We start from the raw sequence: 56,114 nt of genomic DNA on the forward strand, positions 1-56,114 counted from the left end.
GCGTCGGCGGTGGCGGCGGTCGCCCTGATCGTCTGCACGGCGGCGTTCTTCGTCGTCCGCTACGAGCTGTACCACCAACTCGACCTCAGCCTCACGCAGTCGGCGACCCGGGTGACCCAGCAGAGCCGGGGCGAGGCGCCCGGTGTCCTGGCGGGCGAGTGCCGCTTCCTGTCGGCGCCCGCCTGCGCGCAGGTCGTCCCGGCGGATCCGGCGGGCGACGCCGACCGCTATCTGCTGCCGGTCTCCCGGCCGGCGCGGGAGGTCGCGGCGGGTACGCGCGCGCCGTACTACACCAACATCACGCTCTTCGGTCATCCCGCCCGGATGCTCACCACGACGTTCGGCGACGGCCGGGCGCTCCAGGTGGCCCTGCTCGCGGACAGCGTGGAGAAGGGCGTGCGGCAGGCGACCTGGCTGCTGACCGTGGTCGGCGCGGCGGGCGTGCTGCTGGCGGCCGGGCTCGGCTCGTGGGTCTCGCGCTCGGGGCTCGCGCCGGTGGCCCGGCTGACGGCGACCGCGGAACGCATCGCCGCCACCCGCGACGCGCGCCACCGCATCGAGCTGCCGCCGGGGGCGCCGGCCTCCCCTTCGCACCGCGACGACGAGGTGACGCGCCTGGCGATCACCTTCAACACCATGCTGGACGAGTTGGAGCAGTCGGTCACCGCCCAGCGCCGACTGGTCTCCGACGCCTCGCACGAGCTGCGGACGCCGCTGACCGCGCTGCGCACCAACGCCGAGCTGCTGGCCCGCGCCGACCGCCTCACGGACGCGCAGCGCGACCGGGCCGCCGGGGCGCTCACCCGTCAGCTCCGCGAGGTGACCGGCCTGGTCAACGACCTGATCGAACTGGCCAGGGACGAGGAGCCGCAGCCCCTGGTGGAGGAGGTGCGGCTGGCGGAGTTGGTGGACCACGCGGTCGCGGCGGCCCGCACGCACTGGGCCGGCACCGTCTTCACGGTCCACACGGACGACGCGGCCCGCACCCACACGCTGCCGGGCGTCCCGGCCCGCCTCTCCCGCCTGCTGACGAACCTCCTGGACAACGCGGCGAAGTTCAGCCCTCCGGGCGCCCCGGTCGAGATCACCCTCACGACGACGGACCTGTCGGTACGCGACCACGGCCCGGGCATCTCCCCGGAGGACCTCCCGTACGTCTTCGACCGCTTCTACCGAGCCGACGCGGCCCGCGCCCTCCCCGGTTCGGGCCTGGGCCTGGCGATGGCCCGCCAGATCGCCCGAGCCCACCAGGCCGACCTCACCGCCGAAAACACCCCGCCCACCGGCGCGACCCTCCGCCTGACGCTCCCCCCGGCCGACGCGGGGGCGACGAGAAGCCTGGTGTGAGGGGCCGACGGAACCGGGTACCGTCGTTGTCATGTTCTTCCAGACGCCGATTCCCGAGTGAGAGTGACGGGCCCCTGCTGACGTCCCTCGACGTCGCCGCGCCCGTCCCCACCGATGAATCCGTAGATCACTTCACATCACCACCGGGAGAACCCGTGACCGACAGCAAGAACATCAACAACCCCGTGGGCCAGGGCGGCGGCCAGCGCAAGAAGCTGTCCCGCGCCGAACGGCAGAACAACGGTCCGCACCGCAACCTCGACCGCCAGGGCGCCGCCGACCAGAAGGCCGAACTGGTGCGCAAGATGCGCGAGAAGACCCGCGCGGCCGAAGCCACCACGCAGCCGACCGACGACACGACGCGGCCGGCCGACGACACGGCGCCGACGGGCGACGGCGACACCGCGCAGAGCTGACGCACGAAGGCCCCGGTCACTGACCGGGGCCTTCGTCCAAGCGCGGATGACGGGAATCGAACCCGCGCTCCAGGCTCGGGCGGTCAGCGGCCAGCGGCCAGCGGTCAGCGGTCAGCGGTCAGCGGTCAGCGGCGACAGCGGCCGCTCGAAGCAGGTCTCGAGAACCACCGTGGCCTGCGTCCCCTGGCTGGAGCCGGTATCCCGCTGACCTCCGGGGCACGCGGCCCCGGAGTCCCGATGACCTCCGGGGCACGCGTCCACGGACGTCTTTCAGGGGCCCCGCGCCATCTGTATGCGGTCGGACAGGGCGAGGTGGGTTTGCCCTCCGCGGCCGTGAGGGATGCATCGGCCGTGTTCTCCTTGCCCCTCCCCGCACGTCGGGAGTCGCTGCGCCGTCGGTTCGCCGACGACGGATACGTCACCCTGCCCCGGCTCGTCAGCCCCGCCGGCCTCGCGACGCTCGCCGCGGAAGCGCGTCGGCTGGAGACCGATGCGGCGCGGCGCGACTTCCGCATGCCCTGCATGGCGGACAGCCCCCGGCACATGACCACGCTCGGCGGTCACAGGATCGCGCACGCTTCACCGGTCATCACCCGTCTCTACGAGGACCGGGATCTGATGCGGCTGCTCTCCTCGCTGCTGGGTGAGGCGGTCGTCGCCGTGCACGACCCCGTCGAACGCCACGTTCTGAACGTCCTGCACCGGCCGGGGGACACCCACGGTGCGCACACCGACGACTACCCGCTCGCTCTCGTTCTCTTCCTCGAGGCCCCGCCGCATGCCGCCGACGGCGGACTGCTGGAGTTCCACCCCGGCCGTGGCGACCTCGACGCCCTCGACGCGCCCGGCGCCCGGCGCGTGCACCACCGCCCCGGCGACGGTTATCTGCTGCGCAGCGACACCACCGCCCACCGTGTCACCCCGCTCGGGCGCCCGGGGGTCCGGCGTACGGTGCTCAACTTCGCGTACACGACGCCCGGTCGGCAGGGCGCGACCACCTCGTCCGCGTCCCTCCTCTACGACTGAGGTGCCGCTCGGTCGGGTCGACGCGGGCCGGCGGAGAGCGGTCCGGTTCGGCGGCACCGCCCCGCCGGGGCGCGGCCCGGGCGCGGGGGCTCTCCGGCGCAAGGGAGTCGCTCGTTCGGGGGCGAGGTGACGTTTCCGCTGTTCCGGGTGGTGTGCGTGCGGGACATGATCCCGGCGCCCCGTACGCCGGGGCTTCCCCGCATCCCACCCGGAAGGTGTCCGTCCGTGATCCTCGTGATCGTCGTCGCCGTACTGGCCCTGCTCGCCGGCCTCGCCGCCAACCGCTGGCTGCGGCCACGCCTCCTCAACGAGGACGACGACACAGGCATGGCCGTGAAGGACCTGGTCGGCCCCCTCCTCACCCTGACCGTGCTGCTCCTCGCCTTCGTCCTGGTCACCGCCAACGGTTCGTACGGCAAGGCCGAGGTCGCCTCGCGCGGTGAGGCCCGGGCCGTCGACCAGCTCGTCGAGGCTGCCGAGTACGCGCCCGCGGCGCAGCGGGCGGAGGTCCAGGCGGACGCCGTCTGCTACGCCCGTGCCGTACGCCTCCAGGAGTGGCCGGCCATGGCCGACGGCAAGGGCTCGGCAGCTCCCAGTGTCTGGTCCACCGACTTCCGCCGGGTCTTCCGCGAGGTGGAGGGCAAGCCGGTCTTCGGCATGCTCGTGGCCGCCGACAACAAGCGGTCGGAGGAGCGCGAGGAGCGCCTGACCCAGGCCACCGCGAGCATCCCCAGCGCGATCCTCTGGTTCTTGCTCGCGACGCTGGTGATCACCGTGATGGCCCTCGGGACGTGCATCCCCCGCCGCAACAACCGCGGACAGATCATCACTCTCGTCGTCATCACCGCGCTCCTCACCGCCACGCTGTGCATCATCCGCGACGTGGACCGCCCCTTCGGCGGCATCATCGACGTCCAGCCCACCGCCATCACCGAGGTCGAACGCCAGGCCACCCGCGACTTTCTCGCCCATCACACGGCCGCCGACCTGCCGTGCGACAACGAGGGCAACCGCCGCACCGTCTGACGCCCGCGCCCGCGCCGCCCGGAGCCCTGCCGCCTCCGGACAACGACGAAGCCCCAGGTCATCGACCTGGGGCTTCGTTCAAGAGCGGATGACGGGAATCGAACCCGCGCTATAAGCTCACCGGCCCTACTGGCACGTTGTGCACGCGGCCTGGGTGGGGTGCGGAGACGGGGGCGAACCTGCACCGCACCGGCGTCGAACGAAGGGGCCGTGCCGGCGCCGAGGGCAACCGGCGCACGACCTGACCGGCGCCAGGCTCGGCAGGGCCGGAAGCCGTTCGGAGGAATGCAAGATCGTTTCGCCTTCATCCATGCGTGTCATGCAGGGATGCGAGCCCGATGACCGGGCAGAGATGGCCACGGCAACCCTCCCACCAGCAGAAAGACCCGTTGATGCGTCTTCGCTCCGCCTTCACCGCCGTTCTCGGTGCCGCGCTGCTCCTCGCCGCTGTCCCTGCCTCTGCTTCCGCCGCTTCGGGGCAGTTCCGCTACGACTACGTGACCGTCGAGGGCTATGAGGCGACCGGCTTCCTGAACGACCCGGCCAGCGGTGAGTGCCTGAATCTCCCCGGCGTCGGCCAGGAGAATCCCGAACCCGGCCATTCGCCGAAGAACCGCACCGACGCCTATGCGACGGTCTTCACCGAGCCCGGCTGCCAAGGCGACTCCTTCACCCTCCGCCCGCACACCGGCGGGGCCTCGGAACGTCTGAAGGTGCGGTCCGTCGTCTTCGGCTGACGAGCCGCCAGGTCCGGGGCGCGGTCGCGCCCCGGACCTTCCCGGGCCGTGCTCCGAGCGGGAACTCGCCCCACCGCACTCTCGTGAGCGACGGCGATTCGGCCCTCTTCCGCCATGACCGAGGTTCCACGCCGTGAGGGCTGGGCGCCGGGTCCGCGGGGAGGGGCAGGCCGTCGGCACCTTTCCCGTACTCGGTCGTTGCAACGAGCACGGACAGCGCCCGCGTCGCCGTCGGGCCGTCAGGCACCCCGTACCCGAAGGAGAACGACCCGATGGACAACCCCACCGACCTGCGCTACACCGACGATCACGAGTGGATTCGCCTGAACGGGTCCACCGCACGCGTCGGCATCACGGATCACGCTCAGAAGCAGCTCGGCGACATCGTCTTCTTCGAGGCTCCGCAGCTCGGCAAGAGCCTCGACGCGGGGGAGGAGTTCGGCGCCGTGGAGTCGGTCAAGGCGTGGAACTCGTTGTACATGCCCGTGACTGGCGAGGTGGTCCGGGTGAACGACGCCGCGAAGGACTCTCCGGAGCTGCTCAACGAGGAACCGTACGGCGACGGTTGGCTCATCGAGATCAGGTGTCGTGACAGTGCTGCCGTGGACAAGCTGATGACCGCGCAGCAGTACGAGGCGTACATCACCCCCGAGGAGTGACACGGCGGTCGGTGGACTCGCCGTCGGCCCGCCCCTCCAGGCATCTGCCACGAGGGGCGGACCGTCTTCGTGGCGCGTTGGTACGTCCGGTCACCCGCCCTGCCCGAGGTCGGTGGCCTCGGTGCGGATGCGGTCCCATGCGTGACGGATGTGGTCCTCGGTGGTGGCGGTGCCGCCCGCGGCCAGGCGGAGGGTGAAGCGTCCGGCTACCTCCGTACTGCTGAGGAACAGGTCGCCGGTGGCGTTGAGTCGTCGCAGAAGAAGGGCGTTGGCCGCGTCGTCCGCGCGCAGACGGAAGCAGACGAGTCCGAACGGGTGCGGGGCGGCGACTTCGAACCGCTCGTCCCCTCGGACCATCTCCGCGAACAGACGGGCGTGTTCGATGCCCTGGCGCAGGTGGGCGCGCAGGCCCTCGGCTCCGTACCAGCGCAGGGTGAACCACAGCTTCAGCGCCCGGAAGGGGTGACCGAGGGGGACCTGCCAGTCCCGGTAGTCGGGCGCCTTTCGTGCGTCGTCCGTGACGTCACGCAGATAGCTTGGGGCCGTGTTCAGTGCCTGGGTGACCACTGTGGGGTCGGCGAACCACATGGGGCTGCACTCGAACCCCGTGAGCAGCCACTTGTGCGTGTTGACGCTGTAGCTGTCGGCGTGTTCGAGGCCGCTGTTGATCCAGCGCATTTCCCGGCAGATCGCGGCGACGCCCGCGTAGGCGCCGTCGACGTGCAGCCACAGGTCGTGGTCCCGGCAGATGTCGCCGATGGCCGGCAGTGGGTCGATCGCGGTGGTGGACGTGGTCCCGATCGTCGCGATCACGGCGACCGGCACCAGCCCCGCGGAGAGGTCGGCCTCGATCGCCCGCCGCAGCCCGTCCGGCCGCAGCGCCCGCGTGTGCGGGTCGACGTCGAGGTGGCGCAACTGGAGGTCTCCCAGGCCGCACAGGCGGGCGGCCTTCAGCGCCGAGCAGTTGGCCTCGGTCGATGTGTAGACGGTGTAGCGGGAGCCGCTTCCGTGGTCGCGCCACCGGTCACCGGCGCGGCGCCACAGGGCAGCGGCCAGCGCGACCACCATGGCCGACGACGCGGTGTCCTGGATGACTCCGCCGCCGCCGAAGCGGTCCGGCAGCCCCATCAGATCGGCCAGCCAGTCCATGACGCGCTGTTCGAGCTCGGTGGCGGCCGGACTGGTGGCCCAGGTCATGCCCTGGGTGTTCAGGCCGGCGGTGAGCATCTGCGCCAGCACCGCCGGTCCCGAGGTGGTCATGGGGAAGAACCCGAGGAAGCCCGGGTGCTGCCAATGCGCCAGGCCCGGCACGATCAGCCGGTCGAAGTCCTCCAGGAGCGACTCGAACTCCTCGCCCGTCGCGGGGGCTTGGGGCGGCAGGCGGTCGGCGATCTGACCGGGGGTGACCGGTGGCGTCACGGGACGGTCGGGCAGTCCCTCCCAGTAGGCGGCGATCCAGTCGACCGCGAGGTGACCCCAGTGCCGGAACTCGTCCGCCGACATGTGACGGGCGCCGGCCTCCATGCCGTCCGCCGACCGTGGCGTCGGGACGCTGGTGTCGACGCCTGAGGGGGCGGATCCGCCGGGAAGGTCCATGGGTCACTCCGTGGTGCGCGGGTAGGGCAGAGCGTGAGGGAAGCGGGCACGGTACGCGGCCCGGTGCTCAGGATCATCGGCGAGGAAGACGCCGTCGGAGCGGACCATGCGCCGCAGCGCCAGCAGCGGCAACGGGCTGCTCAGCGGACGGAAGGCCGGGTTGCGCACGCCGGGGGCGGACGGCGGACCGTCGTGGAACTCGCCGATCATCAGCCCCTGCCGCACCAGGGAGGGCTTCAGGAGCCGCTGGGCGCCCTCGATGACGGGGGCCCACTCGCGCGCCGGCAGAGCCGGAAAACCCACCAGCAGGGCGTGATCGGACGCCTCCCCACAACGACGTTCGAACCACTGTACGTAGGGCTGCATGACCATGGTCATGTCCTGAGGACCACCCACGGGGTGGGGCCACAGCACGCCGTACAGCGCCCCTTGCTCCATGGCGCGCCGGGTGTACGGGCAGACCGGTCCGCGACGGCCGAGGTCGGGGTGCGGGCGGCACAGGTAATCGCGTACCCACTCCTCGAGGACTCGCCACGAGCCGTCCACGGCCGCGGCCCCCGGGCAACCGCCCAGGGGCCGCGGGGCACACCACCGGTCAGCCTTCACCGAACTCGTCATGGGGTTCGTCGCTGATGTAGAAGCTCACCGCGGACGCGACGACTTCATCGACGCTGACCGCACCGTCGCCGTCGGTGTCGACGCGCCTCGCCTGCACCGGCGCCCCTGCCTCGGTGGCACCCATGGCGCGCAGCATGCGCGTCCACTCGGCCAGGTCCACCCTTCCGTCGCCGTCCACGTCCGCGACGGCCACGACTGCCTCGGCCCACGGCCGGATGACGTCGGTGAAGCCGTCAGGGTTGCCCCGCAGCCGGGAACCCGCCGCTCCGATGAACTCCTCGCGGGTCAGCACTCCGTCGTCGTCGGTGTCGGCCGCCTCGGCGAGCCCCGCGAAGTAGTGACGGGCACCGGCCATCAGCGCCTTGCCCTTGGCGGACGCCTCGGACAGCTCGTACCGCTCCAGAATCCGGCGAGCCATCGCCTCAAGGTCGCCGACGGTGATCGTGCCGTCGTGGTCGAGATCGAACGTGGCGAACCGAGCCGCCAGCTTCCTTCCGTAGACGTCGCTGTCCAACAGGGTCATGGCAACCTCCAGAGCCAGCCGGGAAGCGGGCCGGATCGGGCGGAACCGGTCCGTAAGTTCTGACGCATGGTAGTCAGTTGAGTGCGCTCCGTGTGTACCGCCGGATGGTCACATCTCGGTGGTCGGTGATCCATTGCCTCGCTCCGGCGACCTGGCCGCTCCTGGCGATCGGCGCCCCCGCAGGCGGAGACGGGCGCGCTTGCGGTTTCGGACGCGCTTGAATTCATTTCGGGCCGCGCATCGTGCGTGGATCCATGGTCGTAGTGTGTAGCTGACGGGGTTGGTGGGTGATCACTCCCAAGGAATTGACCCAGCCCGCCGTGCGCGCTTTCGTCACGGCTCTCGTGGACCAGGACGCCGCCGCCTTCCGCGACGCCGTCGCCCCGGGTTTCACCTTCTCCTCCGGGAAGGATTCCGGTGGCGCGGACGCCTTCCAGTCCGCCCACCGCACGGTCGTCCTCCATGAACAGAGCGCGGACGGCCTGACCGTCACCGGAATCGCCGCCCGCAAGGGTGAGAACGTCAACGTACGGGCTTCGGGTGAGAGCCCGGCGTGGGCTTCGCGGGCGAAGGCGGTGTCATTCGGACTCCGCGAGAATCTGGTCAGCCGGCTCGGGAAGGGTCGGCGCAGGGTGTACTCCTGCCGGCGGCGCGGCGACTCGGCCGGCTGGGCGGCGATGACCGCGAGCAGGGGGCGTCGAGGACGGTCGCGAGAAGGGCTCCGTCCTTCGGGGCGGGTCCACGCAGGATCGCCTTCACCCTCGCTTCCGACTCCGCCCAGCGGCGCACGAGCGAGATGACGCGGATCACTCCCTGCGCGTCTCGGTATGCGAAAGCGCTCGACGCCGAGTGGTCGCCGGTTGCGCGTTCAGGCTCAATCCGATGACCCGTTACGGCACTTATGGCAAGCGAATGGCACGCTGACCCCGAGAGGTCTAGACAACAAACAAGCCCCAGGTCGCTGACCTGGGGCTTTGTCGTGGAGCGGATGACGGGAATCGAACCCGCGCTATAAGCTTGGGAAGCTCATGTTCTACCATTAAACTACATCCGCATCGCGGCCTGTTGATCAGTACCGCAGACTCGGACACTGTACCCCATCCGCCAGGTGTGACGGGTGACTCCGGGACGGAGTGCCGCCTGGAGGCCTGTCCCGTTCATCCCCTAATGTGGCTCTCTCGTCCACCACTTGTCGGGGAAGGGACTTGATGGGTTCGATGAAGCGCACCGTCGTCCGTTGTGCCGAAGGGCACGTGTTCAGTACTGCCTCGTTCCCGTTGCAGCAGCTCGGGGCCGGGCGGATCGGGCCAGGGCGGCTCGTGCGGTGTCCGCGGTGTGCGCGGTTGCGGCATGCGGTGCCCGTGGAGCTCGAGCAGCGCTGATGGCGGCACAGGCGCGGAGTCTGCCCGATTGGGGCAGGTCCGCGCCCTCTGCGTATCGTGGGGGCGTGCTTCTCTCAGACAAGGACATCCGGGCCGAGATCGATGCCGGACGGGTGCGTATCGACCCGTACGACGAATCCATGGTGCAGCCCTCGAGCATCGACGTGAGGCTTGACCGCTTCTTCCGGGTGTTCGAGAACCACCGCTACCCCCACATCGACCCCGCCGTCGAGCAGCTCGACCTGACGCGCGAGGTCGAGCCGGAGGGCGACGAGGCGTTCATCCTCCACCCCGGTGAGTTCGTGCTCGCCTCGACCTACGAGGTCATCAGCCTCCCCGACGACATCGCGTCGCGGCTGGAGGGCAAGAGCTCCCTCGGACGGCTCGGGCTCGTCACGCACTCCACCGCCGGGTTCATCGACCCCGGCTTCTCGGGGCACGTGACCCTGGAGCTGTCGAACCTCGCCACCCTTCCCATCAAGCTGTGGCCGGGAATGAAGATCGGCCAGCTGTGCCTGTTCCGGCTCAGCTCGCCCGCCGAGTTCCCCTACGGGAGCGAGCGGTACGGGTCCAGGTACCAGGGCCAGCGTGGACCGACCGCCTCCCGTTCCTTCCTGAACTTCCATCGGACCCAGGTGTGACGGCAATGAGTGACGTACGGGAGAACCTCACCTACGAGGGCTTCGGGCGCGCGATCCGCGAGCTCGCGCAGACCATCGCCGACGACGGCTACGAGCCCGACATCGTGCTCTCCATCGCGCGCGGCGGTGTCTTCGTCGCCGGCGGCCTGGCCTACGCCCTCGACTGCAAGAACATCCACCTGGTCAACGTGGAGTTCTACACCGGGGTCGGGACCACGCTCGAGATGCCCGTCATGCTCGCGCCCGTCCCGAACGCCATCGACTTCAGCGACAAGAAGGTGCTGATCGCCGACGACGTCGCCGACACCGGCAAGACGCTCAAGCTGGTCCACGACTTCTGCGTCGACCACGTCGCCGAGGTCCGCTCCGCCGTCGTCTACGAGAAGTCGCACTCCCTCGTGAAGTGCGAGTACGTGTGGAAGAAGACCGACGAGTGGATCAACTTCCCCTGGTCCGTCGAGCCGCCCGTCGTCCGCCGCGAGGGCCAGGTCCTCGACGCCTGACCCTCCCGGATCCACGAGAAGGCCCCCAGCCGCGTCCTGCGGCTGGGGGCCTTCTCCGTACGGGCCTTTACGGGGTGCCCCTTACGGGGTGCCCTACAGCATGCCCAGCTTGATCAGCGAAAGCAGTGCCACCAGCTGGATCGCCGACGCGCCCAGCGCCTTCGGCCACGGCAGGTCGTGCGAGCGGCTCACCATCATCGTGAACAGCGCGCCCGCCGCCAGCCAGGTCAGCCAGCCGAGGATCTGCACCAGGCCGTTCTCGCCGCCCAGGAAGAGCGCGAAGAGCAGCCGGGGCGCGTCCGTGATCGACATGATCAGCATCGACAGGCCCACCGTCGGCTGCCAGGAGCCGCTGCCGCCGAGCTGGCGGGCCAGCGTGTGCGTCACCGCGCCCAGGATCAGGCCGGCCACGACGAAGCCCACGCCCGTCATCAGGACGTACGGGATCGCCGTCGACAGCGTCGCGTTGATCGCCTCTTCGCGCGCCTTGTCGAAGCCGAAGATCGCCAGCAGGCCGTAGAGGAACGTGACGGTCAGCGCCGGGCCCCACACCGCGTGGTCCCGCATCTGCAGGAACGTCGGGCCCGGGCGGAGCACGATGCCGCTCAGCAGGGCCTTCCAGGGCAGCCGCGGGCCCGACGGGGCGGCGGCGGTACGCGCGTCGTACGTCGCCGCGTCGCCGTAGGGGTCCTCGTTCACGCTGAACATCTGCGTGTGCCCCGGCGTGTTCGCCGCGTAGTGCTGCTGCGGGTGGTGCTGCTGCTGCGCTCCGTGCGGGTCCCCGAAGTACTCCGGCTCCCCGTAACCGCCGCCGCCCTGCTGCGGGGCCTGCTGCGGCCACTGCTGCTGCGGGTGGGGCGGCGGGGCCGCGTTGTACCCGTACGGCGCCTGCTGCGGTTGTTGTTGCGGGGGGCGGTTGTCCCGGCCGCGTCCGTTCCTGAATCCAGCCACGTCATCGAACGTACCCGTTCCCGCTGCGACTCCGCGCCTCCGCCCCTGAGCTGCCACTGAGCTGTGACATCCCCTAGGGGGCCCGGGGGGAGGCGTCGGGGCCCTCCCGGGGGCCCGTGACGCCAGAAGGCCGCCCCGCTGCATGCGCGCGGGGCGGCCTCTTCCTGCGTACGCGATACCGCTACTCGGCCGACACCGGTTCCGGCTCGTCCGCCTGGGCGTCCTCCGGCTTCGTCTTCACCGAGTCGAGCAGCAGCTGCGCCACGTCCACGACCTGCACGGACTCCTTCGCCTTGCCCTCGTTCTTCTTGCCGTTGACCGAGTCGGTCAGCATGACCAGGCAGAACGGGCAGGCGGTGGAGACGATGTCCGGATTGAGGGACAGGGCCTCGTCGACGCGCTCGTTGTTGATGCGCTTGCCGATCCGCTCCTCCATCCACATCCGCGCGCCGCCGGCGCCGCAGCAGAAGCCGCGCTCCTTGTGGCGGTGCATCTCCTGCTGGCGCAGGCCCGGGACGGCGGACATGATCTCGCGCGGCGGCGTGTAGACCTTGTTGTGGCGGCCCAGGTAGCAGGGGTCGTGGTACGTGATCAGACCGTCGACCGGCGTCACCGGGATCAGCCTGCCCTCGTCGATGAGGTGCTGGAGCAGCTGCGTGTGGTGGATGACCTCGAACTCGCCGCCCAGCTGCGGGTACTCGTTCGCGATCGTGTTGAAGCAGTGCGGGCAGGTCGCGACGATCTTCTTCGCCGACTTGGGCTTACGGGTCGACTCGTCCTCGTCGTCCTCGCCGAACGCCATGTTCAGCATCGCGACGTTCTCCTGGCCCAGCTGCTGGAAGAGCGGCTCGTTGCCGAGGCGGCGCGGCGAGTCGCCGGTGCACTTCTCCTCGCCGCCCATGATGGCGAACGAGACGCCCGCCATGTGCAGCAGCTCGGCGAAGGCCTTCGTCGTCTTCTTGGCCCGGTCCTCCAGGGCGCCCGCGCAGCCGACCCAGTACAGGTAGTCGACCTCGGTGAGGTCCTCGACGTCCTTGCCGACGATCGGGACCTCGAAGTCGACCTCCTTGGTCCACTCGACGCGCTGCTTCTTCGCCAGGCCCCAGGGGTTGCCCTTCTTCTCCAGGTTCTTGAGCATCGTGCCGGCCTCCGAGGGGAAGGCGGACTCGATCATCACCTGGTAGCGGCGCATGTCGACGATGTGGTCGATGTGCTCGATGTCGACCGGGCACTGCTCGACACAGGCGCCGCAGGTGGTGCAGGACCACAGGACGTCCGGGTCGATGACGCCGTTCTCCTCGGCGGTGCCGATCAGCGGACGCTCGGCCTCCGCGAGGGCGGACGCCGGGACGTCGGCGAGGGCCTCGGCCGACGCCTTCTCCTCGCCCTCCATGTCCTTGCCGCCGCCCGCGAGCAGGTACGGCGCCTTGGCGTGCGCGTGGTCGCGCAGCGACATGATCAGCAGCTTGGGGGAGAGCGGCTTGCCCGTGTTCCAGGCGGGGCACTGCGACTGGCAGCGGCCGCACTCGGTGCAGGTGGAGAAGTCGAGGATGCCCTTCCAGGAGAACTGCTCGACCTGGGAGACACCGAAGACGGCGTCCTCGGCCGGGTCCTCCCAGTCGATCTCCTGGCCGCCCGTCGTCATCGGCTGGAGCGCGCCCAGCGCGGTGGAGCCGTCGGCGTTCCGCTTGAACCAGATGTTCGGGAAGCCGAGGAAGCGGTGCCAGGCCACACCCATGTTGGTGTTGAGCGAGACCGTGATCATCCAGGTGAAGGACGTGATGATCTTGAGCGCCGCGACGGCGTACGTGAGCTGCTGGATCGTCCCCAGGTCGAGCCCGTCGAGCAGCGCGATCAGCGGGTACGAGGCGAAGAAGCCGGGCTCCCAGCTCGTCACGTGGTGCTGGACGCCTTCGAGCGCCCGCAGCGTCATGATGCAGAGGCCGACGATGAGGATGACGGCCTCGACGAAGTACGCCTGGCCGGTCTTCGAACCCGCGAAGCGCGACTTGCGGCCCGCCTTGGTCGGCTTGCTGAGCTGCCGGATCACGATCAGGGTCACGATGCCCAGGACCGTCATCAGACCGAGGAACTCGGTGAAGATCTCGTACGGCAGCCAGTCGCCGATGATCGGGATCAGCCAGTCGGCCTGGAAGAGCTGGCCGAAGGCGTTGACGATCGTCAGCAGCAGCGAGAAGAAGCCCACCGCCACGAACCAGTGCGCCACGCCGACGACGCCCCAGCGGTTCATCCGCGTGTGGCCGAGGAACTCCTTGACCAGCGTGATGGTGCGCTGCTTGGGATCGCCGGTGCGCGTGCCCGCGGGCACGGGCTGACCGAGCTTCACGAAGCGGTAGATCTGCGCGGTGGCGCGGCCGAACAGCGCGACGGCCACCACCGTGATGGCGATCGACACGATGATCGCGGCGAGTTGCATGAGGGGCTCCTCGGGCGGGCCTGCGAGGCGGAGTGCCGACACCGTCGAGTGTGGCACTACTAAGCGGTAACTTATTCAGTCCGTGCTGAGATTACCGCCTCACGGCGCCGCCCTGTAGCGGCGCCTGCGGTGATCTGTGTCGCTCAGGCAAGCCTTGCCGAGGGCCGTACCGCGCGACGCCTGCGGACTGCTGGAAGCGTACGCGCCAGGATGGCCAGGTCCATTCCGAGCCAGTGATGGTCCACATAGTGGAGATCGAGCAGCTCGCGCTCCTCCCAGGGCAGCTCCGACCGGCCGCTGATCTGCCACAGCCCGGTCATGCCGGGCCGCACCGAGAGCCGGCGGCGGGACTCGCCGACGCACTCGCGGTGCCCGGGCGTGAGCGGGCACGGGCCGACCAGGGACATCTCCCCCCGTACGACGTGCAGCAGCAGCGGCAGTCCGGCCAGCGGGCTCTTCGTGCGGAACGTGCACATGGTGAAGGCCCGCCCGCCCCGGCCCGCGACGGTGCGGCGGCGCAGCACCCCGCCCGCGCCGGCCGTCGCGAGTGCGAGGGAGAGGGCGACGGCGGCGAGCAGGGGGGAGAGGACGGCCAGCAGGGCGAGTCCGCCGAAGAGGTCGAGTGCGCGCTTGGCCGTCATGACGCTTCCCCACACCCTTTCGAGTGACGTTCATGGGATATTCGTGGGATATGCCCGGTACTCCCGCTTTGCCCGGCAGGGGTTTCCCGGACTCTCTCACGGGTGAGGGGTCCACATCGGGCAATGACGCGCCATCGGCGGCCCTTTGAGCGCCTCTCAGGGCGAAGAGTTGAGTCGCCTCCGCTCAGGTCTGTTGACGCACTCGGCGTCGTCGTGCATCCTTGAGTCAGATCCACTCAAGTCAGTCAGCTGGAGGAATTGAAATGGCACGTGCGGTCGGCATCGACCTGGGCACGACTAACTCCGTCGTCAGCGTTCTGGAAGGCGGCGAGCCCACCGTCATCACCAACGCCGAGGGCGCCAGGACCACGCCGTCCGTCGTCGCCTTCGCGAAGAACGGTGAGGTGCTGGTCGGCGAGGTCGCCAAGCGCCAGGCGGTCACCAACGTCGACAGGACCATCCGGTCGGTCAAGCGCCACATGGGCACCGACTGGAAGATCGAGATCGACGGCAAGAACTTCAACCCGCAGCAGATGAGCGCCTTCATCCTGCAGAAGCTGAAGCGCGACGCCGAGGCGTACCTGGGCGAGAAGGTCGTCGACGCGGTCATCACCGTCCCGGCGTACTTCAACGACTCCGAGCGTCAGGCCACCAAGGAGGCCGGTGAGATCGCGGGCCTCAACGTCCTGCGCATCGTCAACGAGCCGACCGCGGCCGCCCTGGCGTACGGCCTGGACAAGGACGACCAGACGATCCTCGTCTTCGACCTCGGTGGCGGCACCTTCGACGTGTCGCTCCTGGAGATCGGTGACGGCGTCGTCGAGGTGAAGGCCACCAACGGTGACAACCACCTCGGTGGTGACGACTGGGACCAGCGCGTCGTCGACTACCTGGTGAAGCAGTTCGCCAACGGCCACGGCGTCGACCTGGCCAAGGACAAGATGGCTCTCCAGCGTCTCCGCGAGGCCGCGGAGAAGGCGAAGATCGAGCTGTCGTCCTCCACCGAGACGTCGATCAACCTGCCGTACATCACCGCCTCCGCCGAGGGTCCGCTGCACCTGGAGGAGAAGCTCACCCGGGCGCAGTTCCAGCAGCTGACGGCCGACCTTCTGGAGCGCTGCAAGACGCCGTTCCACAACGTCATCAAGGACGCGGGCATCCAGCTCTCCGAGATCGACCACGTCGTTCTCGTCGGTGGCTCCACCCGTATGCCGGCCGTCGCCGAGCTCGTCAAGGAGCTGACCGGTGGCCAGGAGGCCAACAAGGGCGTGAACCCGGACGAGGTCGTCGCCATCGGCGCCGCCCTGCAGGCCGGTGTGCTCAAGGGTGAGGTCAAGGACGTCCTGCTCCTCGACGTGACCCCGCTGTCGCTTGGTATCGAGACCAAGGGCGGCATCATGACCAAGCTCATCGAGCGCAACACCACGATCCCGACCAAGCGGTCCGAGATCTTCACGACGGCCGAGGACAACCAGCCGTCGGTGCAGATCCAGGTCTACCAGGGCGAGCGCGAGATCGCGGCGTACAACAAGAAGCTCGGCATGTTCGAGCTGACGGGTCTGCCGCCGGCCCCGCGTGGCGTCCCGCAGATCGAGGTCGCCTTCGACATCGACGCCAACGGCATCATGCACGTGACCGCGAAGGACCTGGGCACGGGCAAGGAGCAGAAGATGACCGTCACCGGTGGCTCCTCGCTGCCGAAGGACGAGGTCGACCGGATGCGCCAGGAGGCCGAGCAGTACGCGGACGAGGACCACCGTCGCCGCGAGGCCGCCGAGTCCCGCAACCAGGGCGAGCAGCTCGTCTACCAGACGGAGAAGTTCCTCAAGGACAACGAGGACAAGGTCCCCGGTGAGGTCAAGACCGAGGTCGAGACCGCCGTCGCCGAGCTGAAGGAGAAGCTCAAGGGCGAGGACACCGCGGAGATCCGTACGGCCACCGAGAAGGTCGCGGCCGTCTCCCAGAAGCTCGGCCAGGCCATGTACGCCGACGCCCAGGCCGCGCAGGCCGCCGGCGGCGAGGCCCCGCAGGGCGAGGCCAAGGCCGACGACGACGTCGTCGACGCGGAGATCGTCGACGACGAGAAGCCCGGGGACGCGAAGGGCGGCGCTGCCTGATGACGGAGGAGACCCCGGGCTTCGAGGAGAAGCCCGACGTCCCCTCCGGCGCCGACGACGCCGCCGAAGCCGCCGAGACCCCCTCCGAGGAGGGCTCGGCGGTCCCGGCCGGGGACGCCGCACAGACGGCCGGCCTGACGGCGCAGCTGGACCAGCTCCGCAGCGCGCTCGGTGAGCGCACCGCGGACCTCCAGCGGCTCCAGGCCGAATACCAGAACTACCGCCGACGGGTGGAGCGTGACCGGGTCACCGTCAAGGAGATCGCGATCGCGGGCCTCCTGACGGAGCTGCTGCCCGTGCTCGACGACGTCGGCCGGGCCCGTGACCACGGCGAGCTCGTGGGCGGGTTCAAGTCGGTCGCCGAATCGCTGGAGACCGTCGTCGCCAAGATGGGTCTGCAGCAGTTCGGCAAGGAGGGCGAGCCCTTCGACCCGACGATCCACGAGGCCCTGATGCACAGTTACGCGCCGGACGTCACCGAGACGACCTGCGTGGCGATCCTGCAGCCGGGGTACCGGATCGGCGAGCGGACCATCCGGCCCGCGCGCGTGGCGGTGGCCGAGCCCCAGCCCGGGGCGACGCCGGCCGCGAAGGAAGAGAAGTCGGCAGACGAGGAGAGCGGTGGCCCCGAAGAGGGCTAGCGCGAAGATCGTCCGAGAGGAGGGACGTCGATGAGCACGAAGGACTTCGTCGAGAAGGACTACTACAAGGTTCTCGGCGTCCCCAAGGACGCCACCGACGCCGAGATCAAGAAGGCGTACCGGAAGCTCGCCCGCGAGAACCACCCGGACGCCAACAAGAACGACACGAGCGCGGAGGCGCGCTTCAAGGAGATCTCCGAGGCGAACGACGTCCTCGGCGACCCCAAGAAGCGCAAGGAGTACGACGACGCCCGCGCGCTCTTCGGCAACGGAGGCTTCCGTGCCGGAGGCCCGGGCGGCGGCGGCAACTTCAACTTCGACCTGGGCGACCTCTTCGGCGGCGCCCAGGGGCCCGGCGGAGCGGGCGGGGCGGGCGGCTTCGGCGGCGGCCTCGGCGACGTCTTCGGCGGGCTGTTCAACCGGGGCGCGGGCGGCGGCGCGGGTCCGCGTACGCAGCCGCGCCGCGGCCAGGACATCGAGTCCGAGGTGACGCTCAGCTTCACCGAGGCCGTGGACGGCGCGACGGTGCCGTTGCGGATGTCCTCCCAGGCGCCCTGCAAGGCCTGTTCGGGCACCGGCGACAAGAACGGCACGCCCCGCGTGTGCCCGACGTGCGTCGGCACCGGCCAGGTCTCGCGCGGTAGCGGCGGCGGCTTCTCGCTGACCGACCCGTGCGTGGACTGCAAGGGCCGCGGCCTGATCGCCGAGACCCCCTGCGAGGTCTGCAAGGGCAGCGGCCGGGCCAAGTCCTCCCGCACGATGCAGGTCCGCATCCCCGCCGGCGTCTCCGACGGGCAGCGGATCCGGCTCCGCGGCAAGGGCGCTCCTGGCGAGCGCGGCGGTCCCCACGGCGATCTGTACGTCGTGGTCCACGTCGACGCCCACCCGGTCTTCGGCCGCAAGGACGACAACCTGACCGTCACCGTGCCCGTCACCTTCGACGAGGCGGCCCTCGGTGGCGAGATCAAGGTGCCCACGCTGGGCGGTCCCGCGGTCACCCTGAAGCTGCCGGCCGGGACCCCCAACGGCCGGACGATGCGCGCCCGCGGCAAGGGCGCGGTCCGCAAGGACGGGACGCGCGGCGATCTGCTGGTGACGGTGGAGGTCGCGGTGCCCAAGGAGCTCGACGACAAGGCCCGTGAGGCCCTTGAGACCTACCGTGAGGCGACGGCGGGCGAGGACCCCAGGGCAGAGTTGTTCCAGGCCGCGAAGGGAGCGTGACCCGATGGACATCAGACCGGGACGCAGCCGCAATCCGTACGAACTGACCGACGAGACGCCGGTGTACGTCATCTCGGTGGCGGCTCAGCTGTCGGGCCTGCACCCGCAGACCCTGCGGCAGTACGACCGCCTCGGTCTGGTCTCCCCCGACCGGACGGCCGGGCGCGGCCGGCGGTACTCGGCCCGTGACATCGAACTGCTCCGCACGGTGCAGGCGCTGTCGCAGGACGAGGGCATCAACCTCGCGGGCATCAAGCGCATCATCGAGCTGGAGAACCAGGTCACCGCGCTCCAGCAGCGCGTCGCCGAGCTGTCGGCGGCCGTGGAGGGCGCGGCGTCGGCGATGCGCCAGCGCGAGGCCCAGGTGCACGCCTCGTACCGGCGCGACCTGGTGCCGTATCAGGACGTGCAGCAGGCGAGCGCGCTGGTGGTCTGGCGCCCGAAGCGCTCCGGCGAGTAGCCGGAGCCGTTCCCCGTACGACGAAGCCCCCCACGCCAGCCGCGCGGGGGGCTTCGCCGTGCCGGGCCTTCGCCGTGCCGGGCCTTCGTCGAGCCGGCTACCGGCTCGGCGAACCGAAGTCATCGCCGCACGGGCTCGGTTCGGCCCCGTCTCACGGGATGAGTTCGGCGACGATGTTCGTCGCCGTGTCCCACCAGGGCGCCGCCCCCGTGCCGAAGGCGGCGGCGAGCGCGGTGCCGACGGCCCGGTCCAGCGGTTCGGGTGCGGTGCCGGCCGCCCAGTCGGGGTCGACCGTGCCGTCCCCGGTGGACTGGAGGGTGCCCAGCGGGCGTCCGTCGCGCAGCAGCCGGCTCTCGGCGTACGAGCAGGGCACGAGCCGGTAGCGGGCGCCGGCGACCCGGGCGTCGACGCGGTACGAGCGCCGCAGCAGCCGCCCTCTGCCGGGCCGGATGCGCGCGGGCGCGCCGTCGACGGTGAGGGCGAGGCGTCCGGCGGCGCGGGTGCCGATCGGGATCAGCGGGTCGGGCTCGTCACCGGGGGCGCGGACCAGCTCCACGGTGGGCAGTCCGTAGCCGGAGACGCGCAGGGTTCCGGCGGGGCCGTCGAGGTCGATCTGTACGTACAAGGTCAGTGTTCCTGCTCCAGAAGACCGGACTGGGCGATGAGGTACCCGAGTTGGGCGCGGCTGCCGCTGCCGAGTGCGGAGGCGAGCTTGGCGATGTGGGCGCGGCAGGTCCGGACGTTCATGCCGAGCCGGCGGGCGATGGCCTCGTCGACGTGTCCCTCGACGAGGAGGTTGGCGATGGAGCGCTGGATGCCGCTGATGCCGTCCAGCGGCGGCTGGTAGGTGACCGGGTTCTCCAGCGGGGTCGCCTGGAGCCAGAACTGCTCGAAGACGCCGACGAGATACTCCACGAGGCCGGTGTGGCGCAGCTCCAGGGCGACCTGGCGGTCCCGGCTCGCGGGCACGAAGGCGACCTTGCGGTCCACGATGATGAGCCGGTCGATGATCTCCTCGAGGGTGCGGACCTCGACCTCGGGGCCGATGCGCTCCAGATAGGCCAGGGTGATCGGCTGGTGCCGGGCCGTGTGCTGGTAGAGCGTGCGCATGCGGATGCCCCGGCCGAGGAGCGGCCGGACGCGGCGGAGGGCCTCGCCGAAGGTGGTGGCGCTGCGGCCGCTGCCGGGCTGCACGGTCAGCAGCTCCGAGGAGCATTCGGCCACCACCCGGTCCAGGGAGGTGTTGATCCTCGTGAGGCCCTCCAGGACGGTGATCGCGTGCGTGGTCGAGGGGTCCTGGACACTGACGTTCATGAATGGCTCGAACGCGTCGGAGAGTTCGATGCTGAGCCGTCTACGCTCCTGGATCTCCTTCTCGATCGGGAGCAGGAGCCGGGCCAGGGCGGCCGAGGGGGGAACCGGCCGGAGCCACTGCACGTCGTCGGGGTCGGGCCGCAGGAGGTCGAGGTCCATCAGGCAGGGCGTGGACTCGATGTCCGACCGGGCGATACGTCCCGTTCGCAGGGCCTCTTTATAGACCCGTGTGCCCGCTTCGCACAGCTCGGCGTGCGTATGAGGATGCCCCGTTTTATCCGGTTCTATTCGCATATGTACACCCCCAGGCTTTTCCGATACAGGAACATGATGCATTGAGCCAGTGGTGGAAACGTGAGGAGTGAGCCATCGTCGTGCCTGCGGGGGAGCAGGAGATACACACCAAGTGAGGTTGCTCGGTCATGGCCAAGAAGCTCATACGCACCGTAGTTGGTGTCGCGTTCATAGCTGCTGCCGCGGTCGGCGCGGTGGCGGCCAGTGGGGACCCGGGCTGGGGGGTCGTTCCGCAGCAGGTCGTCGCCAAGGCGAGTGACCCGGGCTGGGGCGCCATCGCGGCGAGTGACCCGGGCTGGGGCGTCGCGCCCGCAGCCGTCTCCGACCCTGGTTGGGGGTCCGTGGGGGCATGACGGTTCCCGAAGATCCTCGATTCCGGCGTGAGATGGCGGCTGCCTACCGCTCGGGGTGGCATTTCATCGACCTCGTCACAGCCGTGCCGCACGGTGGCGATTCGTTGATGGTCACCCTCTTCGGTGAGCCCATCATCATCAGGCGTGGAGACGATGAGGATATTCGCGCCTACCGATGTCTCCGGAAGCCACGTGGCGCCCCGCAGCCCGTCCGCTGTGCCATCCGGTACGGCATGATTTTCGTCAATCTCGACCAGCGTGACCACCAGCTCGTCGAGGCAGAGACCATCACCGCCACCCCCCGCAGTGCCTGAGTGGTTCCCCCGTCGTTGTAGACCGCTCAGGTACTTCCCCCACACAGCGGCGCCATCGCGGACCTGAAACGCGATGGCGCCGTTGTGCTGCCCCCGTAACCCCGACGCGGGGCCCACCGGGCCGGCGCCTCAGGCGCGCCCCATCGCGCGGGTCAGCGCGATCTCGATGACCACCCGGTCGGGGTTCGGCGCCGGGACCCGGCCGTAGCGCGCCGCGTAGCGGTCCACCGCGTCCGCGACGACGGCCGACTCGGTACGGATGTGGGCCACGCCCTCCAGCGTCGCCCAGCGGCCCTTGTCCACCTGGCAGACCGCCACCCGCGCGCCCTTCGCGCCCGCCGCCAGGACGTTGGCGACCTTGTGGCTGTGCTTGTTGGTGATGACCCGGGCGATGCCGTTCTCGCCGCCCTCGGGGTCGTACGTCACGCCCACCGCCACCACGTGCGGCGTACCGTCCGCGCGGGGGGTCGTCAGGGTGCACATGTGGTACTCGCGCCAGAAGCTGAGATACGAGTCGTCCGGGTTCCGCGGGTCAGTCGCCATGCCCGGAACCTACCCGTGGCAGAGCCATGTGCGACACCTTGAGCGGAATAGACTCAACTTTGTGTACGCTGGATGAGTCATAGGACGACTCAGCGGACGCCGAGGAGGAGACAGCGCACGTGGACGCCGAACTGACCAACAGGAGCCGGGACGCGATCAACGCGGCGAGCAGCCGCGCCGTGTCAGGGGGGCACGCCGACCTGACCCCCGCCCACCTTCTGCTCGCCCTCCTCGCGGGCCAGGACAACGAGAACATCGTGGACCTGCTCGCCGCCGTCGACGCCGACCAGGCCGCTGTACGGTCCGGAGCGGAGCGGCTGCTGGCCGCCCTGCCCAGCGTGACCGGATCCACGGTCGCGCCCCCGCAGCCCAACCGTGAGCTGCTCGCCGTCATCGCCGACGCCGACAAGCGCGCCAAGGAGCTCGGGGACGACTACCTCTCCACCGAGCACCTGCTCATGGGGATCGCGGCCAAGGGCGGACAGGCCGGCGAGGTACTGGCCCGGCAGGGGGCCGATACGAAGAGGCTGCTGGACGCGTTCGAGAAGAGCAGGGGAGGACGCCGGGTGACCACACCCGACCCGGAGGGTCAGTACAAGGCACTGGAGAAGTTCGGTACGGACTTCACGGCCGCCGCGCGCGAGGGCAAGCTCGACCCGGTCATCGGGCGCGACCAGGAGATCCGGCGTGTCGTCCAGGTCCTCTCCCGCCGCACCAAGAACAACCCGGTCCTCATCGGAGAGCCCGGCGTCGGCAAGACCGCCGTCGTCGAGGGGCTCGCCCAGCGGATCGTGAAGGGCGACGTCCCCGAGTCCCTGCGGAACAAGCGGCTCGTCTCGCTCGACCTCGGCGCGATGGTCGCGGGCGCCAAGTACCGCGGCGAGTTCGAGGAGCGCCTGAAGACCGTCCTCTCCGAGATCAAGGCCAGCGACGGCCAGATCATCACCTTCATCGACGAGCTGCACACCGTCGTCGGCGCGGGCGCCGGCGGCGACTCCGCCATGGACGCCGGCAACATGCTGAAGCCGATGCTGGCCCGCGGCGAGCTGCGCATGGTCGGCGCGACGACCCTGGACGAGTACCGCGAGCGGATCGAGAAGGACCCCGCCCTGGAGCGCCGCTTCCAGCAGGTCCTGGTCGCCGAGCCGAGCGTCGAGGACACCATCGCGATCCTGCGCGGGCTCAAGGGCCGGTACGAGGCCCACCACAAGGTCCAGATCGCCGACTCGGCGCTGGTGGCCGCCGCCACCCTCTCCGACCGGTACATCACCTCCCGCTTCCTGCCCGACAAGGCCATCGACCTCGTCGACGAGGCCGCCTCCCGGCTCCGTATGGAGATCGACTCCTCGCCCCTGGAGATCGACGAGCTCCAGCGCTCCGTGGACCGGCTGCGCATGGAGGAGCTCGCCCTCAAGAACGAGACCGACGAGGCGAGCAGGCAGCGCCTGGAGAAGCTCCGCCGCGACCTCGCCGACCGCGAGGAGGAACTGCGCGGGCTGACCGCCCGCTGGGAGAAGGAGAAGCAGTCCCTCAACCGCGTCGGTGAGCTCAAGGAGCAGCTCGACGAACTGCGCGGCCGCGCCGAGCGCGCCCAGCGCGACGGCGACTTCGACACCGCCTCCCAGCTGCTCTACGGCGAGATCCCGGCCCTGGAGCGCGAGCTGGAGGAGGCGTCCGAGGCCGAGCAGGAGGTCTCCAAGGACACCATGGTCAAGGAGGAGGTCGGCCCCGACGACATCGCGGACGTGGTCGGCGCCTGGACCGGCATCCCCGCGGGCCGCCTCCTGGAGGGCGAGACCCAGAAGCTGCTGCGCATGGAGGACGAGCTCGGCAAGCGGCTGATCGGCCAGACCGAGGCCGTCCGGGCCGTCTCCGACGCCGTGCGCCGCACCCGCGCCGGCATCGCCGACCCCGACCGCCCCACCGGCTCCTTCCTCTTCCTCGGTCCCACGGGTGTCGGCAAGACCGAGCTGGCGAAGGCGCTCGCGGACTTCCTCTTCGACGACGAGCGGGCCATGATCCGCATCGACATGTCGGAGTACGGCGAGAAGCACTCCGTCGCCCGGCTCGTCGGCGCGCCTCCCGGCTACGTCGGCTACGAGGAGGGCGGCCAGCTCACGGAGGCGGTGCGCCGCCGGCCGTACAGCGTGGTGCTGCTCGACGAGGTGGAGAAGGCCCACCCGGAGGTCTTCGACATCCTGCTCCAGGTCCTCGACGACGGGCGGCTCACCGACGGCCAGGGCCGGACGGTGGACTTCCGCAACACCATCCTGGTCCTGACCTCGAACCTGGGCAGTCAGTACCTGGTCGAGCCCCAGACCTCCGAGGAGGAGAAGAAGCGGCAGGTCATGGAGGTCGTCCGGGCGAGCTTCAAGCCGGAGTTCCTCAACCGGCTCGACGACCTGGTGGTCTTCTCGGCCCTCGACAAGGCCGAGCTCGGCCGGATCGCCCAGCTCCAGATCGACCGGCTCGCGCGGCGCCTCGCCGAGCGCCGGCTGACCCTCGAGGTCACCCCGGAGGCGCTGGCCTGGCTGGCGGAGGAGGGAAACGACCCGGCGTACGGCGCCCGCCCGCTGCGGCGGCTGATCCAGACCGCGATCGGCGACCGGCTCGCCAAGGAGATCCTCGCGGGCGAGGTCCGCGACGGCGACACGGTCCGGGTCGACCGCTTCGAGGACGGCCTGATCGTGGGCGCGGCGCAGTAGGCCGTAGGGATCAGGCGGCCCGTAGGGGCCGGCGCCCGCAGCGGCCAGGCGCCCGCAGTGGTCAAGCGCCCGCAGTGTTCAAGCGCCCGCAGTGGTCAAGCGCCCGCAGTGGTCAGGCGCCCCAGGCCCTGAGGTGTACGAGGGCGGTGTCACCGTCCTCGTACACCACGCCCACCTCCACGAAGAGGGCCTCGTCGAAGGAGATCTCCGAGCAGGCGCTGATCCCGTGGTCGCAGGTCGAGTCCGGTTCCCGGTCCGGATAGACGGCCGCGAGCCACGGCTCGTACGCGGCGCGCTCCATCCGGAACTCCACGGTGACGTACGTGTCCTGCCAGTGGGCCGCCGTGCACCGGGGCTCCTCGGCGCCGGACGGCAGCGACCCGCGGGCGAAGTCCATCGCCTCGGCGCAGTCGACCGGCTTCGCGTCGCCCGTCGCGTCCCAGGCCATCGCGCCCCACACCAGCAGGGCGAGCGGGCCCCCGCACAGGACCGTGACGAGTGCGCTCACCCAGATCCAGGTCGACAGGCGCGGCCGTACCGGCGCCACTTTCTTCCCCGTGAATTCCCCCATGTGCCGAGAGTTTGTCAGCCCGCAGCGGATCGCGGCAGACGGGGCTTGCGCCGGACCGCCCGGCATGGGGGAGGATGGCGGCAACCGTACGAAGGGATATTCACGGTGAGCATCGACCCGTCCTCGATTCCGAATTTCGGGGGCCAGCCCCAGCCTCAGGCCGCAGGACCGGCGGGCCCCGTCGTCCCCGACCAGGACCTGGTCAAGCAGCTCCTCGACCAGATGGAGCTGAAGTACGTCGTCGACGACGAGGGTGACCTCGCGGCGCCGTGGGAGGAATTCCGCACGTACTTCATGTTCCGCGGCGAGGAGGACCAGCGTGTCTTCTCGGTGCGGACGTTCTACGACCGCCCGCACTCGGCGGACGACCGTTCCAGGATTCTCGACGCGATCGACGACTGGAACCGCCGCACCCTGTGGCCCAAGGTCTACACGCACCTGCACGAGGAGGAGGACGGCTCCGCCACCCTCCGCCTCATCGGCGAGGCGCAGATGCTGATCGGCACCGGCGTCGCGCTGGAGCACTTCGTGTCCTCCACCGTCAGCTGGGTCCGCGCCTCGATCGAGTTCGACAAGTGGCTCGTCGAGCAGTTCGGCCTGGAGACCCCCGAGGACAAGGAGACCGGCGGCGAGTAGCCCCCGGCCCCCTCACAGGGCCATGCGCGCGAGCGTCAGCGCGTAGGCACCGAAGCTGAACGACAGCCCGGCCAGGGCCGCGATCACCACGATCGCCGCCCTCGGCCGGGCTTTCGTCAGTGCCTGGGCCAGCGGGAGGAGCAGCGGGAACGCGGGCAGCAGGAAACGCGGCTTGGACTCGAAGAACCCGGAGCCGCCGACGGTGATCACCACCAGGACGGCCGTGTAGACCAGGACCGGCAGCGGCGGCCGCTCCACCAGGACGAGCAGCGCGAAGAGCAGCACGCCCGCGCCCGTGAAGAGCAGCGCCGTCGCGAAGCCGAACTGCGTCGGCCCCCGCAGCATGTCCCGGACGAAGACCAGCGCGCCCTTCCCGAGGTCGAAGCGGGAGGTCCAGCCGTCCTGGACGGCGAAGTAGCCGCCGAGCAGGTCGCCGCGCCGCGCGCCCACCCAGAGCAGGTACGAGAGCCAGCCGAGCGGCGCGAGACCGGCCCCCACCCACACCCGCGCGCCGACCCGGCCGCGCCGCCGCCACAGCTCGTACGCCGCCGCCGCACCGACCGCCGCCGCGATGGCGATCCCGTTGGGCCGGGACAGTCCGGCGAGCGCGGCCAGGGCGCCCGCCCACAGCCAGCGGTGGGTGAGCAGCGCGTAGAGCGACCAGGCGGCCAGGGCCGTCATCAGCGGCTCGGTGTACGCCATCGACAGCACGATCGAGTGCGGCAGCACGCCCCAGAGCAGCACGAGCACGACGGCGGTGGACCGGCTGTAGAGCCGCTCGCCGATCAGGTAGATCCCCCAGGCCGCCACGCCGGCCGACAGCCAGGACAGCAGCAGCCCGGCGGTGCCGCCCGTGACGGGCAGGACGGTCGTGACGGCCCGGATCAGACCCGGGTAGAGCGGGAAGAAGGCCAGGTCGGACTGGATGAGCCCGTCCTGCCAGTGGAGCGTGTGGCCGTAGCCGTGCGCGGCGATCCGGGAGTACCAGCCGGAGTCCCAGGACGTGGCGAGCAGGGCCCGGGGCGAGCGCCCGAGGTGCCAGGACCAGGCCGCGAGGACCAGCATCCCGGTCAGCCGCGCGGCGGCGAAGAGGCCGAGCGCGGGCGCGGCCCGGTGCAGCGAGGCCCGCCAGCGCGGGACGCTCCGGACGGCGGCGGTCGACGCCGGGCGGTCGAGAGTCTCGGCGGACAGGGTGCACCTCCGTGCGCACGGGAACCGGGGTCAGCCCGACAAATCGGTCTACCCGACAATCGGCGTGCCACGGAGGGGGCGCGCGCGACCGTGCGACCCACCCGAGTGAAAAAACCCCGCGAGGAGCGCCACGCAAAACTGTCCTGGGCCGATCTGACCACCGCGCCGTCAGGCTCGATGCCGCTGCACCGCGCGCCGTAGCCTGACGGCACACGGAAGGGGCCGTCCATGAGCGTCGACGCGATCGTGCACACCGATTTACCCAAGGGGTACACGGTCCTGTTCGGGGCCGACGGGCAAGTACGGCACGGGCAAGCTTCCCATTCCGCTGGCCGACGGCCGCCCCTTCACCCTCGACCTCGACGAGCTGCCGCGTCCCCAGCCTGAGGCGAACGCCCGCTGACGGAGGATCCGACGGTGCGGCGGTTCCTCGGCGCTGACGCAGGGGCCCCCTCCGCCTACCCCGTCAGGCCCTTCAGGTTCTGGAGGCGGTCGACGGCCTCCTGGAGGACGTCGACGCCCTTGCAGAAGGCGAAGCGGACGAAGGGCGCGCCCGCCTCCCGGTCGTCGTAGAAGACCGCGTTGGGGATGGCGACCACGCCCGCGCGCTCGGGCAGCGCCCGGCAGAAGGCGAAGCCGTCGGACTCGCCCAGCGGGCGGATGTCGGTGGTGACGAAGTAGGTCCCGGCCGGCCGGTACACCTCGAACCCCGCCCGCGCCAGCCCGTCGCTCAGCAGGTCCCGCTTGACGCGCAGGTCCTCCCGGACGGCGTCGAAGTACGTGTCCGGCAGCCGGAGCGCCTCGGCGACGGCGTACTGGAACGGGCCGGAGGCCACATAGGTGAGGAACTGTTTGGCGGACCGGACGGCGGCCGTCAGCTCCGGGCTCGCGGTGAGCCAGCCGACCTTCCAGCCCGTGAACGAGAACGTCTTGCCCGCCGAGCCGATGGTGACCGTGCGCTCCCGCATCCCCGGCAGGCTCGCGATCGGCACGTGCTCGGCGCCGTCGAAGACCAGGTGCTCGTAGACCTCGTCGGTCACGACGAGCAGATCGCGGGCGACGGCGAGCTCGGCGATCGCGGTCAGCTCGGCGCGGGTGAGGACGGTGCCGGTGGGGTTGTGCGGGGTGTTGAGCAGGATCAGCCGCGTCCGGTCGGTGACGGCGGCGCGCAGTTCGTCCAGGTCGAGGTGGTAGGCGCCGTCGCTCGGCCGGAGGGTGACGGGTACGCGCGTGCCGCCGGCCATCGCGATGCAGGCGGCGTACGAGTCGTAGTACGGCTCCAGGGCGATCACCTCGTCGCCGGGCTCGACGAGCGCGAGCAGCGAGGCCGCGACGGCCTCGGTGGCGCCCACCGTGACGAGGACCTCGACGTCGGGGTCGTAGGCCAGGCCGTACCGCTTCAGCTGGTGCTCGGCGACGGCGGTGCGCAGTTCGGGTACGCCGGCGCCGGGCGGGTACTGGTTGCCGCGTCCGTCGCGCAGCGCCCGGACGGCGGCCTCGCGGATCTCGTCGGGGCCGTCGGTGTCCGGGAAGCCCTGCCCGAGGTTGATCGCGCCGGTGGTGGCGGCCAGCGCGGACATCTCGGCGAAGATCGTGGTGCCGAACGGAGCGAGCCGGCGGTTGAGCAGCGGTCGTGTCATGCCCGTCATCCTGGGCCGAAGCTCTGGACTTCCTCAAGTGCGCTTTGGGCTCGCGCGGAGAAGGGCATCCCCCTCGCACAGACCTACGGGGGTGTTGCAGATGGAAGTTGTGGTCATCGCGTTCATCGGACTGATCGTCGTGCTGGGCTTCGTGTCCGCCGTCGGCGGGTCGCGGCCCGGCGCCCGGCGGCGGCGGGGCGGCTGGTCGAGCGGCGGCGGGGGCGGATGCGGCTCCGACGGAGGCTCGTCCTGCGGCGGTGGCGGCGGTGGTGGTGGCGGGGGCTGTGGCGGTGGTGGCGGGGGCGACTGACCCGGCCGACCGGCACGAGGGCGACTGACACGGGGCAGTCGCCCTCACGATCACCAGGTGCCCGGCGGGTGAATATCCGCCGGGCACCTTCGTGTCGGAGCCGGACGAACAGGTTTCTTTGAACAATTGAACTGTTGGGTCCCCGAAGGGGATGTAAACCACGGCAAGTTGGGTAAAAGCGCTGCGAGTCGCTCGAAGTCCGTGATTCCCTCTGCGTTGATAAGAGACCAGCCCTCGGACCGTGTGTGGACCCGAGTCGGCGATCCCCCACTCCCGTTGAACCCTTCTCCGGGGCGCCCCCGGCCCACCCGTCAAACCGTGTTTGCGGAGCCGACCCATGCTCACGACCCTGAAGACCTCCTACACCGACACCCGTGCGGCCGATCTGGCCTGGGCGCTCGGGCGCGAGCCGCTGCCCGCCCTCGCCGTGCTCGATCTCGAACTGACAGGCGCCAAGCTCCAGTTGAGGCTGCTCGGCGCCTCCCACCAAGTACTACTGGAAGAAGAGGAGCGCAGCTGCTCGGAGACCGTCGCCTGTATGCCCGGCAGCAGTACGCCGCTGCCGCTGGGCGTCTCCAAGAGAGTCGGCGGGTGGGAGTACGAATTCGCCGCCCGCGTCGAGAAGCTCTCGCAGGGCTCCTTCGCGGGCCGCGCACAGGAGTTGCTGGCGCTGGTCGCCGACCACCCCAACGGCCTCGCGGGGACGTTCCCCGGCTCCCCGCACGCCTTCACGGCGATGCTGGCGCAGCGCCACGAGGGCCAGGTGCGGTGGCGCACCTGGCACGCGTACCCGCAGGAAGGGCAGTTGGTGGTCACCCGGACGCAGATCGGCGTCCGTATGTCCGCTTCACTGTAATGCGCCGGTTGGAAGCCCCATGTGCACTCGTGTGGGTGACAAGTGGCGACAGGTGTGTGACGTAGCGTTACGAACATGATCGATCCGCCCCTGACCATGCCACCCAAGAGGGTGACGCGGCTGCCCGTACGGCCGAGCACGGTGCGGTATCCGGTCCTCGTCGTCGTCTTCGTCTGCGCCGCCTGCGGACTCGTCTACGAACTGGAACTGGTCGCGCTCGCCTCGTACCTGATCGGCGACTCGGTCACCCAGGCCTCCGTCGTGCTCTCCCTCATGGTCTTCGCGATGGGCGTCGGCTCGCTGCTCGCCAAGCGGCTGCGCTGCCGTGCCGCCGTCGGCTTCGGCCTGGTGGAGTGCGGCCTCGCGCTGATCGGAGGCTGCTCCGCCCTGGTGCTGTACGCGGCCTTCGCCTGGGTGGGCGAGGCGCAGTACGTCCTGGTGGCGTTCTCGCTCGCCATCGGCGTCCTCATCGGGGCGGAGATCCCGCTCCTCATGTCGCTCATCCAGCGGGCGGAGTCGGCGCGCTCGGCGCGTGCGCCCGGCGCGCGGGACAAGGAGAGCGCCGCCGATCCGGCCGGGACCGTCGCCGACCTGTTCGCCGCCGACTACGTGGGCGCCCTGGTCGGCGGCCTCGCCTTCCCTTTCCTGCTGCTGCCCTGGCTCGGCCAGCTCACCGGCGCGCTCGTCACCGGCGGGGTGAACGCGGTGGCGGGCGGCGGCCTGGTGCTGTGGCTGTTCCGGCGCGACCTGACCGGCCGGTCCCGGGCGCTGCTGATCGGCGCGAACCTGGCCGTCCTCGCGGTCCTCGCCACCGCGACCGCCCTCGTCGACGACTTCGAGGAGGCCGCGCGCCGCGCGGTGTACGGGGACGACGTGCGGGTCGCCGTGCGGACGGACCTCCAGGAAGTGGTGGTGACGGGGGAGCGGGGCCGCCCGCCGGACCTCTTCGTGGACGGACGGCTGCGGGCCGGCGGCGAGGACGCCTTCCGGTACCACGAATCGCTCGTGCACCCCGCGATGAACGGTCCGCACGCGCGCGTGCTGGTCCTGGGCGGCGGTGACGGCCTCGCCGCCCGCGAGGTGCTGCGCCACGCCGGAGTCCGGTCGGTCACCGTCGTGGACATCGACCCCGGAGTCGTCCGGCTCGCCCGGACCAACCCCGAGATCACCGCGCTCAACGGCCACGCCCTGAGCGATCCGCGCGTCCGCCTGGCCTACGCGGACGCCTTCCGCTGGCTGCGCGGGGCGGCGGCGGGCGCGGGGGCGGGCGGGCGGTACGACGTGGTGATCTCCGACCTCCCCGACCCGGGGATCTCGGCGGGCGCCAAGCTGTACTCCGAGGAGTTCTACGGCCTGGCCGCCCGGATCCTCGCCGACGACGGGCGGCTCGTCGTCCACGCCGGATCGGCCGCCGCCTCCCCCCGTACGTACTGGACCGTCGACTCCACCCTCCGCGCGGCCGGCTTCGCGACCCGCCCCTACAGCGCGCACGGCCGCGGGGCGCAGCGCGCCGCGGGCCCGGACCGGGCCGACCGCTCGGGCGGCACCGGCGGGGCGGGCACCGGCGGGGCAGACGGTACGGGCGGTACGGGCGGTACGGGTGGTACGGGCGCGGCAGACGGTACGGGTGGTACGGGTGGTACGGGCGGGGCAGACGGTACGGGCGGTACGCACGGGGCGCCGGACGCCGGGGCGGCCGACTGGGGGTACCTGCTCGCGGCCGCGGGCACCTACCCGCCCGAGCTGGCCCTCCCCGCCGACACGCCCCCGCTGCGCTCCCTCACGGTCGGCGCCCTGGTGACCGGGGCCAGGGCCGTCGAGCGCACCCGGAACGAGCGGGACGCCCCACCGCCGCCGTCGACGCTGGTCCACCCGAGGTACGGCGGCTGACGGCGGGGCGGGGGAGGAACGCCTGCGACGGACGGGACGGGACGGGGCCCGGGGGCAAACAGGCGACGGCGGCGCTCGGGCTGAGTAGGCTCGTATGCCATGGAGCATGAGGTGTTCGTTCCGGTACCGGCCGAGGTTCTCCGCGAGACCCTGACGGACCCCGCGCGGGTGGCGCGCTGCGTCCCCGGCCTCCAGCAGGACGCCGACGCGGGGGCGGGCCCCCTCGCGGGCCGGATGAGGATCCGGGCCGGCGGCCACACGATCACCTACCAGGGCGCGCTGCGGCTGGCCGAGGAGAGCGGCGCCGTCGCCGTCGAGGGCACGGGCTCCGAGGTCCGCGGCACGGGCTCGGCGACGCTCGCCCTGACGATCGTGCTCACCCCGCTGGCCGACGGGACCACCCTCACCTTCACCGGCACCGTGAAGCCGACAGGCCGACTCGCCGACCTCCCGGACGAGGCGCGGGAGTCGGCGGCCCAGCGGCTGATCGAGAAGTTCACGGCCTCCCTGGCGGCGGCCGCGACCGGGGCCGTGAACGGCACGGTGCCCGCCGCGGGAGACGCCGTCGCTGACGTCGACTCCCCCTCCGACTCCGGCATCGATGCCGACTCTGCGGCCGATGCCGATGCCGACGCCGAATCCGCGGCCGCGGCCGATGCCGATTCCGCCCCTGCGGCCGACGCCGAATCCGCGGCCGACGCCGAATCCGCGGCCGACGCCGATGCCGATGCCGATGCCGACTCCGCGGCCGATGCCGACTCCGCGCCGGCTGCGGGGTCCGCGGCCGGTTCCGTGTCCGAACCCGTCCCCGACTCCGCCGCGCACGCCCCCGCCCAGGCCCACGCCGACGTCGAGGACGACGACGAGGCCGACAGCGACAGCGACGGCGTCGACGACGGCATCGAGGAGCCGCACCGCCCGTCCGTCTTCGAGGCGCCCGTCCCCCCGCCCTCCCTCGACCCCTTCGAGGGCAGCGACTTCGAGGGGGACGCGCCCGTCGAGTACCCCACCGAACCCCCCGCCGCCGAGGCCGCCCACGCCCGGCGGACGATGATCGGGCGGAGCGCCGAGGAGGTCGACCACGCCCCACCGCGCGGCCGGTACGCCCCCGTTCCGGCCCCGGACACCACCTCGGCGGGCGCCACCCTGCGCTGGATCGCCCCCGCCGCCGCCCTCGCGATCGCCTCGGCGGTGGTCGTCGGCCGGGCGCTGCGCCGCCGACGCTGAACCCCGTCTACTGTCGGGGTCGTGAGCAAGCAGACACGACTGACGGCGGGCGACGCCGAGTTGACCATCAACCCCGACAGCGGCTGCCGTATCGAGAGCCTGCGCATCGGCGGCACGGAGCTGCTGCGCCAGGGCGAGCGGTACGGCTGCTTCCCGATGGTGCCCTGGTGCGGGCGGATCGAGCTGGGCCAGTTCCGCAACGGCGGCGAGAAGCACCAGCTGCCTCTCAACTCCCCGCCGCACGCCATCCACGGCACCGGCCGCGACGCCGTCTGGAAGGCCGCCCGCACGGCGGCCGAAGCGGACGGTGACCGCACGGCGGCGTTCACCTACGAGCTCGGCGACCCCTGGCCGTACACGGGGCGGGTCACCCAGACCTTCGCCCTCACGGAGGACGCGCTCACGCTCCAGCTCGGTGTGGAGACGTACGACGACTCCTTCCCGGCCCAGGCGGGCTGGCACCCCTGGTTCCACCGTTCCCTCGACGGCGGCGCTCCCGTGCGCGTCGACTTCGCGCCCGAGTGGCAGGAGGAGCGCGGCGAGGACCATCTCCCCACCGGACGGCGGATCGGCCCCACCCCCGGTCCGTGGGACGACTGCTTCGGGATGCCCGGAGGCGTCGATGTCACGCTCACCTGGCCGGAGCAGCTGGAGCTGAAGGTGGCGAGCCGCGCCGAGTGGGTCGTCCTCTACGACGAGCAGGCGGAGGCGGTCTGCGTGGAGCCGCAGTCGGGCCCGCCGAACGGCCTGAACACCCACCCGCGGTACGTGACCCCGATCGAGCCGCTGGAGATCGCGACCACCTGGACCTGGCGGCGGCTTTAAGCTCATGAGCATGACTGACGTACGCGCTGACCTGCTCCAGCAGATCAAGGACAAGGCCGTGGTGCACGGCAAGGTGACCCTCTCCTCGGGTCTGGAGGCCGACTACTACGTCGACCTGCGCCGGATCACGCTGGACGGTGCCGCTTCTCCGCTCGTCGGCCAGGTGATGCTCGACCTGACCGCCGACCTGGAGTTCGACGCGGTGGGCGGCCTGACGCTCGGCGCCGACCCGGTGGCGACCGCGATGCTGCACGCCTCCGCCGCCCAGGGGAAGCGTCTGGACGCCTTCGTGGTCCGCAAGGCCGCCAAGGCGCACGGGATGCAGCGCCAGGTCGAGGGCCCGGACATCACGGGCCGTCGCGTCCTGATCGTCGAGGACACCTCCACCACCGGTGGCTCCCCGCTGACCGCCGTCGAGGCGGCGCGCGCGGCCGGTGCCGAGGTCGTCGCGGTCGCCACGATCGTGGACCGGGCGACGGGCGCGGGCGAGAAGATCAGCACCACCGCGGGCGTCCCGTACCTCTACGCGTTCGCGCTGGACGAGCTGGGCCTCGCCTGATCGAGGCGAAGTCGTGACTTAGGTCCCGGGGGCCCGCCGGTGGCGGTCCTGACCTGGGGATTTGACCAGGGGCGGAGTGTTTCACGTGAAACGCTCCGCCCCTTCGTCATGGTGTCCGCACAAGAGTCTGGAAAGATGGGCCCCGACGATGACGTCGCCCCAGGTCAGGGTCAAGTAACGCACCCACCCGCACATCACAAGGAGCGGACGAATGCCCATCGCAACCCCCGAGGTCTACAACGAGATGCTCGACCGGGCGAAGGCAGGCAAGTTCGCCTACCCGGCCATCAACGTGACCTCCTCCCAGACCCTGCACGCCGCGCTGCGCGGCTTCGCGGAGGCCGAGAGCGACGGCATCATCCAGATCTCGACCGGTGGCGCCGAGTTCCTGGGCGGCCAGCACAACAAGGACATGGTCACGGGCGCCGTCGCCCTGGCGGAGTTCGCCCACATCGTCGCGGCCAAGTACGACATCACGGTCGCGCTGCACACCGACCACTGCCCGAAGGACAAGCTGGACGGCTACGTCCGCCCGCTGCTCGACATCTCCGCCGAGCGCGTCAAGGCCGGTCGCAACCCGCTCTTCCAGTCGCACATGTGGGACGGCTCCGCCGAGACCCTCGCGGACAACCTGGCCATCGGCCAGGAGCTGCTGGCCAAGGCCGCCGCCGCCAAGATCATCCTTGAGGTCGAGATCACCCCGACCGGTGGCGAGGAGGACGGCGTCACCCACGAGATCAACGACGAGCTGTACACCACCGTCGACGACGCGATCCGCACCGCCGAGGCCCTCGGCCTGGGCGAGAAGGGCCGCTACCTGCTGGCCGCCTCCTTCGGCAACGTGCACGGCGTCTACAAGCCGGGCAACGTCGTCCTCCGCCCCGAGCTGCTCAAGGACCTCCAGGCGGGCGTCGCCGAGCGCTTCGGCAAGGCCAGCCCGTTCGACTTCGTCTTCCACGGCGGCTCCGGCTCCACCGCCGAGGAGATCGCCACCGCGCTGGAGAACGGCGTCGTGAAGATGAACCTCGACACCGACACCCAGTACGCCTTCACCCGTCCGGTCGTGGACCACATGTTCCGCAACTACGACGGTGTCCTGAAGGTCGACGGCGAGGTCGGCAAGAAGTCCACCTACGACCCGCGCACGTGGGGCAAGCTCGCCGAGGCCGGTATGGCGACGCGCGTGACCGAGGCGTGCGCCGCGCTGCGCTCGACCGGCACGAAGCTGAAGTAAGCGACAGACAGGCAGTGACCGTACGAAGGGCCCGGCACCCGGTGGTGCCGGGCCCTTCGTATCTCCAGCACCGCAGCTTTCCCGCGCTCCAGGAGGCCTGAGTGACGACGACGTACGACTTCGACCGTGAGATAGGCCGGCAGGGCACGTGGTCGGTCCAGTGGGACGGCATCGCGGACCGCTTCGGGGTCGGCGAGCTGCTCCCCTTCACCATCTCCGACATGGACTTCGCCTCCCCGCCCGAGGTGCTCCGCGCCCTGCGCGAGCGGGTCGACCACGGGGTCTTCGGCTACACGGACTGGCGCCTCGGCGACTTCCGGGAGGCGGTACGGGACTGGTACGCGACCCGTCACGACACCGCGATCGACGTCTCGGCGCTGGTCTACGCGCCGTCCGTGCTGAGCCAGCTCTCGCAGCTCCTCCAGATGTGGACCGAGCCCGGCGACGGCGTGGTGGTGCACACCCCGACGTACGACGGCTTCCGCAAGGCCGTCACCGGTCTGGGGCGCGAGCTCCGGGGCGTCCCGGTCGGGGACACCGGCGCGCTGGAGGCGGAGCTCGCGCGGCCCGACAGCCGGATGCTGCTGCTCTGCTCGCCGCACAACCCGACGGGGCGGGTGTGGCGGGAGGAGGAGCTCGCACAGTTCGCGCGGCTCGCCGAGCGCCACGGCGTCGCGGTCGTCAGCGACGAGATCCACGCGGACCTGGTGGCGGAGGGCCGGGTCCACGTGCCGTGGACCCGGATCGTGGAGCCGGGCCACGGCGCGCGGTGGGCCCTGATCACCTCGGGCACCAAGGCCTTCAACTTCCCCGCGCTGACCGGCTCGTACGGGATCGTCGGCGACCCCGAGGAGCGGGCGGCGTTCGTCCGCCGGATGGAGACCGGCGAGGGGCTCGCCTCCCCGGCGGTGCTCTCGCTGACCGCCCACATCGCCGCGTACCGGCAGGGCGGGCCGTGGCTGGACGAGCTGCGGGCGTACGTGGCGGGCACCATGCGGCTCCTTGAGGAGCGGCTCGCGGCGGGGCTGCCGGGGGTGACCTGGACGCCTCCGCAGGCCGGCTATCTGGCCTGGATCGACCTGCGCCCGCTCGGGATCGCCGAGGACGCGCTCCAGCGGGAGCTGGTGGAGGTCGAGAAGGTCGCGATCATGCCGGGCGGCGTCTACGGCACGCCCGGCTTCGTCCGACTGAACGTCGGCTGCCCGAGGAAGAAGGCGGAGCGGGGGGTGGACGCGCTGGTGAGGGCGGCGACGAGGCTGCGCACGACGTGACACCAGGGGCCCCGGCCTCGTGCGCGCCGGAGCCGGCGGGACGGAGCGCGGCAGGGCCCCGGCCTTGTGCGCGGTGGAGCCGGCGGGACGGAGCGCGGCAGGGCCCCGGCCTCGTGCGCGCCGGAGCCGGCGGGACGGAGCGCGGCAGGGGCCCCGGCCTCGTGCGCGCCGAAGCCGGCGGGACGGAGCGCGGCAGGGCCCCGGTCTCGTGCGCGGTGGAGCCGGCGGGACGGAGCGCATGACGTGCACGGGTCCGCGCCCGCGAGGAGCATGGCAGGCATGGATATCAGGCTCGCCTCGGGGACGGGGCGGTGGATCGTCTTCACCACCGTGCTCGGCTCCGGGATGGCGCTGCTCGACTCGACCGTCGTCAACGTCGCCCTGCCCCACATCGGGGAGGACCTCGACGCCGACATGGCCGTGCTCCAGTGGACCGTCAACGCCTACATGCTCACCCTCGCCGGGCTGATCCTGCTCGGCGGCGCGCTGGGTGACCGGTACGGCCGGCGGCGCGTGTTCGTCGTCGGCATCGTGTGGTTCGCCGCCGCCTCGCTGCTCTGCGGTCTCGCCCCGAACGCCGGGATCCTGATCGCCGCCCGCGCCCTCCAGGGCGTCGGCGGCGCCCTGCTCACCCCCGGTTCGCTCGCGCTGATCCAGGCGAGCTTCCATCCGGACGACCGGGCCAAGGCCGTCGGCCTGTGGTCCGGTTTCGGTGGCGTCGGCGCGGCGATCGGGCCGTTCGTCGGCGGCTGGCTGGTCGACGGTCCGGGCTGGCGGTGGGTGTTCCTGCTGAACGTGCCACTGGCGCTGCTCTGCGTGCCGGTCGCCCTGCGCCACGTGCCCGAGTCACGCGACGAGACCGCCCACGGCCGCTTCGACGTCCTCGGCGCCGTCCTGGGCGCGGCGGCGCTCGCCCTCGTGACGTACGCGCTGATCGCCGAGGCCTGGTGGGCCGCCGGGCTCGGGATCGCGGTCGGGGCGGCCTTCGTCGTCCTGGAGCGGCGCAGGGCCGAGCCGATGGTGCCGCCGGCGATCTTCGCGTCCCGGCTGTTCACGGTGGTCAACCTGGTGACGCTGTGCGTGTACGCGGCGCTCGGTGGCTTCTTCTTCCTGGCCGCCCTCCAGCTCCAGGTGGTCTCCGGCTACTCGGCGCTCGCGGCGGGCACGGCCATGCTGCCCACGACGATCCTGATGCTGCTGCTCTCGGCGAAGTCCGGCGAGCTGGGGGAGAAGATCGGGCCCCGGATCCCGCTGACCGTGGGGCCGCTGTTGTGCGCGGGCGGGATGCTCCTGATGCTGAGGGTCGGCGAGGACGCCTCGTACGTCCGGGACGTGCTGCCGGCCATGGCCGTGCTGGGCCTCGGCCTGACCGTCGTGGTGGCCCCGCTGACCGCGACCGTCCTGGCCTCGGTGGACGTGGCGCGGGCGGGCCTGGCGAGCGGCATCAACAACGCGGCCGCGCGGGCCGCCGGTCTCCTCGCGGTGGCGGCGCTGCCGACGCTGGCGGGGATGGGGCCGGAGGCGTACCGCTCGGCGGAGGAGTTCGGGGAGACGTTCCGGCGGGCGATGCCCATGTGCGCGGGGCTGATGGTGGCAGGGGCGGTCCTGGCGTGGGCGACCGTGCGCAAACCGGTCGGCGAGGCGGACTGCCACCCCGAGTGCAAGGTCCACTGCGGGGTGACGGCGCCCCCGCTGGACCCGGGGGCCGCCGCGACGGAGGGCGGCGGACCGGGCCCCGAGGGGCGCTCGGGTCCGGGGGACCGATGAGGCGGGGGCGGCGGACCGGGCCCCGAGGGGCGCTCGGGTCCGGGGGACCGATGAGGCGGGGGTGAGGGGAAGGCCCTGGAGATCGACGGCGGTTCGCTGAGGCAGACTTGCCCCATGGCCATCCACGAGAACCTGCTGGGGGGACCGCCCCCCACCCACCTGCCCGACGACCCGGAGCCGCGCGAGCTGCTCGCGGCCGGCACGGCGCCGGCGGACGTCGCCGCGAAGTACCCGACGTCCTCGCTGGCCTGGGCCCAGCTCGCCGACGAGGCGTACGAGGGCGGGCGCGTCATCGAGTCGTACGCGTACGCCCGCACCGGCTACCACCGGGGTCTGGACGCGCTGCGGCGCAGCGGCTGGAAGGGCCACGGCCCGGTGCCGTGGGAGCACGAGCCGAACCGCGGCTTCCTGCGGGCCCTGCACGCGCTCGCGCGGGCGGCCGGGGAGATCGGCGAGAAGGACGAGTACGAGCGCTGCTCGACCTTCCTGCGGGACTCCTCGGAGACGGCCGCCGAGACCCTCGGCTGACACGCGCCCCGCGCGCACCACGTGGAGCACCCCTGGGCCCGCCCGGGGGTGCTCCCGGCATTTCCGGACACGGCCCACAGGCCCGGCGGCGCGGCGCGTTCGATGCTGTTCGAAGGGTCGGTACGATCCTCCGGACCGTTGTTCCGAGAGCAGCCGGCGCAGAGGCCCCACCCTCTTCCCCCCATCCGGCCGACGCAGGGGAGAAGTCTGTCTTGGGCAAGCGCGCCGCCGCACCCACCAGCCGAGGACGAAGTCAGAACCGCCGACGGGCCCGGGGCGGCCGGGGCCGCTCCAGGCGGAGCCCCATAGGACGCCTGGTCCTGCCGACGCTCGCCCTCGTGACGCTGGCCCTCGGCGGCGGCGCCGCCCTCGCCCACTACAACGCCGGCACCGGCCCCGCCGACGCCGCGGCCGCCGCCCCCACGGACGAGCCGACCACGGCGATCCCGACCACCCCCGCCCCCACGAAGCCGGCGCCCACGCGCTCCAGCGTCGCCCCCAAGCCCAAGGCGTCGCCCAAGCCCGAGAAGCCGAAGGTGCCCGCGAGCGGCGCCGGCACCTTCGCGGGCGCCACGTCCTCGGGCGATCCCGTCGGCACCGGCGGCACCCTGCGCCGCTACCGCGTCCAGGTCGAGGACGGCATCGACCTCTCCGCGAGCGAGGCCGCCGCCGAGATCGAGCGGATCCTGGCCCATCCGCGCGGCTGGGCCGCGCACGGCCGGGGCAGGTTCCAGCTGGTCACCGAGAACGCCGACTTCGTGATCCGGATCGCCACTCCGACGACCGCCGACAGGCTCTGCCTCGCCGCGGGCCTCAACACCCGCGGTGAGCTGAACTGCGAGACCACCCAGGGCGTGGTGGTGAACCTGAAGCGCTGGCTGCTCGGCTCGCCGACGTTCACGGGCACCCCCGCCGAGTACCGGCATCTGATCATCAACCACGAGGTCGGGCACGAGATCGGCATCCGGATGCACATGACCTGTCCGGGCCAAGGGAAGCTCGCGCCGGTGATGATGCAGCAGATCAAGGGGCTCAAGGGTTGTCGCTCGAACGCGTATCCGTATGACGAAGACGGGAGCTACATCGAGGGCCCGGTCGTGCCATGATGCGCATGGGACCGCACGCGACGAGGCGGGCGGACCCGAGGGGACCGGGGCTCCACTTGCCACACGGAAGGAGCGGACCGCTACCCGGTAGTTGCGTATCGAGGAGACAGAAATGTCCACCTTCCCCGATGCCTCCGGAGCCGGTTCGGTCGAAGACCCGAACCTCGACTTCGCGGGCACGACGCCGTACGAGGACTATGTCCAGGCCGACGTCCTCACCCACCTCCAGCACCTGCGCTCCGACGACCCGGGCGAGATGGTCTTCCTGGTCACGACCCAGGTCATGGAGCTGTGGTTCACCGTCATCGTCCACGAGTGGGAGACCGCGAGCCGCGCGCTGCGCGAGGACCGGATCCCCGTCGCGATGGACGCGCTCAAGCGCTCCGTACGCGAGCTGGAGGCGCTGAACCACTCCTGGCGGCCGCTGGCCCAGCTCACCCCCGCGCAGTTCAACTCCTACCGCTCGGCCCTCGGCGAGGGCTCCGGCTTCCAGTCGGCGATGTACCGGCGGATGGAGTTCCTGCTCGGCGAGAAGTCCGCGTCGATGCTGGCGCCGCACCGCGGGGCGCCCCGGGTCCACTCCGAGCTGGAGAAGGCGCTGCAGGAGCCGAGCCTGTACGACGAGGTCCTCAGGCTCCTCGCCCGGCGCGGGCTGCCCGTGCCGCGGGCCGTGCTCGGCCGGGACCTGGCGAAGAAGTACGAGCCGTCCCCCGAGATCGAGGAGATCTGGGCCGGGATATACGCCGACGCCGACCAGAACGCCGAACTCGTCCGGCTGGGCGAGGCGCTGAGCGACGTCGCCGAACTGGTCTGGCGATGGCGCAACGACCACCTCGTCGCCACCCGGCGGGCCATGGGCTCCAAGACGGGCACCGGCGGCTCGGCGGGCGTGGCGTGGCTGGAGAAGCGCGCGCAGAAGAACGTGTTCCCCGAGCTGTGGACGGCGCGCAGCCATGTCTGAGCACAGCGCGACGGAGACCGCGACGGAGACCGCGACGGAGACCGTGACGGAGGCGGCGGGGACGGCGCAGACGGCGGGATCGGCGGGATCGGCGGAAACGGCGGGATCGGCGGGATCGGCGAGGACGTCCGCGACCGGGCCGGCCTCCGCGACCGGGCCGGCCTCCGCGACCGGGTCGGCCACCGCGACCGCCTCCGGATCCGCCTCCGCCCCCCTGCGCGAGGACGCGCTCCGCAGGGACGCGCGGGACCCGCTGGCCAAGCTCCGCGAGAAGTTCGTCCTGGACGACGCGACCGTCTACCTGGACGGGAACTCGCTGGGCGCGCTGCCCGCGCACGTGCCCGACCGGATGGCCGACGTCATCGCCCGCGAGTGGGGGCGGCTGCGCATCCGTTCCTGGGACGAGAGCGGCTGGTGGACCGCGCCCGAGCGGATCGGCGACCGGATCGCCCCGCTCGTCGGCGCCGCCCCCGGCCGGATCGTGGTCGGTGACTCGACCAGCGTGAACGTCTTCAAGGCCGTCGTCGCCGCGACCCGGCTGAGCACGGACGACCGGGACGAGATCCTCGTCGACGCGACGACGTTTCCCACGGACGGGTACATCGCGGAGTCGGCGGCCCGGATGACCGGCCGCACGATCGTGCCGGTCGACCCGGCGGCCATGGCGGACGCGGCGGGCCCGCGCACCGCCGCCGCGCTCGTCAACCACGTCGACTTCCGGACCGGCCGACTGCACGACCTGCCCGGGATCACGGCCGCCCTGCACGCGGCGGGCGCGCTCGCGGTCTGGGACCTGTGCCACAGCGCGGGCGCCCTGCCGGTCGGCCTGGACGAGCACGGGGTCGACCTGGCGATCGGCTGCACGTACAAGTACCTCAACGGCGGCCCCGGTTCGCCCGCGTACCTGTACGTCGCCGAGCGGCACCAGGGCGCCTTCGACTCCCCGCTGCCGGGCTGGAACTCGCACGCCGACCCGTTCGGGATGACCCCGGGGTACGCGGCGGCCGACGGCGCGGTCCGGGGCCGGGTCGGTACGCCGGACATCCTGTCCATGCTGGCGCTCGAATCGGCGCTCGACGTCTGGGACGGCGTCGGCATCGAGGACGTCCGGGCCAAGTCCCTCGCCCTGACGGACTTCTTCGAGGAGTGCGTGACGGCGTACGCGCCGGCGGACCGGGTCGTGTCCCTCACGCCCCGGGCGCACGGGGAGCGCGGCAGCCAGGTCGCGCTGCGGTGCGCCGAGGCGCCCGCCGTCATGGCGGAGTTGATCCGGCGCGGGGTGGTCGGCGATCTGCGCCGCCCGGACGTGCTCCGGTTCGGCTTCACCCCGCTGTACGTCGGCTTCGCGGACGCGGAGCGGGCGGCGCGGATCCTGGCGGAGGTCCTGACGGACGTACCGGCGGACGTACCGCTCTAGGGGGTGTCCAGGGCATGTCCGGGCCGGCCGCCGACCTCCCCGTCGGCGGTCGGACGGTCCGATGATCGCTTGATCTGTGGGGGCGTCAGTGCTGATACGGTCCCCGCAGGTCAGGCCAATTCGGCCCCGTCCCCGAGAGGTTGGAACAGCATGCCCGACCCCGCCGCGCGCGACGCCGCCGAAGAAGCGTCGGCGTTCTCGCATCCGGCCGTCGCCCCGGACGCGTCCGCCGCGTACGGCGAACACCCCGACCAGGTCGTCGACTTCTACGCGCCGCGCGACGGCCGTCAGCGGGCGCCGCTCGTCGTCGCGCTGCACGGCGGTGCCTGGCGGGCGCCGTACGACCGGCGGCATCTGACCCCGTTCGTGGACTATCTGGCGCGCCGGGGATTCGCCGTCGCCAACGTCGAGTACCGGCGCGGCGGCGCCCTCCCCCGGCAGGGCGGTACGGGACCGGTGGCCGGCCGCTGGCCGGAGACCTTCCACGACGTGGCCGCCGCGCTGGACGCCGTACCGGCGCTGGCCGCCGCGCACCTGCCGCAGGCGGACGCGCGCCGGATCGTGCTCACCGGCCACTCCGCAGGCGGCCACCTCGCCCTGTGGGCGGCCGCCCGGCACGTCCTGGCCTCCGACGCGCCCTGGCACCTGCCCGTGCCGCCCGCGCTGCGCGGGGTGGTGGCGCTGGCTCCGATCGCGCATTTCGACCGGGCCGTGGAGCTGGGCGTGTGCGGTGGAGCGGTGACCGAACTCCTGGGCGGCGAGGGAGAGTTCGACGTACGGGCCCGGCACGCGGACCCGGCCCTGCTGCTGCCGACCGGGATCGCGACGGTGGTCGTCCAGGGGCGCGACGACGTCGTCGTCCCGCAGGCGGTCGCCGACGCCTATGTGGAGGCGGCGGCGAAGGCGGGCGAGACGGTCGGCCTCACGCTCCTCCCGGACGTCGGCCACTTCCCCCTGATCGACCCGGCGGCGGACGCGTGCGCGGTGGTGGCGGAGGAGATCGCCCAGCTGGCGTGGTGAGCGTGCGCCCGCCCCCCGCCCCCACATCGGCGCCCCCGGCGCCCACCGTCGTCCCCCGTCCTCCTCAAGACGGACAGGGAAGGATCCGCTTCCATGGGGACGACCGGGTCCGGGCCGCCCCCGTACCGTTGCCGGCGTGACAGAGACCCGGACCCAGATCCCCGAGACAAGCCGCGCCCCCGAGTTCCGCCTGGTCCAGGGCGCGCTCGGCGGGCTGCGCCAGGACCTCTTCCAGGGCGCCTTCGCCTATCGGCCGCTGCCGCCACTGGGGCTCGACGGCCCGGTGATCCGGCGGCTCCCGGCGCGGATACGCACCAAGGCCCGCTGGACCCCGCACGCGCTCGTGGTCACCATCGCGTTCTTCCTCTTCGCGGTGGGGACGGGCATCGCGTCCGGCAACGGGCTGATCGTCCTCGCCTTCGCGGGGCTGCCCGCCCTGGTCGTGCTGCTGACCCTGGTCCGCCCGGTCCTCGCGTTCTGGGCCTCGCTGGCCCTCACCCCCTTCGTCACGGTCCTCGGCTCGTCCGGGGACGGCTGGCCCTGGGGCCCGACCTCGGGCTTCGCCCACGTGGTGGTCCTGACGGTCGTGGCCGCCCGCACCCGGCCCCGTACGGCGGCGTGGATGTGGGCGGTCTCCGCCGCGTACGCCTTCCTCGCCACCGGCTTCTTCGCGAACAGCACCGAACCCGAGGCCTTCGGCGTCCTCTTCCCGTCCGCGCTCGCGCTGCTGGTCGTGACCGTCGTCCAGATCCGGAGCCAGGCCACCCGGGAGGTCACCGCACAGCAGACCGTGACCGCCGTGGAACGCTCCCGGCGGACCCTCCTCGAAGAGCGCACCACCATCGCCCGCGAGCTGCACGACGTCGTCGCCCACCACATGTCGGTGGTCGCCATCCAGGCCGAGGCCGCGCCCTACCGGGTCGAGAACCCGCCGCCGGAGCTGGAGCAGGCCTTCGTCACCATCCGCGAGAACGCGGTCGCCGCCCTGACCGAGCTGCGGCGCGTCCTCGGTGTCGTCCGGGCGGAGGACTACGAGGCCCCGGACGCCCCGCAGCCCACCCTCGCCGATCTCGAAGGGCTGGTCGCGAACGTCCGCGAGGCCGGTCTCGACGTCGAGAAGACGGTCACGGGCGCGGTCCGGGAGCTGCCGCAGGGCGTGGAGCTCTCGGCGTACCGGATCATCCAGGAGGCGCTGTCCAACGTGCTGCGGCACGCGCCGGGCGCGGGGGCGAAGGTGGAGGTCAGCTACGTCCTCGGCGGCATCGGCCTGCGGATCGTCAACGGTCCGGCGCGCGGCCTGGTCAAACCGTCCCCGGGGGCGGGGCACGGCCTCACGGGGATGCGCGAGCGGGTGACGATGCTGAACGGCGAGATGACGGCGGAGCCGACGGAGGACGGCGGCTTCGAGGTCACGGCGTTCGTCCCCGTGGTCCGTGAGGAGGTGGCGGACCAGTGATCCGGGTGCTGATCGTCGACGACCAGATGATGGTCCGCGAGGGTTTCTCGGTGCTGCTCGGCGCGATGCCGGACATCGAGGTGGTCGGAGAGGCCGTCAACGGCCGGGAGGCGATCGCCCAGGTCGCGGCCCTGCGCCCGGACGTGGTCCTGATGGACATCCGGATGCCGGAGCTGAACGGCATCGACGCGACGCGCGAGATCGTGGCGGCGGACGCGGACGCCAAGGTGCTGGTCCTGACGACGTTCGACCTCGACGAGTACGTGTACCAGGCGCTGCGCGCCGGGGCGTCGGGCTTTCTGCTGAAGGACGCGTCGGCACGGCAGCTGGCCGACGGCGTCCGGGTGGTGGCGGCCGGCGAGGCACTGCTCGCGCCGACGGTGACGAAACGGCTGATCACGGAGTTCGCGCGGGCGGCGGAGTCGCCGAAGGTACCGGCGTTGTCGCAGGTCGGGGAGTTGACGGAGCGGGAGACGGAGGTCCTGGTGCTGATCGCGCAGGGGCTGTCGAACGCGGAGATCGCGGACCATCTGGTGGTGGCCGAGTCGACGATCAAGACGCACGTGAGCCGGATCCTGGTGAAGCTGGGGCTGCGGGACAGGACGCAGGCGGCGGTGTTCGCGTACGAGGCGAGACTGGTCCAGGTGGGCGGGTAGGTTCCCGTCCATGGACGCCTCCTTCGACGCACCCTTCGACCCCTGGTCGCCCTCGTTCGTCGCGGACCCGTACCCCGCCTACGCCGCGCTGCGGGCGGCGGGCCGCGCGCACTGGTTCGGGCCGACCCGGCAGTGGCTGATCCCGCACTACGAGGACGTGTCGGCGCTGCTGCGGGACCGGCGCCTGGGGCGTACGTACACGCATCGCTTCACGCACGAGGAGTTCGGCCGTACGGCCCCGCCGGCGGCGCACGAGCCCTTCCACACGCTGAACGACCACGGTCTGCTCGACCTGGAGGCGGTGGACCACACCCGGATCCGCCGCCTGGTGTCGAAGGCGTTCACGCCGCGCACGGTGGAGCGGCTGGCGCCGACGGTACGGAGGCTGGCGGCGGAACTGGTCGACGGCCTGGTGGCGCGGGGCGGCGGCGACCTGCTGGCGGACGTGGCGGAGCCGCTGCCGGTGGCGGTGATCGCGGAGATGCTCGGGGTGCCGGAGGAGGACGAGGAGCGGCGGATGCTGCGGCCGTGGTCGGCCGACATCTGCGGCATGTTCGAGCTGAACCCCTCGGAGGAGACGGCGCGGCGGGCGGTGCGGGCGTCGCTGGACTTCTCCGCTTACCTGCGGGAGCTGATCGGGCGGAGGCGTGCGGACCCGGGGGAGGACCTGATCTCGGCCCTGGTGGGCGTCGAGGGGCTCACCGAGCAGGAGATGGTCTCCACGTGCGTGCTTCTGCTGAACGCGGGCCACGAGGCGACGGTGAACACGACCGTGAACGGCTGGTGGACGCTGCTGCGCCACCCGGAGGAGCTGGCGGCGCTGCGGGCGTCGGGGTCGCCCGAGATGTTGTCCACAGCTGTGGAAGAAGTTCTGCGCTACGACACTCCGCTGCAGATGTTCGAGCGGTGGGTCCTGGACGACATCGAGATCGGCGGCGTGGTCATCCCCCGCGGCTCCGAGGTGGCGCTCCTCTTCGGCTCGGCCAACCGGGACCCGGCCCGCTTCCCGGACCCGGACGCCCTGGACCTCACCCGCACGGACAACCCGCACATCACCTTCGGCGCGGGCATCCACTACTGCCTGGGCGCCCCGCTCGCCCGCCTCGAACTGACGACCCTCTTCGGAGAGCTCCTGGCCAGGGCCCCGGGCCTGCGCCTGGCGGCGGAGCCGCGATGGAACCCGGGCTACGTCATCCGGGGCGTCCCGGAGCTCCTGGTCCACACCTGACCCCCGCCCGGTGCACCCCGAGGTGCGCCCCGGAGGTGCCCTCCCGAGGTGCGCCCCCGAGGTGCGCTCCCGAGGTGCGCCCCAGAGGCGCGCCCCCGAGGTGCGCCCCCGAGGTGCGCCCCGAAATGCGCCCCCGAGGCGCGCTCCCGTCACGACGTGATCAGGTCCCGCCGCCCGAGGCGCCAGAGGCCCGCCGTGGTCAGAGTCGCCGCCAGGGCCATCAGGGTCAGCGCCGGGGCCCATGTCATCGCGGCGCCCGGGAGCTTCGGGAGGTGGCCGTAGGGGGAGAGGTCCAGGACCGCCTGGGGCAGGTCGAGCGCGGGGCCGATCCAGCCGAGCGCCAGGCACAGCCCCGCCACGCCCCACCCGGCCACCGCCGCCCTCGGGAACGCGCCCCACAGGAGGACCGTCAGCCCGGCCAGTGTCCAGATCGCCGGCAGCTGGGCCAGCGAGGCGCCCAGGACGGGGCCCAGGTCCCGACCGTACGAGACGTACAGGCCGAGCCCCGCCAGCACCATGATCAGCGCCGCGCCCGCGAAGGCGATCAGCAGGTGACCCGCGGCCCAGCGCACCCGCCCCACCGCGTTCGCCAGGACCGGTTCCGCCCGCTGCGAGAGCTCCTCGCCGTGCGGCCGCAGCACCGCCCCGACCGCGAACAGCGCCGCGAGCATCCCGAACATCCCGATCATCGTCGCCAGGAACGCGTCGGTCAGACCGCTCTGCCCGCCCATCCGCTCGAAGATCTCCCGCGCCTGCTCGTTGTCGCCGACGAGGTCCGCCGCCCCCTCCACCATCCCGCCGAAGACGAGACCGCCCAGGAGGAAGCCGAGGGACCAGCCGAGCACCGCCCCCCGCTGCAACCGCCACGCCAGCGCCCCCGCCGTCCCGAGCGCCCCCTCCGCGGGGCCGGGCCGCGCCGGCAGGAAGCTCATGCCCACGTCCCGCCGGCCGGCCAGCCCGTACGCCACCGCCGCCTGCGCGAGGACCGCCCCCGCGATCAGCAGCACCACCCACCACCGCTCCCCGCCGAACGCCCGGACGTTCTCCGCCCAGCCGACCGGCGAGAGCCAGGTCAGCGCCGACGAGCCGGCGGAGCCGCCCGCGTCCCCCGCCGCCCGCAGCGCGAAGGCGAGCCCCAGCACCCCCGCCGTCAGCCCCTTCGCCAGCCGCGCGCTCTCCGTCAGCTGCGCCACGATCGCCGCCGTCGCCGCGAAGAACATCCCCGTGCCGCCGACGGCGAGACCGAGCGCCAGCGCGCCGCCGAGGCCCTGCCCCCAGAGCCCCGCCACGACGATGAGCGCGACCCCCGCGTTGGCGGCCAGCGCCGCCAGCAGCGCCGCCGTCAGCGGCGCGCGCCGGCCCACCACCGCGGAGGAGAGCAGCTCCTGACGGCCCGTCTCCTCCTCTTCCCGCGTGTGCCGTACGACGATGATCAGGCTCATCACGGCGGCCAGCGTCGCGGCGAACGTGCCGAAGCGCCAGGCCACCAGGCCGCCGAGCGAGTCGCTGAACACCGGCCCGTACAGCGAGCGCATCGAGCTGTTGGCGGTCATCGACACGGCCAGCTCCGCCCGCTGCGCCGCCGTCCCGTACAGCCCCTCCAGCGTGCCGACCCCACCGGCGACCAGGCCGCCGGTGACGAGGACCCACAGCGGCGTCATCAGCCGGTCGCGGCGCAGCGCGAGCCGCGTCAGCGTGCCCGTACCCGTCAACTGCACGGTGAGCGTGCTCATCGCGCCGCCACCTCCCGCGCGTAGTGCCGCAGGAAGAGCTCCTCCAGCGTGGGCGGGGTGCTCGTCAGCGAGCGCACCCCCGACTCCGCCAGCGAGCGCAGCACCGCGTCGAGCTTGTCCGTCTCGACCTGGAGCCTGACCCGGTGCCCCCGCACGTCCAGGTCGTGGACGCCGGGGAGGTGGGCGAGTCCGCCCGGTGCGCCGGAGAGTTCGGCGGTGACGCTCGTACGGGTGAGGTGGCGCAGCTCCGCCAGCGAACCGCTCTCCACCGTCCGCCCCTTGCGGATGATGCTCACCCGGTCGCAGAGGGTCTCGACCTCGCTCAGGATGTGCGAGGACAGCAGGATCGTCCGCCCGCGCTCGCGCTCCTCCGCCACGCAGCGCTGGAAGACCTCCTCCATCAGCGGGTCGAGTCCGCTGGTCGGTTCGTCCAGGATCAGCAGGTCGACGTCGGAGGCGAAGGCGGCGACGAGGGCGACCTTCTGGCGGTTGCCCTTGGAGTAGGTCCGGCCCTTCTTCGTCGGGTCGAGCTCGAACCGCTCGATCAGATCGGCCCGCCGGGCCGTGTCGAGTCCGCCGCGCAGCCGGCCGTAGAGGTCGATGACCTCGCCGCCGGAGAGGTTGCGCCAGAGCGTCACGTCGCCGGGGACGTACGCGATACGGCGGTGCAGCTCGACGGCGTCGCGCCACGGGTCCCGGCCGAGGAGCTGGGCGGCTCCGGAGTCGGCGCGCAGCAGCCCGAGGAGGACCCGGATGGTGGTGGACTTGCCCGAGCCGTTGGGTCCCAGGAAGCCGTGGACCTCACCGCTCTCGACGGCGAGGTCGAGGCCGTCGAGCGCCTGGGTGCGGCCGAACGCCTTGTGCAGCCCGGCCACCGTGATTGCCTTCGTCATGATTCTGAACGTACGCGACTTTCACAAACTTGTGAAGTTAAGGAAGCGTATAAAGTCGGGGGATGAGCGAGATGACGACGACCGGCGCGGGCGAGGATGCGGCGGTGTCCCGATTCGTGGAGCGCTTCGCCGCCGAACTCACCGAGGCGGGCATGCAGCGCATGGCGTCCAGGGTCTTCGCGGCCCTGCTCGCCTCCGAGAGCGCGTCCATGACCTCGGCGGAACTCGCCGACCAGCTGCGGATCAGCCCGGCGGCCGTCTCCGGCGCGATCCGCTACCTCAGTCAGGTCGGCATGGTCAGCCGCGAACGCGACCCGGGCTCGCGCCGCGACCGGTACGTCCTGCACAACGAGGTCTGGTACGAGTCGCTCACCCGCCGGGACGCGATCCTGACCCGTTGGGAGAAGGTGCTCCGGGACGGCTCCGAGATCCTCGGCCCGGACACGGCGGCGGGCCGCCGGACGGTGGAGACGGCCGAGTTCTTCGAGTTCCTCCAGAAGGAGATGCTGAGCCTCCTGGACCGCTGGCGCGAGCACAAGGCGGCGACCCGGGGCGACAGCGGCAGGTCCTAGCCCTGGGAGCCCTGGGAGCCCTGGGAGCCACGGGGGGCCTGGGGGGCCTGCGAGGCCTCGGCGGAGGCCGAAACAGCGGGTGTGTCCTCCATGCCGTCCTCGTGGGCTTCCTCCCCCGGCTCCCACCGCAGCAGGTCCCCCGGCTGGCACCCCAGGACCTCGCACAGGGCCGCGAGCGTCGTGAAGCGCACCGCCTTCGCGCGGCCGTTCTTGAGCACCGCCAGGTTGGCCGGGGTGATCCCGACGCGTTCCGCGAGTTCGCCCACGGACATCTTCCGCCGGGCCATCATCACGTCGATGTCGACGGTGATCGGCATCAGATCACCTCGTCCAGCTCGGCCCGCAGCGCCGTCGCCTCGACCTCGCGCGCGACCGCCTGGGCGAGCAGTGCGCGCAGCACGAGCACGATCAGCGCGACCCCCAGGGTCGCCAGGCCGATCCCGCCCAGGATCAGGACGACTCCCGGTGCCACGGCCTCGCCGGGCGCCAGCAGGATGCCGAGGGCGAACACCAGCAGGGCGGCGGCCGTGAACGCGCCGGTCATGACGTCCACGTACCGGAAGGCCGCGAGGGAGAAGACCGTCCCGCGCCGCACCATCGTGAGCAGTCGCCAGACGCAGACCAGGACGACCTGGGCGGCGACGATCCCCAGCACGAAGATCAGGAGGAGCGGGACGCGCAGGTCCGAGAGCTCGCCGCCGGAGTCATCCGCGTCCAACGCCGTCTGCGCCACCACCAGCACCTGGACGCACGCCGAGCCGGCGAACAGCGTCATGAGCACGGCGCGCAGGGCGAACACCGTCAGTCTTCCCATCGTGGCTCCTTCGATCGAGTCCCGATGGGAATCTATTGAAAAACGATAGGCAAGGCAAGTGGTGGGCGCCCAGGCGGCACCGCCACCCCCTCAGCCCCTCCCCTACGCCCTCGGCAGCGTCAGCCGCCACGCCTCCTCCCGCACCGTCCACGTCCGCCGCCGCACCGGGCCCGACACCACCGCGTCCGCGCGGTAGCGGAAGTCCGGACCCGAGACCGTCAGGATGCGGGCGTCGGCGTGGACGGGAGGTGCGGACAGGGGCTGGACCGTGATCGCGGCCAGGCCGGCCAGGGACCGTACGCGCACGCCCTCGACCGGCGCCCCGATGTCGCTGAGCAGCACGCCGTCCGCCTCCACCCGCAGCCGGTGGACGCGCGGCACGGCCTGCGTCGGGGCCGGCCGGACCAGGGTGCGGACCAGGGACCGGCAGGTCCCCCAGACCGACGGCGGCTCCACCGCGCGCACCGCCGGGCTCCGCCCGGCCGGAATGCGCAGATCGCCGAGCACCACCCCGTCGCTGTCGTCGACGAGCAGGTCGAGGCGGCGCGCCACCCCGTCGAGCACCGCCCGCGCGGCCGGCACCGTGCCGCGCGGCACGCCGAGCGCGTACGCCACTTCCAGCGAGCCCTGCGCCCCGATCGGCACGAGCGACAGCTCCCCGTCCGCGAGCTCACGCTCCCGGTGCAGCAGGGTCACCGTGCGTAGCAGCGCACGGTCGTCCCCGACCACCACCAGGCGCCGCGAGCCGCGCCGGGCAAGGGCCCGGGAGAACTCCTCCGGGTTGTCCGGAAGGCAGATCTTCGCCTCTGCCCCCGCACACAACACATCTTTCGCGATCCGTACGGACTCGCCGTCACTTCGGCGGGCGACCGGGTCGATGACCACCAGCAGCTGGTCGTGAGCCGACACCTCGGTCCTTCCTCGGGTAGCATCTTTGTGCAAGAGCCCCTTGCGCTATTGCGCCAGGGGCTTCGTCTATTCCGGGGCACACCGGTGAGGCGGCCTCGGCCCCTGACCTTGGACATGCCCCACCCGGAAGGGGTGTACGCCTGTGCCCGCACTTGTGCTGCTCGGTGCTCAGTGGGGTGACGAGGGCAAGGGAAAGGCCACCGATCTCCTCGGTGGATCCGTTGACTATGTAGTGCGTTACCAGGGCGGCAACAACGCCGGCCACACCGTCGTCGTCGGCGACCAGAAGTACGCGCTGCATCTTCTCCCTTCCGGAATCCTCTCCCCGGGGTGCACCCCGGTGATCGGGAACGGAGTCGTCGTCGACCCGGCGGTCCTGCTCTCCGAGCTGAGCGGACTGAACGAGCGAGGCGTTGACACGTCCAAGCTCCTGATCAGCGGTAACGCGCATCTGATCACTCCGTACAACGTCACCCTCGACAAGGTGACGGAACGGTTCCTCGGTAAGCGCAAGATCGGCACCACGGGACGCGGCATCGGCCCGACCTACGCCGACAAGATCAACCGCGTCGGTATCCGGGTCCAGGACCTGTACGACGAGTCGATCCTCAACCAGAAGGTGGAGGCGGCGCTGGAGGGCAAGAACCAGCTGCTCGCCAAGCTCTACAACCGCCGCGCGATCGACGCCGCCCAGATCGTCGAGGAGATGCTCCAGTACGCGGAGCAGATCAAGCCGTACGTCGCCGACACCACCCTGATCCTGAACCAGGCGCTGGACGACGACAAGGTCGTGCTCTTCGAGGGCGGCCAGGGCACGCTCCTGGACGTCGACCACGGCACGTACCCCTTCGTCACCTCCTCGAACCCGACCGCCGGCGGCGCCTGCACCGGCGCCGGTGTGGGCCCGACGAAGATCAGCCGGGTCATCGGCATCCTCAAGGCGTACACGACCCGTGTCGGCGCCGGCCCGTTCCCGACGGAGCTCTTCGACGCGGACGGCGAGGCGCTGCGGCGCATCGGTGGCGAGCGCGGTGTCACCACCGGCCGTGACCGTCGCTGCGGGTGGTTCGACGCGGTCATCGCGCGGTACGCGACCCGGGTCAACGGCCTGACGGACTTCTTCCTCACCAAGCTCGACGTGCTGACGGGCTGGGAGCAGATCCCGGTCTGCGTCGCGTACGAGATCGACGGCAAGCGCGTCGAGGAGCTGCCGTACTCGCAGACCGACTTCCACCACGCGAAGCCGATCTACGAGATGCTGCCGGGCTGGTCCGAGGACATCACCAAGGCCCAGACCTTCGCCGACCTGCCGAAGAACGCGCAGGCGTACGTGAAGGCCCTGGAGGAGATGTCGGGCGCCCCGATCTCCGCGATCGGCGTGGGCCCGGGCCGCACGGAGACGATCGAGATCAACTCGTTCCTCAAGTAGGCCGTACGACCCCCGCGGCGACCACCGCGCAGGAGGGCCCGCACCCCGCACCCGGGGCGCGGGCCCTCCGGCGTTCCGGGCCCCGCCGACGCGCGCCCCGCCCCGGCCCCGGTCCGGTCCCGGTCCGGTCCCGGTCCGGTCCCGGTCAGGTCAGCGCCGGTAGTACTCGCCCGGTTCGCCGTCCAGCATCGGGTGCAGGAGCAGCCGTTCGCGGCCCTTGAAGCGGTCGATCTCCAGGTAGCTGCCGGTGCCGACGCGCTCGCAGTCCGGGTCCGACAGGTCCGGGTCGGCGGTGCCCGGGGCGATGACGAGCGGGGCGCCCGCGGCGGCGAGCAGGGCCGTGAAGGTGCAGGTGACCGAGTCCGGGGTGACGGCGCCCTCGTCGTCCAGGCGCGGGAAGCCACGCTGGATGCGGACGACCGGGGCGCCGATGGGGCCCTGCGAGATGGTGACCTCGTCGGTGTAGCGGTCGGCGTTGTCGCCGTAGATCAGCGGGTCGTTCTCCATCTTCCAGGACCCGACGAACGCCTCCGGCACGATCGCCGTGCCCGAGCGCGCCTTGCGGAAGGTGGCCTTCGCCGCGCCCGAGGACCACTCCAGGACATCGGGGGAGCGCAGGGTGAGTGTCTGGTGGGCGAGCGGGGTGCACCGCTGGGAGGGGACGCTCGTGGTCACGTCGGACTCGCCGAGGACCACCTTGTCCTCGTCGGCGGAGACGAGCCGTGAGCGGCCCATGCACATCTGCTCCTCCGACGTACGGGTGTAGACCGCGGCCTTCGTGCCCGCCGCGCCCTGGCTGATCTCGATCCGCGCCGCGTCCCTGGGGCTGTCGGCGGAGCCGCGCAGCACGCCCTCCCAGGCGCCCAGGAAGGCGGCGGGCACGATCCCCGCCGGGCGGGCCGAGACGCTCCCGGTCGCGCCCCCTGCCCGGTTCTTCCCGTCGCCTCCGGTGCCCGGCTCCGGCCAGAAGGTGTACGTGAGGCCGGCGGCCGCCGCCACCACGAGGGCGGTCGCGGCGGCGACCAGGCCGGTACGGCGGGTGGGGCGGCGGCGCGGCCTCGGTCCCGGTACGGGGGTGGGGTCCGCGGGCCCCGACGCCGAGCGGGGCCCGGACCCCGAGCGCGGCCCGGACCCCGAGCGCGGCCCGGACGCCGAGCGCGACCCCGCCGCCGTCGGCGCGGTCTCCGCCTCCAGGAGCCGGGCCGCGTGGCGACCGAGCCGGGCCAGGACGTCCGCCGGGAGCCAGGGGTCGGTCACCGTGACCGTCTCGGCCAGCTCGGCGGCCGAGGGGCGGCGGGCCGGGTCCTTGGCGAGGCAGGCCCGGACCAGCCCGCTCAGCTCGGCCGGGAGGTCCGTCAGGTCCGGATCGTCGTGCGCGATGCGGAACATCGTGGCGTGGACGCCGCTGTCCGCCGTACCGAAGGGGGAGCGGCCGGTCGCCGCGTAGACGAGCAGCGAACCCAGGCAGAAGAGGTCGGACGCGGCCGTCAGCTTCTCGCCGCGCACCTGCTCGGGGGACATGAAGCCGGGCGACCCGACCAGCGCGCCGGTGCTGGTCAGTCCGCCGTCGGTGACGGTCTCCACGGCGCGCGCGATGCCGAAGTCGATGAGGCGCGGTCCGTCCACGGTCAGCAGGACGTTCGAGGGCTTCAGGTCGCGGTGGACGAGCCCGGCGTCATGCACATGGGTGAGCGCGCGGGCGAGCCCGGCGGCCAGCGAGCGCACCGTCGTGGGCGGCAGCGGCCCGAACTCCTCGCCCACCACGACCCGCAGCGAGGGGCCGGGGACGTAGCCGACGGCCACCCAGGGCGCCTCGGCCGCCGTGTCCGAGCCGAGCAGCGGGGTCGTGCCCGTGCCGCCGACCTGCTCCAGGGCGGCGACCTCGCGGGCGAATCTGCGCCGGAACTCGTCCTGTGCCGCGAGCTCCGCGTGCACCACCTTCACCGCGACCGTCCGGCCGCCCGCCGAACGGGCCAGGAAGACCCGCCCCATCCCGCCGGCGCCCAGCCGCCCGAGCAGCCGGAACGGGCCGATGCTGACCGGGTCTTCCGCGTTCAAAGGCTCCACCAAAGGCTCCACGGTCGAAGGATGCCAGACCGCCCGGCGGGGGCGAGGTCATCCGTCGCCGCAGATCCGCAGCCCCTTGGGCGTCGCGCAGGGCAGATGGCCGTGGGCGCGGATGACGTCCTGTCCCGGCCCCTGCCGCAGATAGGTGAGGAAACTGGAGGTCAGCGAGTCGGCCGGCGGCTCGCCCCAGGTGTAGGCGTACTCGATCTCCCGGTACGGGTACGTCGACGCGCCGATCTCGTCCACGTTCGGGACGCGGCCGTCGATGGCCACCCGGTGCAGGCCCTTCTGCCCGCTGACGGCGCGGAGTTCGGTGTACCCGACGGCGCCGGGCAGCCGGGCCACGGTGGCCAGCACCTGCGCGGTGCTGTCCAGTTCGCAGCGGGTGACCGCGGCCTCGGCGTCGTCCCGGTTCTCGCAGTCCCGGGAGGAGTTCGCGGGCTCGTTGCGGCCGAGCACCCGGCGCTGGAAGACCTCCCGCGTACCGGAGTTGGCGTCCCGGCTGACCAGCAGGATCCGGCGGTCCGGGCCGCCCGCGATCTGGTTCCAGTTGTCGATCTCGCCCTGGTAGACGGCGCGGACCTGTTCGAGGGTGAGGTTCTCGACCGGTACCTCGTCGTTGAGGACCAGCGTGAAGAGCGAGACGGCGACCATGTTCTCGCGGAGCTGCGGGAAGCCGCCGGGCTTGCGGCCGTCGGAGAGCGCGACGACCGCGGGCGCGCCCTTGCCGTTCGCGGCGCCGGCCGCCGCCAGCTCCCGTATCCCCGCTGTCGAGCCGTGGGCGTCCACCTCGATCGTGGCGCCCTCGCAGTCCTTCTCGTACCTCCGCGCCAGCTCCCGCACCGCCGGGGCGAAGGCGGTGGAGCCGGTCACCTTCAGGGTG

Annotated in this window: 53 protein-coding genes and 1 tRNA gene (2 of these 54 running past the window's edge); 34 read left to right on the forward strand and 20 right to left on the reverse strand. The window is 71.8% G+C overall.

Annotated elements, in window-relative coordinates; all coding sequences use genetic code 11:
• The 6 genes from ACIPPS_RS20845 to gcvH form a co-directional block, all read left to right on the forward strand.
• A protein-coding gene (locus ACIPPS_RS20845) for an ATP-binding protein (protein WP_401434031.1) crosses the window boundary here: on the forward strand, positions 1-1,347 show its 3' portion. It extends 75 nt beyond the left edge of the window; the window shows 1,347 of its 1,422 coding nt (coding positions 76-1,422); its start codon lies off the left edge, out of view; its stop codon occupies positions 1,345-1,347.
• Between the two features lie 155 nt (positions 1,348-1,502).
• The gene (locus tag ACIPPS_RS20850; protein WP_401434034.1) at positions 1,503-1,763 is read left to right on the forward strand and encodes a DUF6243 family protein; all 261 of its coding nucleotides are present in this window, start codon (positions 1,503-1,505) and stop codon (positions 1,761-1,763) included.
• A 351-nt stretch (positions 1,764-2,114) separates the two neighbouring features.
• Positions 2,115-2,789 carry a phytanoyl-CoA dioxygenase family protein gene (locus tag ACIPPS_RS20855; RefSeq protein WP_401434036.1) on the forward strand — a complete coding sequence of 225 codons (675 nt, stop codon included), beginning with the start codon at positions 2,115-2,117 and terminating at the stop codon, positions 2,787-2,789.
• Positions 2,790-3,014: 225 nt separating this feature from the next.
• The gene (locus ACIPPS_RS20860) at positions 3,015-3,815 is read left to right on the forward strand and encodes a hypothetical protein (RefSeq protein WP_401434039.1); all 801 of its coding nucleotides are present in this window, start codon (positions 3,015-3,017) and stop codon (positions 3,813-3,815) included.
• 392 nt (positions 3,816-4,207) lie between these two features.
• Complete coding sequence (locus ACIPPS_RS20865) at positions 4,208-4,552, forward strand: hypothetical protein (protein ID WP_401434041.1); 345 nt, start codon at positions 4,208-4,210, stop codon at positions 4,550-4,552.
• Between the two features lie 272 nt (positions 4,553-4,824).
• Positions 4,825-5,211 carry a glycine cleavage system protein GcvH gene (gene gcvH, locus ACIPPS_RS20870; RefSeq protein WP_401434044.1) on the forward strand — a complete coding sequence of 129 codons (387 nt, stop codon included), beginning with the start codon at positions 4,825-4,827 and terminating at the stop codon, positions 5,209-5,211.
• 90 nt (positions 5,212-5,301) lie between these two features.
• On the opposite strand, the gene ACIPPS_RS20875 is transcribed toward gcvH, so the two are convergent.
• From ACIPPS_RS20875 to ACIPPS_RS20890, 4 genes are all read right to left on the reverse strand, one after another.
• A complete protein-coding gene (locus tag ACIPPS_RS20875) occupies positions 5,302-6,807 on the reverse strand; it encodes a pyridoxal-dependent decarboxylase (protein WP_401434048.1) in 1,506 nt (501 codons plus the stop codon).
• A gap of 3 nt (positions 6,808-6,810) precedes the next feature.
• The gene (locus tag ACIPPS_RS20880) at positions 6,811-7,425 is read right to left on the reverse strand and encodes a DUF6875 domain-containing protein (protein ID WP_401434050.1); all 615 of its coding nucleotides are present in this window, start codon (positions 7,423-7,425) and stop codon (positions 6,811-6,813) included.
• Entirely contained in the window at positions 7,403-7,948 is a 546-nt protein-coding gene (locus ACIPPS_RS20885) for an EF-hand domain-containing protein (RefSeq protein ID WP_401434053.1), read from the reverse strand. The genes ACIPPS_RS20880 and ACIPPS_RS20885 overlap by 23 nt, the downstream gene beginning before the upstream one ends.
• A 980-nt stretch (positions 7,949-8,928) precedes the next feature.
• Positions 8,929-9,002 (reverse strand) — tRNA-Gly (locus ACIPPS_RS20890).
• Between the two features lie 393 nt (positions 9,003-9,395).
• Here ACIPPS_RS20890 and dcd point away from each other — a divergent pair.
• Positions 9,396-9,971, forward strand: a complete 576-nt coding sequence (dcd, locus tag ACIPPS_RS20895) for a dCTP deaminase (RefSeq protein ID WP_188271020.1) — start codon at positions 9,396-9,398, stop codon at positions 9,969-9,971.
• 5 nt (positions 9,972-9,976) lie between these two features.
• Positions 9,977-10,474: a phosphoribosyltransferase gene (locus ACIPPS_RS20900; protein WP_383222495.1), complete on the forward strand. Its 498-nt coding sequence runs from the start codon at positions 9,977-9,979 to the stop codon at positions 10,472-10,474.
• A 93-nt stretch (positions 10,475-10,567) separates the two neighbouring features.
• On the opposite strand, the gene ACIPPS_RS20905 is transcribed toward ACIPPS_RS20900, so the two are convergent.
• The 3 genes from ACIPPS_RS20905 to ACIPPS_RS20915 form a co-directional block, all read right to left on the reverse strand.
• On the reverse strand, positions 10,568-11,425 hold the full coding sequence (locus ACIPPS_RS20905) for a Yip1 family protein (RefSeq protein ID WP_401434057.1): 858 nt from the start codon (positions 11,423-11,425) through the stop codon (positions 10,568-10,570).
• Positions 11,426-11,606: 181 nt separating this feature from the next.
• Positions 11,607-13,862 (reverse strand): (Fe-S)-binding protein, encoded by a 2,256-nt coding sequence (locus ACIPPS_RS20910; RefSeq protein ID WP_401434059.1) that lies wholly within the window; start codon positions 13,860-13,862, stop codon positions 11,607-11,609.
• A gap of 143 nt (positions 13,863-14,005) precedes the next feature.
• Positions 14,006-14,503: a sugar transferase gene (locus ACIPPS_RS20915; RefSeq protein WP_401434061.1), complete on the reverse strand. Its 498-nt coding sequence runs from the start codon at positions 14,501-14,503 to the stop codon at positions 14,006-14,008.
• Positions 14,504-14,766: 263 nt separating this feature from the next.
• Here ACIPPS_RS20915 and dnaK point away from each other — a divergent pair, with 263 nt between their 5' ends.
• From dnaK to ACIPPS_RS20935, 4 genes are read left to right on the forward strand one after another with little or no spacing between them, the layout of a single operon-like run.
• The gene (gene dnaK / locus ACIPPS_RS20920; protein ID WP_401434064.1) at positions 14,767-16,620 is read left to right on the forward strand and encodes a molecular chaperone DnaK; all 1,854 of its coding nucleotides are present in this window, start codon (positions 14,767-14,769) and stop codon (positions 16,618-16,620) included.
• On the forward strand, positions 16,620-17,261 hold the full coding sequence (gene grpE / locus ACIPPS_RS20925; protein ID WP_401434066.1) for a nucleotide exchange factor GrpE: 642 nt from the start codon (positions 16,620-16,622) through the stop codon (positions 17,259-17,261). The genes dnaK and grpE overlap by 1 nt, the downstream gene beginning before the upstream one ends.
• A gap of 30 nt (positions 17,262-17,291) precedes the next feature.
• Entirely contained in the window at positions 17,292-18,482 is a 1,191-nt protein-coding gene (dnaJ, locus tag ACIPPS_RS20930; protein WP_401434069.1) for a molecular chaperone DnaJ, read from the forward strand.
• 4 nt (positions 18,483-18,486) lie between these two features.
• Entirely contained in the window at positions 18,487-18,942 is a 456-nt protein-coding gene (locus ACIPPS_RS20935) for a heat shock protein transcriptional repressor HspR (RefSeq protein WP_401434071.1), read from the forward strand.
• Between the two features lie 151 nt (positions 18,943-19,093).
• Here ACIPPS_RS20935 and ACIPPS_RS20940 read toward each other — a convergent pair whose 3' ends face one another.
• Together ACIPPS_RS20940 and ACIPPS_RS20945 are read right to left on the reverse strand one after the other, a co-directional pair.
• Positions 19,094-19,567 (reverse strand): hypothetical protein, encoded by a 474-nt coding sequence (locus ACIPPS_RS20940; protein ID WP_401434074.1) that lies wholly within the window; start codon positions 19,565-19,567, stop codon positions 19,094-19,096.
• 2 nt (positions 19,568-19,569) lie between these two features.
• Positions 19,570-20,550 (reverse strand): helix-turn-helix transcriptional regulator, encoded by a 981-nt coding sequence (locus tag ACIPPS_RS20945; RefSeq protein WP_401434077.1) that lies wholly within the window; start codon positions 20,548-20,550, stop codon positions 19,570-19,572.
• A gap of 349 nt (positions 20,551-20,899) precedes the next feature.
• On the opposite strand from ACIPPS_RS20945, the gene ACIPPS_RS20950 reads away from it, so the two are divergent.
• The gene (locus tag ACIPPS_RS20950; protein WP_401434080.1) at positions 20,900-21,217 is read left to right on the forward strand and encodes a (2Fe-2S)-binding protein; all 318 of its coding nucleotides are present in this window, start codon (positions 20,900-20,902) and stop codon (positions 21,215-21,217) included.
• Between the two features lie 129 nt (positions 21,218-21,346).
• Here the strand turns inward: ACIPPS_RS20950 and ACIPPS_RS20955 are convergent, their stop codons facing one another.
• Entirely contained in the window at positions 21,347-21,760 is a 414-nt protein-coding gene (locus ACIPPS_RS20955; RefSeq protein WP_401434083.1) for a pyridoxamine 5'-phosphate oxidase family protein, read from the reverse strand.
• Positions 21,761-21,879: 119 nt separating this feature from the next.
• Here ACIPPS_RS20955 and clpB point away from each other — a divergent pair, with 119 nt between their 5' ends.
• Positions 21,880-24,465: an ATP-dependent chaperone ClpB gene (gene clpB, locus ACIPPS_RS20960; protein ID WP_401434086.1), complete on the forward strand. Its 2,586-nt coding sequence runs from the start codon at positions 21,880-21,882 to the stop codon at positions 24,463-24,465.
• Between the two features lie 112 nt (positions 24,466-24,577).
• Here the strand turns inward: clpB and ACIPPS_RS20965 are convergent, their stop codons facing one another.
• Complete coding sequence (locus tag ACIPPS_RS20965) at positions 24,578-25,036, reverse strand: hypothetical protein (protein ID WP_401434089.1); 459 nt, start codon at positions 25,034-25,036, stop codon at positions 24,578-24,580.
• Positions 25,037-25,141: 105 nt separating this feature from the next.
• On the opposite strand from ACIPPS_RS20965, the gene ACIPPS_RS20970 reads away from it, so the two are divergent.
• On the forward strand, positions 25,142-25,672 hold the full coding sequence (locus ACIPPS_RS20970; protein ID WP_401434091.1) for a YbjN domain-containing protein: 531 nt from the start codon (positions 25,142-25,144) through the stop codon (positions 25,670-25,672).
• Positions 25,673-25,684: 12 nt separating this feature from the next.
• Here ACIPPS_RS20970 and ACIPPS_RS20975 read toward each other — a convergent pair whose 3' ends face one another.
• Together ACIPPS_RS20975 and ACIPPS_RS20980 are read right to left on the reverse strand one after the other, a co-directional pair.
• On the reverse strand, positions 25,685-26,863 hold the full coding sequence (locus tag ACIPPS_RS20975; protein ID WP_401434657.1) for a glycosyltransferase family 39 protein: 1,179 nt from the start codon (positions 26,861-26,863) through the stop codon (positions 25,685-25,687).
• A gap of 458 nt (positions 26,864-27,321) precedes the next feature.
• Complete coding sequence (locus tag ACIPPS_RS20980; protein ID WP_401434094.1) at positions 27,322-28,512, reverse strand: pyridoxal phosphate-dependent aminotransferase; 1,191 nt, start codon at positions 28,510-28,512, stop codon at positions 27,322-27,324.
• Between the two features lie 91 nt (positions 28,513-28,603).
• Between ACIPPS_RS20980 and ACIPPS_RS20985 the strand changes: the two genes are divergently transcribed.
• From ACIPPS_RS20985 to ACIPPS_RS21065, 17 genes are all read left to right on the forward strand, one after another.
• Positions 28,604-28,813 (forward strand): hypothetical protein, encoded by a 210-nt coding sequence (locus ACIPPS_RS20985; protein WP_401434096.1) that lies wholly within the window; start codon positions 28,604-28,606, stop codon positions 28,811-28,813.
• Between the two features lie 337 nt (positions 28,814-29,150).
• Positions 29,151-29,669, forward strand: coding sequence for a DUF2617 family protein (locus ACIPPS_RS20990; protein ID WP_401434099.1), 519 nt, complete (start codon positions 29,151-29,153; stop codon positions 29,667-29,669).
• A 75-nt stretch (positions 29,670-29,744) separates the two neighbouring features.
• Positions 29,745-31,559 (forward strand): polyamine aminopropyltransferase, encoded by a 1,815-nt coding sequence (locus ACIPPS_RS20995; RefSeq protein WP_401434101.1) that lies wholly within the window; start codon positions 29,745-29,747, stop codon positions 31,557-31,559.
• A gap of 99 nt (positions 31,560-31,658) precedes the next feature.
• A complete protein-coding gene (locus ACIPPS_RS21000; protein WP_401434104.1) occupies positions 31,659-32,786 on the forward strand; it encodes an SRPBCC family protein in 1,128 nt (375 codons plus the stop codon).
• Positions 32,787-32,807: 21 nt separating this feature from the next.
• A complete protein-coding gene (locus ACIPPS_RS21005; RefSeq protein WP_401434106.1) occupies positions 32,808-33,611 on the forward strand; it encodes an aldose 1-epimerase in 804 nt (267 codons plus the stop codon).
• 10 nt (positions 33,612-33,621) lie between these two features.
• Positions 33,622-34,170 carry an orotate phosphoribosyltransferase gene (gene pyrE / locus ACIPPS_RS21010; protein ID WP_401434108.1) on the forward strand — a complete coding sequence of 183 codons (549 nt, stop codon included), beginning with the start codon at positions 33,622-33,624 and terminating at the stop codon, positions 34,168-34,170.
• 211 nt (positions 34,171-34,381) lie between these two features.
• On the forward strand, positions 34,382-35,404 hold the full coding sequence (fbaA, locus tag ACIPPS_RS21015) for a class II fructose-bisphosphate aldolase (RefSeq protein WP_401434111.1): 1,023 nt from the start codon (positions 34,382-34,384) through the stop codon (positions 35,402-35,404).
• A 101-nt stretch (positions 35,405-35,505) separates the two neighbouring features.
• On the forward strand, positions 35,506-36,675 hold the full coding sequence (locus tag ACIPPS_RS21020; protein WP_401434113.1) for a MalY/PatB family protein: 1,170 nt from the start codon (positions 35,506-35,508) through the stop codon (positions 36,673-36,675).
• Positions 36,676-36,954: 279 nt separating this feature from the next.
• A complete protein-coding gene (locus ACIPPS_RS21025) occupies positions 36,955-38,442 on the forward strand; it encodes an MFS transporter (protein WP_401434115.1) in 1,488 nt (495 codons plus the stop codon).
• Between the two features lie 114 nt (positions 38,443-38,556).
• Positions 38,557-38,970, forward strand: coding sequence for a DUF3151 domain-containing protein (locus ACIPPS_RS21030; protein ID WP_389570563.1), 414 nt, complete (start codon positions 38,557-38,559; stop codon positions 38,968-38,970).
• Positions 38,971-39,182: 212 nt separating this feature from the next.
• Positions 39,183-40,076, forward strand: a complete 894-nt coding sequence (locus tag ACIPPS_RS21035) for a DUF3152 domain-containing protein (RefSeq protein WP_401434118.1) — start codon at positions 39,183-39,185, stop codon at positions 40,074-40,076.
• 112 nt (positions 40,077-40,188) lie between these two features.
• Complete coding sequence (locus tag ACIPPS_RS21040) at positions 40,189-41,037, forward strand: tryptophan 2,3-dioxygenase family protein (RefSeq protein ID WP_401434120.1); 849 nt, start codon at positions 40,189-40,191, stop codon at positions 41,035-41,037.
• Positions 41,030-42,454, forward strand: coding sequence for a kynureninase (kynU, locus tag ACIPPS_RS21045; protein ID WP_401434123.1), 1,425 nt, complete (start codon positions 41,030-41,032; stop codon positions 42,452-42,454). Before ACIPPS_RS21040 ends, kynU begins: the two co-directional genes overlap by 8 nt.
• A gap of 150 nt (positions 42,455-42,604) precedes the next feature.
• Positions 42,605-43,474, forward strand: a complete 870-nt coding sequence (locus tag ACIPPS_RS21050; RefSeq protein WP_401434125.1) for an alpha/beta hydrolase family protein — start codon at positions 42,605-42,607, stop codon at positions 43,472-43,474.
• A 136-nt stretch (positions 43,475-43,610) separates the two neighbouring features.
• Complete coding sequence (locus ACIPPS_RS21055; RefSeq protein WP_401434127.1) at positions 43,611-44,930, forward strand: sensor histidine kinase; 1,320 nt, start codon at positions 43,611-43,613, stop codon at positions 44,928-44,930.
• Between the two features lie 26 nt (positions 44,931-44,956).
• Positions 44,957-45,586, forward strand: a complete 630-nt coding sequence (locus ACIPPS_RS21060) for a response regulator (protein ID WP_401434659.1) — start codon at positions 44,957-44,959, stop codon at positions 45,584-45,586.
• A gap of 10 nt (positions 45,587-45,596) precedes the next feature.
• Positions 45,597-46,814, forward strand: coding sequence for a cytochrome P450 (locus tag ACIPPS_RS21065; protein WP_401434130.1), 1,218 nt, complete (start codon positions 45,597-45,599; stop codon positions 46,812-46,814).
• A 149-nt stretch (positions 46,815-46,963) separates the two neighbouring features.
• Here ACIPPS_RS21065 and ACIPPS_RS21070 read toward each other — a convergent pair whose 3' ends face one another.
• Positions 46,964-48,547 carry an ABC transporter permease gene (locus ACIPPS_RS21070; RefSeq protein ID WP_401434133.1) on the reverse strand — a complete coding sequence of 528 codons (1,584 nt, stop codon included), beginning with the start codon at positions 48,545-48,547 and terminating at the stop codon, positions 46,964-46,966.
• Positions 48,544-49,440 carry an ATP-binding cassette domain-containing protein gene (locus tag ACIPPS_RS21075; RefSeq protein WP_401434136.1) on the reverse strand — a complete coding sequence of 299 codons (897 nt, stop codon included), beginning with the start codon at positions 49,438-49,440 and terminating at the stop codon, positions 48,544-48,546. Before ACIPPS_RS21075 ends, ACIPPS_RS21070 begins: the two co-directional genes overlap by 4 nt.
• A 62-nt stretch (positions 49,441-49,502) precedes the next feature.
• Here ACIPPS_RS21075 and ACIPPS_RS21080 point away from each other — a divergent pair, with 62 nt between their 5' ends.
• Complete coding sequence (locus ACIPPS_RS21080) at positions 49,503-50,012, forward strand: GbsR/MarR family transcriptional regulator (protein WP_401434139.1); 510 nt, start codon at positions 49,503-49,505, stop codon at positions 50,010-50,012.
• On the opposite strand, the gene ACIPPS_RS21085 is transcribed toward ACIPPS_RS21080, so the two are convergent.
• The 3 genes from ACIPPS_RS21085 to ACIPPS_RS21095 form a co-directional block, all read right to left on the reverse strand.
• Complete coding sequence (locus ACIPPS_RS21085) at positions 50,009-50,329, reverse strand: helix-turn-helix domain-containing protein (protein WP_401434142.1); 321 nt, start codon at positions 50,327-50,329, stop codon at positions 50,009-50,011. The genes ACIPPS_RS21080 and ACIPPS_RS21085 overlap by 4 nt on opposite strands.
• Complete coding sequence (locus ACIPPS_RS21090) at positions 50,329-50,826, reverse strand: DUF2975 domain-containing protein (protein ID WP_401434144.1); 498 nt, start codon at positions 50,824-50,826, stop codon at positions 50,329-50,331. The genes ACIPPS_RS21085 and ACIPPS_RS21090 overlap by 1 nt, the downstream gene beginning before the upstream one ends.
• Before the next feature lie 102 nt (positions 50,827-50,928).
• A complete protein-coding gene (locus ACIPPS_RS21095; protein WP_401434147.1) occupies positions 50,929-51,735 on the reverse strand; it encodes a diacylglycerol kinase in 807 nt (268 codons plus the stop codon).
• A gap of 142 nt (positions 51,736-51,877) precedes the next feature.
• On the opposite strand from ACIPPS_RS21095, the gene ACIPPS_RS21100 reads away from it, so the two are divergent.
• The gene (locus ACIPPS_RS21100; protein WP_401434149.1) at positions 51,878-53,164 is read left to right on the forward strand and encodes an adenylosuccinate synthase; all 1,287 of its coding nucleotides are present in this window, start codon (positions 51,878-51,880) and stop codon (positions 53,162-53,164) included.
• A gap of 150 nt (positions 53,165-53,314) precedes the next feature.
• Here the strand turns inward: ACIPPS_RS21100 and ACIPPS_RS21105 are convergent, their stop codons facing one another.
• Together ACIPPS_RS21105 and ACIPPS_RS21110 are read right to left on the reverse strand one after the other, a co-directional pair.
• Complete coding sequence (locus ACIPPS_RS21105; RefSeq protein ID WP_401434151.1) at positions 53,315-55,231, reverse strand: serine/threonine-protein kinase; 1,917 nt, start codon at positions 55,229-55,231, stop codon at positions 53,315-53,317.
• A 48-nt stretch (positions 55,232-55,279) separates the two neighbouring features.
• Positions 55,280-56,114, reverse strand: partial view of a substrate-binding domain-containing protein gene (locus ACIPPS_RS21110; RefSeq protein WP_401434154.1) — the 3' portion only. It continues 686 nt past the right edge of the window; the window shows 835 of its 1,521 coding nt (coding positions 687-1,521); the start codon falls outside the window, past its right edge; its stop codon occupies positions 55,280-55,282.

The sequence above is a fragment of the Streptomyces sp. NPDC090127 genome, assembly GCF_044746945.1.
In the GTDB taxonomy this organism is placed as follows: domain Bacteria; phylum Actinomycetota; class Actinomycetes; order Streptomycetales; family Streptomycetaceae; genus Streptomyces.

Excerpts from the sequence above, each read along its gene's own strand:
- ACIPPS_RS20885 (WP_401434053.1), bottom strand. The coding sequence starts at position 7,948 with ATGACCCTGTTGGACAGCGACGTCTACGGAAGGAAGCTGGCGGCTCGG.
- ACIPPS_RS21070 (WP_401434133.1), bottom strand. The coding sequence starts at position 48,547 with ATGAGCACGCTCACCGTGCAGTTGACGGGTACGGGCACGCTGACGCGG.
- ACIPPS_RS21030 (WP_389570563.1), top strand. The coding sequence starts at position 38,557 with ATGGCCATCCACGAGAACCTGCTGGGGGGACCGCCCCCCACCCACCTG.
- ACIPPS_RS20945 (WP_401434077.1), bottom strand. The coding sequence starts at position 20,550 with ATGCGAATAGAACCGGATAAAACGGGGCATCCTCATACGCACGCCGAG.
- fbaA (WP_401434111.1), top strand. The coding sequence starts at position 34,382 with ATGCCCATCGCAACCCCCGAGGTCTACAACGAGATGCTCGACCGGGCG.
- gcvH (WP_401434044.1), top strand. The coding sequence starts at position 4,825 with ATGGACAACCCCACCGACCTGCGCTACACCGACGATCACGAGTGGATT.
- ACIPPS_RS20915 (WP_401434061.1), bottom strand. The coding sequence starts at position 14,503 with ATGACGGCCAAGCGCGCACTCGACCTCTTCGGCGGACTCGCCCTGCTG.
- ACIPPS_RS20965 (WP_401434089.1), bottom strand. The coding sequence starts at position 25,036 with ATGGGGGAATTCACGGGGAAGAAAGTGGCGCCGGTACGGCCGCGCCTG.
- ACIPPS_RS21040 (WP_401434120.1), top strand. The coding sequence starts at position 40,189 with ATGTCCACCTTCCCCGATGCCTCCGGAGCCGGTTCGGTCGAAGACCCG.
- ACIPPS_RS20950 (WP_401434080.1), top strand. The coding sequence starts at position 20,900 with ATGACGGTTCCCGAAGATCCTCGATTCCGGCGTGAGATGGCGGCTGCC.
- pyrE (WP_401434108.1), top strand. The coding sequence starts at position 33,622 with ATGACTGACGTACGCGCTGACCTGCTCCAGCAGATCAAGGACAAGGCC.
- ACIPPS_RS20995 (WP_401434101.1), top strand. The coding sequence starts at position 29,745 with ATGATCGATCCGCCCCTGACCATGCCACCCAAGAGGGTGACGCGGCTG.
- ACIPPS_RS20990 (WP_401434099.1), top strand. The coding sequence starts at position 29,151 with ATGCTCACGACCCTGAAGACCTCCTACACCGACACCCGTGCGGCCGAT.
- ACIPPS_RS21065 (WP_401434130.1), top strand. The coding sequence starts at position 45,597 with ATGGACGCCTCCTTCGACGCACCCTTCGACCCCTGGTCGCCCTCGTTC.
- ACIPPS_RS21080 (WP_401434139.1), top strand. The coding sequence starts at position 49,503 with ATGAGCGAGATGACGACGACCGGCGCGGGCGAGGATGCGGCGGTGTCC.
- ACIPPS_RS21075 (WP_401434136.1), bottom strand. The coding sequence starts at position 49,440 with ATGACGAAGGCAATCACGGTGGCCGGGCTGCACAAGGCGTTCGGCCGC.
- dnaJ (WP_401434069.1), top strand. The coding sequence starts at position 17,292 with ATGAGCACGAAGGACTTCGTCGAGAAGGACTACTACAAGGTTCTCGGC.
- ACIPPS_RS20980 (WP_401434094.1), bottom strand. The coding sequence starts at position 28,512 with ATGACGGGCATGACACGACCGCTGCTCAACCGCCGGCTCGCTCCGTTC.
- ACIPPS_RS21085 (WP_401434142.1), bottom strand. The coding sequence starts at position 50,329 with ATGCCGATCACCGTCGACATCGACGTGATGATGGCCCGGCGGAAGATG.
- ACIPPS_RS20910 (WP_401434059.1), bottom strand. The coding sequence starts at position 13,862 with ATGCAACTCGCCGCGATCATCGTGTCGATCGCCATCACGGTGGTGGCC.
- ACIPPS_RS21090 (WP_401434144.1), bottom strand. The coding sequence starts at position 50,826 with ATGGGAAGACTGACGGTGTTCGCCCTGCGCGCCGTGCTCATGACGCTG.
- ACIPPS_RS20985 (WP_401434096.1), top strand. The coding sequence starts at position 28,604 with ATGGAAGTTGTGGTCATCGCGTTCATCGGACTGATCGTCGTGCTGGGC.
- ACIPPS_RS21060 (WP_401434659.1), top strand. The coding sequence starts at position 44,957 with ATGATGGTCCGCGAGGGTTTCTCGGTGCTGCTCGGCGCGATGCCGGAC.
- ACIPPS_RS20900 (WP_383222495.1), top strand. The coding sequence starts at position 9,977 with ATGAGTGACGTACGGGAGAACCTCACCTACGAGGGCTTCGGGCGCGCG.
- kynU (WP_401434123.1), top strand. The coding sequence starts at position 41,030 with ATGTCTGAGCACAGCGCGACGGAGACCGCGACGGAGACCGCGACGGAG.
- dnaK (WP_401434064.1), top strand. The coding sequence starts at position 14,767 with ATGGCACGTGCGGTCGGCATCGACCTGGGCACGACTAACTCCGTCGTC.
- ACIPPS_RS20865 (WP_401434041.1), top strand. The coding sequence starts at position 4,208 with ATGCGTCTTCGCTCCGCCTTCACCGCCGTTCTCGGTGCCGCGCTGCTC.
- ACIPPS_RS21050 (WP_401434125.1), top strand. The coding sequence starts at position 42,605 with ATGCCCGACCCCGCCGCGCGCGACGCCGCCGAAGAAGCGTCGGCGTTC.
- ACIPPS_RS20880 (WP_401434050.1), bottom strand. The coding sequence starts at position 7,425 with ATGACGAGTTCGGTGAAGGCTGACCGGTGGTGTGCCCCGCGGCCCCTG.
- ACIPPS_RS20875 (WP_401434048.1), bottom strand. The coding sequence starts at position 6,807 with ATGGACCTTCCCGGCGGATCCGCCCCCTCAGGCGTCGACACCAGCGTC.
- ACIPPS_RS20955 (WP_401434083.1), bottom strand. The coding sequence starts at position 21,760 with ATGGCGACTGACCCGCGGAACCCGGACGACTCGTATCTCAGCTTCTGG.
- ACIPPS_RS20935 (WP_401434071.1), top strand. The coding sequence starts at position 18,487 with ATGGACATCAGACCGGGACGCAGCCGCAATCCGTACGAACTGACCGAC.
- ACIPPS_RS21000 (WP_401434104.1), top strand. The coding sequence starts at position 31,659 with ATGGAGCATGAGGTGTTCGTTCCGGTACCGGCCGAGGTTCTCCGCGAG.
- grpE (WP_401434066.1), top strand. The coding sequence starts at position 16,620 with ATGACGGAGGAGACCCCGGGCTTCGAGGAGAAGCCCGACGTCCCCTCC.
- ACIPPS_RS21025 (WP_401434115.1), top strand. The coding sequence starts at position 36,955 with ATGGATATCAGGCTCGCCTCGGGGACGGGGCGGTGGATCGTCTTCACC.